General features: G+C 68.9%; 38 protein-coding genes (1 of these 38 cut by a window edge). 16 read left to right on the top strand and 22 right to left on the bottom strand.

Annotation, left to right across the window (positions count from 1 at the left end; translation table 11 throughout):
- Window positions 1-305 precede the first annotated feature (305 nt).
- The gene (locus AB4Y68_RS09355; protein WP_441455288.1) at window positions 306-1,250 is read right to left on the bottom strand and encodes a LysR substrate-binding domain-containing protein; all 945 of its coding nucleotides are present in this window, start codon (window positions 1,248-1,250) and stop codon (window positions 306-308) included.
- An 89-nt stretch (window positions 1,251-1,339) separates the two neighbouring features.
- Here AB4Y68_RS09355 and AB4Y68_RS09350 point away from each other — a divergent pair, with 89 nt between their 5' ends.
- The gene (locus tag AB4Y68_RS09350; protein WP_441455287.1) at window positions 1,340-1,498 is read left to right on the top strand and encodes a hypothetical protein; all 159 of its coding nucleotides are present in this window, start codon (window positions 1,340-1,342) and stop codon (window positions 1,496-1,498) included.
- A gap of 13 nt (window positions 1,499-1,511) precedes the next feature.
- On the opposite strand, the gene greA is transcribed toward AB4Y68_RS09350, so the two are convergent.
- The gene (gene greA, locus AB4Y68_RS09345) at window positions 1,512-1,988 is read right to left on the bottom strand and encodes a transcription elongation factor GreA (RefSeq protein ID WP_441455286.1); all 477 of its coding nucleotides are present in this window, start codon (window positions 1,986-1,988) and stop codon (window positions 1,512-1,514) included.
- A gap of 48 nt (window positions 1,989-2,036) precedes the next feature.
- Between greA and AB4Y68_RS09340 the strand changes: the two genes are divergently transcribed.
- The 3 genes from AB4Y68_RS09340 to AB4Y68_RS09330 all read left to right on the top strand — a co-directional run bounded on the left by AB4Y68_RS09340 (window position 2,037) and on the right by AB4Y68_RS09330 (window position 6,368).
- On the top strand, window positions 2,037-3,272 hold the full coding sequence (locus AB4Y68_RS09340) for a TIGR03862 family flavoprotein (RefSeq protein WP_441455284.1): 1,236 nt from the start codon (window positions 2,037-2,039) through the stop codon (window positions 3,270-3,272).
- 84 nt (window positions 3,273-3,356) lie between these two features.
- On the top strand, window positions 3,357-5,003 hold the full coding sequence (locus tag AB4Y68_RS09335) for a M28 family peptidase (protein WP_441455283.1): 1,647 nt from the start codon (window positions 3,357-3,359) through the stop codon (window positions 5,001-5,003).
- Between the two features lie 219 nt (window positions 5,004-5,222).
- Window positions 5,223-6,368 (top strand): serine hydrolase domain-containing protein, encoded by a 1,146-nt coding sequence (locus tag AB4Y68_RS09330; protein WP_441455282.1) that lies wholly within the window; start codon window positions 5,223-5,225, stop codon window positions 6,366-6,368.
- 472 nt (window positions 6,369-6,840) lie between these two features.
- Here the strand turns inward: AB4Y68_RS09330 and AB4Y68_RS09325 are convergent, their stop codons facing one another.
- From AB4Y68_RS09325 to AB4Y68_RS09315, 3 genes are all read right to left on the bottom strand, one after another.
- The gene (locus AB4Y68_RS09325; RefSeq protein WP_441455281.1) at window positions 6,841-7,392 is read right to left on the bottom strand and encodes a YybH family protein; all 552 of its coding nucleotides are present in this window, start codon (window positions 7,390-7,392) and stop codon (window positions 6,841-6,843) included.
- Window positions 7,393-7,435: 43 nt separating this feature from the next.
- A complete protein-coding gene (gene rarD, locus AB4Y68_RS09320) occupies window positions 7,436-8,440 on the bottom strand; it encodes an EamA family transporter RarD (protein WP_441455279.1) in 1,005 nt (334 codons plus the stop codon).
- 111 nt (window positions 8,441-8,551) lie between these two features.
- Entirely contained in the window at window positions 8,552-9,598 is a 1,047-nt protein-coding gene (locus AB4Y68_RS09315; protein ID WP_441455278.1) for an aspartate-semialdehyde dehydrogenase, read from the bottom strand.
- A gap of 159 nt (window positions 9,599-9,757) precedes the next feature.
- On the opposite strand from AB4Y68_RS09315, the gene zapE reads away from it, so the two are divergent.
- Entirely contained in the window at window positions 9,758-10,894 is a 1,137-nt protein-coding gene (gene zapE / locus AB4Y68_RS09310) for a cell division protein ZapE (RefSeq protein ID WP_441455276.1), read from the top strand.
- Between the two features lie 32 nt (window positions 10,895-10,926).
- Window positions 10,927-11,472 carry a YbjN domain-containing protein gene (locus tag AB4Y68_RS09305; protein WP_441455275.1) on the top strand — a complete coding sequence of 182 codons (546 nt, stop codon included), beginning with the start codon at window positions 10,927-10,929 and terminating at the stop codon, window positions 11,470-11,472.
- A 143-nt stretch (window positions 11,473-11,615) separates the two neighbouring features.
- On the opposite strand, the gene mdh is transcribed toward AB4Y68_RS09305, so the two are convergent.
- Window positions 11,616-12,578, bottom strand: a complete 963-nt coding sequence (mdh, locus tag AB4Y68_RS09300; RefSeq protein WP_441455274.1) for a malate dehydrogenase — start codon at window positions 12,576-12,578, stop codon at window positions 11,616-11,618.
- 156 nt (window positions 12,579-12,734) lie between these two features.
- Here mdh and AB4Y68_RS09295 point away from each other — a divergent pair, with 156 nt between their 5' ends.
- From AB4Y68_RS09295 to AB4Y68_RS09265, 7 genes are all read left to right on the top strand, one after another.
- Window positions 12,735-13,151: an HIT domain-containing protein gene (locus AB4Y68_RS09295; protein WP_441455273.1), complete on the top strand. Its 417-nt coding sequence runs from the start codon at window positions 12,735-12,737 to the stop codon at window positions 13,149-13,151.
- 123 nt (window positions 13,152-13,274) lie between these two features.
- A complete protein-coding gene (gene sdhC, locus AB4Y68_RS09290; RefSeq protein ID WP_441455272.1) occupies window positions 13,275-13,739 on the top strand; it encodes a succinate dehydrogenase, cytochrome b556 subunit in 465 nt (154 codons plus the stop codon).
- Window positions 13,736-14,131 carry a succinate dehydrogenase, hydrophobic membrane anchor protein gene (locus AB4Y68_RS09285; RefSeq protein WP_441455271.1) on the top strand — a complete coding sequence of 132 codons (396 nt, stop codon included), beginning with the start codon at window positions 13,736-13,738 and terminating at the stop codon, window positions 14,129-14,131. The genes sdhC and AB4Y68_RS09285 overlap by 4 nt, the downstream gene beginning before the upstream one ends.
- Before the next feature lie 7 nt (window positions 14,132-14,138).
- Complete coding sequence (gene sdhA / locus AB4Y68_RS09280) at window positions 14,139-15,923, top strand: succinate dehydrogenase flavoprotein subunit (RefSeq protein WP_441455270.1); 1,785 nt, start codon at window positions 14,139-14,141, stop codon at window positions 15,921-15,923.
- 12 nt (window positions 15,924-15,935) lie between these two features.
- The gene (locus AB4Y68_RS09275; protein ID WP_441455269.1) at window positions 15,936-16,733 is read left to right on the top strand and encodes a succinate dehydrogenase iron-sulfur subunit; all 798 of its coding nucleotides are present in this window, start codon (window positions 15,936-15,938) and stop codon (window positions 16,731-16,733) included.
- A gap of 113 nt (window positions 16,734-16,846) precedes the next feature.
- Window positions 16,847-17,167, top strand: a complete 321-nt coding sequence (locus tag AB4Y68_RS09270; RefSeq protein ID WP_441455268.1) for a 2Fe-2S iron-sulfur cluster-binding protein — start codon at window positions 16,847-16,849, stop codon at window positions 17,165-17,167.
- A 1-nt stretch (window position 17,168) separates the two neighbouring features.
- Window positions 17,169-18,014 carry a kinase gene (locus tag AB4Y68_RS09265; RefSeq protein WP_441455267.1) on the top strand — a complete coding sequence of 282 codons (846 nt, stop codon included), beginning with the start codon at window positions 17,169-17,171 and terminating at the stop codon, window positions 18,012-18,014.
- Between the two features lie 90 nt (window positions 18,015-18,104).
- Here AB4Y68_RS09265 and AB4Y68_RS09260 read toward each other — a convergent pair whose 3' ends face one another.
- Window positions 18,105-18,959, bottom strand: a complete 855-nt coding sequence (locus AB4Y68_RS09260) for an HAD family hydrolase (protein ID WP_441455265.1) — start codon at window positions 18,957-18,959, stop codon at window positions 18,105-18,107.
- A 52-nt stretch (window positions 18,960-19,011) separates the two neighbouring features.
- Window positions 19,012-21,321: an ATP-binding protein gene (locus AB4Y68_RS09255; protein WP_441455263.1), complete on the bottom strand. Its 2,310-nt coding sequence runs from the start codon at window positions 21,319-21,321 to the stop codon at window positions 19,012-19,014.
- A 145-nt stretch (window positions 21,322-21,466) separates the two neighbouring features.
- Here AB4Y68_RS09255 and AB4Y68_RS09250 point away from each other — a divergent pair, with 145 nt between their 5' ends.
- On the top strand, window positions 21,467-21,877 hold the full coding sequence (locus AB4Y68_RS09250; protein ID WP_441455262.1) for a metallopeptidase family protein: 411 nt from the start codon (window positions 21,467-21,469) through the stop codon (window positions 21,875-21,877).
- A gap of 68 nt (window positions 21,878-21,945) precedes the next feature.
- On the opposite strand, the gene AB4Y68_RS09245 is transcribed toward AB4Y68_RS09250, so the two are convergent.
- From AB4Y68_RS09245 to AB4Y68_RS09220, 6 genes are all read right to left on the bottom strand, one after another.
- On the bottom strand, window positions 21,946-23,289 hold the full coding sequence (locus AB4Y68_RS09245) for an RsmB/NOP family class I SAM-dependent RNA methyltransferase (protein ID WP_441455260.1): 1,344 nt from the start codon (window positions 23,287-23,289) through the stop codon (window positions 21,946-21,948).
- 47 nt (window positions 23,290-23,336) lie between these two features.
- Window positions 23,337-25,292 (bottom strand): potassium transporter Kup, encoded by a 1,956-nt coding sequence (locus tag AB4Y68_RS09240; protein WP_441455259.1) that lies wholly within the window; start codon window positions 25,290-25,292, stop codon window positions 23,337-23,339.
- Between the two features lie 73 nt (window positions 25,293-25,365).
- On the bottom strand, window positions 25,366-26,121 hold the full coding sequence (locus AB4Y68_RS09235) for a DUF1223 domain-containing protein (RefSeq protein WP_441455258.1): 756 nt from the start codon (window positions 26,119-26,121) through the stop codon (window positions 25,366-25,368).
- A gap of 136 nt (window positions 26,122-26,257) precedes the next feature.
- Window positions 26,258-28,456: a prolyl oligopeptidase family serine peptidase gene (locus tag AB4Y68_RS09230; protein WP_441455256.1), complete on the bottom strand. Its 2,199-nt coding sequence runs from the start codon at window positions 28,454-28,456 to the stop codon at window positions 26,258-26,260.
- Window positions 28,457-28,626: 170 nt separating this feature from the next.
- The gene (locus AB4Y68_RS09225; protein ID WP_441455255.1) at window positions 28,627-30,804 is read right to left on the bottom strand and encodes a prolyl oligopeptidase family serine peptidase; all 2,178 of its coding nucleotides are present in this window, start codon (window positions 30,802-30,804) and stop codon (window positions 28,627-28,629) included.
- Window positions 30,805-30,918: 114 nt separating this feature from the next.
- Entirely contained in the window at window positions 30,919-31,722 is an 804-nt protein-coding gene (locus AB4Y68_RS09220; RefSeq protein WP_441455254.1) for a potassium channel family protein, read from the bottom strand.
- Between the two features lie 49 nt (window positions 31,723-31,771).
- Here AB4Y68_RS09220 and dapF point away from each other — a divergent pair, with 49 nt between their 5' ends.
- Entirely contained in the window at window positions 31,772-32,614 is an 843-nt protein-coding gene (dapF, locus tag AB4Y68_RS09215; protein ID WP_441455253.1) for a diaminopimelate epimerase, read from the top strand.
- A 99-nt stretch (window positions 32,615-32,713) separates the two neighbouring features.
- Window positions 32,714-34,993, top strand: coding sequence for an NADP-dependent malic enzyme (locus AB4Y68_RS09210; protein ID WP_441455252.1), 2,280 nt, complete (start codon window positions 32,714-32,716; stop codon window positions 34,991-34,993).
- Window positions 34,994-35,015: 22 nt separating this feature from the next.
- On the opposite strand, the gene AB4Y68_RS09205 is transcribed toward AB4Y68_RS09210, so the two are convergent.
- From AB4Y68_RS09205 to hemW, 8 genes are all read right to left on the bottom strand, one after another.
- Complete coding sequence (locus AB4Y68_RS09205) at window positions 35,016-36,761, bottom strand: AmpG family muropeptide MFS transporter (protein ID WP_441455251.1); 1,746 nt, start codon at window positions 36,759-36,761, stop codon at window positions 35,016-35,018.
- A gap of 41 nt (window positions 36,762-36,802) precedes the next feature.
- On the bottom strand, window positions 36,803-38,329 hold the full coding sequence (locus AB4Y68_RS09200; protein WP_441455250.1) for a response regulator: 1,527 nt from the start codon (window positions 38,327-38,329) through the stop codon (window positions 36,803-36,805).
- Window positions 38,330-38,383: 54 nt separating this feature from the next.
- Complete coding sequence (locus AB4Y68_RS09195) at window positions 38,384-39,970, bottom strand: YifB family Mg chelatase-like AAA ATPase (protein WP_441455249.1); 1,587 nt, start codon at window positions 39,968-39,970, stop codon at window positions 38,384-38,386.
- Between the two features lie 82 nt (window positions 39,971-40,052).
- Window positions 40,053-41,003: a glutathione synthase gene (gshB, locus tag AB4Y68_RS09190; RefSeq protein ID WP_441455248.1), complete on the bottom strand. Its 951-nt coding sequence runs from the start codon at window positions 41,001-41,003 to the stop codon at window positions 40,053-40,055.
- 100 nt (window positions 41,004-41,103) lie between these two features.
- Window positions 41,104-41,916, bottom strand: a complete 813-nt coding sequence (locus AB4Y68_RS09185; RefSeq protein WP_441455247.1) for a SirB1 family protein — start codon at window positions 41,914-41,916, stop codon at window positions 41,104-41,106.
- A complete protein-coding gene (locus AB4Y68_RS09180) occupies window positions 41,913-42,341 on the bottom strand; it encodes a YraN family protein (protein ID WP_441455246.1) in 429 nt (142 codons plus the stop codon). Before AB4Y68_RS09180 ends, AB4Y68_RS09185 begins: the two co-directional genes overlap by 4 nt.
- Window positions 42,338-43,213, bottom strand: coding sequence for a 16S rRNA (cytidine(1402)-2'-O)-methyltransferase (gene rsmI / locus AB4Y68_RS09175; RefSeq protein WP_441455245.1), 876 nt, complete (start codon window positions 43,211-43,213; stop codon window positions 42,338-42,340). Before rsmI ends, AB4Y68_RS09180 begins: the two co-directional genes overlap by 4 nt.
- A gap of 46 nt (window positions 43,214-43,259) precedes the next feature.
- On the bottom strand, window positions 43,260-43,763 hold the 3' end of the coding sequence (gene hemW, locus AB4Y68_RS09170; RefSeq protein WP_441455298.1) for a radical SAM family heme chaperone HemW. 681 nt of this gene lie beyond the right edge of the window; only the last 504 of its 1,185 coding nucleotides appear in the window; its start codon lies off the right edge, out of view — the gene reads right to left on this strand; its stop codon occupies window positions 43,260-43,262.

The following is a 43,763-nucleotide window of genomic DNA, read 5'->3' as shown; positions in this document are numbered from 1 at the left end:
GCCGTAAACAACGGCGCCTGCCCCGAGCTCATGTCCAACTCTTCGCGCGGGGCATCGGTCTTCGTCGAAACGGTAAAACTCATCTGTCTCCGGGCGAAGGCCCGGCGCCCCGCCCAGCCCTCCACCGCCCGTGCCAGCACGAGGCGGGCGTCTGTGTTCCTTCTCCCCTTGCGGGAGAAGGTGGCCCGTCAGGGCCGGATGAGGGGTCTCGCGACATTGGAAGAAAGGAAGCCCTGACCTTCTGTTGCGCAACCCCTCATCCGTCAGGCTTCGCCTGCCGCCTTCCCCCACAAAGGGAGAAGGAACTACTCACCCACCTCCCCCACCTCGCGCCCCGCCAGCCGGGCGCCTTCGACCACCGCCGGATCGGATCGCGCGGTGTCCAGAAGCCAGTCGCGGAAACGGGCGATCTTGGGGGTCAGGCGGCGGGCGGGCGGGTAGCAGATCCAGTAGCCCTGGGCCAAGGCGACGGTCTGATCGAAGGGGCGGACCAGCAGGCCGCGCTCCAGTTCGCGGGCGTAGAGGATGGGCGAGCCGAGGGCCACGCCCTGATCGCCCAGGGCGGCGGCCACCTCCATCGCCTGATTGTCGGCGGTCAGGCGCGGCGGCGGGGCCGTGTCGGCGGGCGCCACCTCGGCGGCGGCGAACCAGGCGGCCCATTCGCCGCGCTCGCCCACCAGAGGGGCGCGCTTCAGGTCGACGGGAGTCTGCAGGTCCAACCGGTCGCGCATGGCGGGGGTGCACAGGGGGGTGAAGACAGCGGGCATCAGAAAACGGCTCTCCAGCCCCGGCCACTGGCCCGAGCCGAAGCGCAGCGCCACATCCAGTCCGTCAGCGCCCAGCATGGACAGGGTCGGACTGGTGTCCACCCGCACCGCCAGATCGGGGTTGGCCAGCTGGAAGGCCCCCAGCCGCGTCGCCAGCCACTGGGTCGCCAGGGTCTGCAGCGTGGTGATGGCCAGCACCCCCTGGTCCGCCTCGACCACGTCGGCGACGGCGCGGCGCAACAGGGTCATGGCCTCGGTGGCCGCTGTGGCCAGCCGTTCGCCCTCCGGCGTCAGCGACACCTGTCGCGTCCCGCGCACGAACAGGGGCCGATCCAGCCTCTGCTCCAGATCGCGGATGCGCCAGCTGACCGCCGCCTGGCTCATGCTCAGGGCCTCGGCGGCCCGGGTGAAGCTGAGCAGGCGCGCGGCGGTTTCAAACACCCTCAGAGCGTCGACAGGAATGCGGGAAAGGACGTCAACCATAAGCAAGCCTTATGCATGAACCCTATCGTCTCGTTTGTTCACGCCCCGCGTCAACCGCATATTCGAGCCTCACGAAAGGAGGACGACCGATGGAAGACATTCACCGCACTCATAAGGAACCCGCGTGGGGTTGGATCGGCGCGCTGCTGGAGGTCCGCAAGACGGCCGCGCCCGTCAGCGCCAAAACGGCCCGCCCGGCGCGCACCGCAACGCCCGCCGCTGTTCCGGCCCGCCGCGCCGCCTGCTGACGCCTTCGACGACCTAATCGACGGCGACGATCTCGACCGACTGGCCCGCCACGGTCGCCTCGTCGCCCTCGCGCCTGCCCATCAGGGCGCGGGCCAGGGGCGAGACGTGGCTGACGCTGCCCTTGGCCGGATCGGCCTCGTCCTCGCCGACGATGCGCCAGGTCTGGGTCCGCCCGTCCTCGCGTTCGATGGTCACCGAACCGCCGAAGCGCACCCGACCGTCCGCCGTCGTCTCCAGCAACTGCGCCGTGGCTCGCCGCGCCGACCAGTAGCGCAAGTCGCGCGTGGCCCGCGCCATGGCGGTGCGGTCGGCCTCGATCGACCCCTTGGCCTGAGCGCCCGTATAGGCCGCACGCGCCGCGGCCAGCTCGGCCTCGATCCGGGTCAGGCCTTCGGGCGTGACATGGTTGGGATGGGGCGAGATCGGACGATCCACCAGCTCGGCGGCCGTGGCTTCCAGATCTTCTTCTCGGGTGAAGGCGACGCTCATGGGGACAGAGCGTATGCCGTTCGCGGACGTTCCGGTCTAGAAGAGCCGATGACCGACGCAATTCCCTCCGCCCCTTCGACCGTAACCGTGATCGGCGCCGGCCCCGCCGGGCTGATGGCCGCCGAACGGCTGGCCTCCACCGGCCTGCGCGTCACGGTGCATGAGCGGATGCCGTCCGTCGGACGCAAGCTGCTGATGGCCGGTCGCGGCGGGCTGAACCTGACCCATTCGGAGCCGCTGGCGCCCTTCCTCGACCGTTACGGTCCGGCGCGCCCTCAGGCGGCGGCCTGGCTGGCGGCCTGGTCCCCGGCCGACCTGACCGCCTGGGCCGAGGGCCTGGGCCAGGAAACCTTCGTCGGATCGTCGGGCCGGGTCTTCCCCAAGACGATGAAGGCCTCGCCCCTGCTGCGGGCCTGGCTGGCGCGGCTGGAGAGCCTGGGCGTCGAGATCCGCGTCCGCTCGCGCTGGACCGGCTGGAAGGCCAATTCTGAGAATGGGGCGCTGACTTTCGACACGCCTGAGGGCGAGGCGCTGAAACGGCCCGACGCCGTGGTTCTGGCCCTGGGCGGCGCCAGCTGGGCCAAGCTGGGCTCCGATGCCGCCTGGGTTCCCTGGCTTGAAGAGGGGGGCGTCGCCGTCGCGCCCTTGCGTCCCTCCAACGTCGGCTTTGACGTCGCCTGGTCGCCCCTGCTGCGCGACCGCTTCGCCGGCCAGCCGCTGAAGGGCGTCGCCGTCACCCACGCCGGCCGAACCGTGCGGGGCGAGGCCATGATCGCCGCCTACGGAATCGAGGGCGGGGCCGTCTACGCCCTGTCGGCGGGCCTGCGCGACGCCATCGAACGCGACGGAACGGCCGAGCTGACGCTGGACCTGCGGCCCGACCTCAGCCGTCCTGCCCTGACCCAGAAACTGCTCAAGCCGCGCGGCAAGGACAGCCTGTCCAACTGGCTGCGCAAGGTCGTCCATCTGGACCCCGCCGCCATCGCCCTGCTGCGCGAAGGCGGCCCGCTGCCGACCGAGCCCGGCCCGCTGGCGGCGCGCATCAAGGGCGTGAGCCTGAGCCTGACCGGGGTTCAGGGTCTGGCCCGCGCCATCTCCTCGGCCGGGGGGGTGAAGCTGGACGCCGTGGACGAGCGGCTGATGCTCAAGGCCCGGCCCGGCGTCTTCGTCGCCGGCGAGATGCTGGACTGGGAGGCCCCCACCGGCGGCTATCTGCTGCAGGCCGCCTTCGCCTCCGGCGTTGTGGCGGCGGACGGCGTCCTCGACTGGCTTAAGACGCGCTGACCGACCAAGGCGGGGGTCGACAGGCGGGGCGCGAGGGGGCAGCGTGTCGCCTTCCCTTTCGCCGCTCGAGTAGGTTTCATGCCCATGCCCCGTTCCGCCGCCGCGCTGGGCCTGATCGCCGCGCTGATGACCTCGACCTCGGCCCTGGCCCAGACCGCGCCGACCGGCCGCGTCGATCCCGCCCGGCTGAACGAGGCGACGCGGGTTCTGGCCTCCGACGAGTTCGAAGGCCGCGCCCCCGTCACGCCGGGCGAGGACAAGACCGTCGAATGGCTGGCCCAGCAGTTCGCGGCGCGCGGGCTGGAGCCGGGCGGCGCCGACGGCCAGTGGGTCCAGATCGCCGAGGTCAGCCGCACCAAGCAGGACGGCCCGGCGACCATCAGCGTCGCCTCGCACGGCCGAACCACGGCCCTGCGACGCGGGCCTGACGTCGTGGTCTCCAGCGACCGGCCAGTCGGTCATATCACGCTGAAGGACGCGCCCCTGGTCTTCGTCGGCTATGGCGTCGATGCGCCGGAGCGCAGTTGGGACGACTACAAGGGCGTCGATCTGCGCGGCAAGATCATGCTGGTCCTGGTCAACGACCCCGACTTCAACGCGCCGGAAGGCCACCCGGTGGCGGGCAAGTTCGACGGCCAGGCCATGACCTTCGCCGGGCGCTGGACCTACAAGTTCCAGGAGGCGGCGGCGCAGGGCGCGGCGGGCGTCCTGGTCATCCACGACACGGCGGGGGCGGGCTATCCCTGGTCGACGCTGGAGAACTCCTCGGTCGCGCCCAAGTTCGACATCGTCCGGGCCGATCCCGACAAGGAGCGCGTCGCGGCCCAGGGCTGGATCCAGGGCGCCGTGGCCGAGAAGCTGTTCCAGGACGCCGGCCTCGATTTCGCGGCGCTGAAGGCCCAGGCGCGGACGCCCGAGTTCCAGCCGGTGACGCTGGACGGCGTGACCATGTCCATCGACTTCGGCCAGGTGGCCGACCGGGTGCAGACCCGCAACGTCATGGCCCGCCTGCCGGGCGCGACCCACCCGGACGAGACAGTCATGTTCGGCGCCCACTGGGACGCCTATGGCCGGGCCACGCCCAAGAACGGCGACGACATCTATAACGGCGCCGTGGACAATGCGACCGGCGTGGCGGCGGTGCTGGAGCTGGCCCGCCTGTTCGCCGAGGGGCCGCGCCCCGAACGATCGACCGTCTTCGTCAGCTGGGCGGCCGAGGAGACCGGCCTGCTGGGGGCCGAATACTACGCCGCCAATCCGGTCTGGCCGCTGGAGACCACGGTCGCCAACATCAACATGGACAGCCTGCTGCCGGGGACCGAGATCGACCCCAACATCGTCGTCATCGGCGCGGGCAAGAACGATCTGGACGACCGGCTGGCCGTGCTGGCGGGCCGCGAAGGCCGCCGCCTGATCCCCGATCCAGCGCCCCAGGCCGGGGCCTTCTATCGCTCGGACCACTTCCCGCTGGCGAGGAAGGGCGTGCCCGCCCTGTTCGCCGCCGCCGGCTTCACCGGCCACAACGCCGCCAGCCGCGACTATGTCGCCAACCGCTATCATCAGCCTACGGACGAATGGACCCCGGAGTGGAAGATGGACGCCGCCGCCGCCGATGTTCAGCTGCTGTATGAGGTCGGCTACGCTCTGGCCAACTCGCGCGACTGGCCGGCCTGGAAGCCGGGCGACGAGTTCGAAGCGGCGCGTCAGGCGTCGGCTGCCGCGCGCAAGTAGCCACGGCGCCCCGCCTCTTCCCTTCGTCATTCCCGGGCCTGTCCCGGGAATCCAGAGACGCCGTCGCTGGGCGCGCAGTCGCCGCCCCCGCGCAACAGGCATATCTCGATGTTTCTGGATCCCCGGCACAAGGCCGGGGATGACGCTATAAGGAAGGGACGCGTCCTGCGCCCGCCATGCGAGTGTAGGAGAACGCAGCCCCACTGCCCGATGGACCCCATGACCGACCGACCCGAAATCCACGGCCTCTGCCCGACCCGTTTCACCGCGGTGAAGGACGCCTTCGCCGCCAACTTCGTCGAAGCGCCCGAGGGGCTGAACGAGCTGGCCGCGCGCTTCTCTGTCGTCATCGAGGGCGAGGTCGCGCTGGACCTGTGGGCAGGGTCGGCCGATCTGGCGGGGACCAGGCCCTTCGCCGAGAACACGCTGGTTCCGGTCTTTTCCACCGGCAAGGCGGTCATGGCCCTGATGATCGCGCGCTGCGTGGACAAGGGCCTGCTGTCCTATGAGGACCGGGTCGCCGACCACTGGCCGGCCTTTGGCGCGGCGGGCAAGGACCAGCTGACCGTCGGCCAGTTGATGAGCCACCAGTCGGGCCTGCCGGGCTTTTCCGACGGGGTCGAGCCGGCCATCTGGTTCGACCGACAGGCCGTGCTGGACAAGCTGGCGGCCCAGGCGCCGCTGTGGGCGCCGGGCACGGCCTCGGGATACCACCCCATCACCATCGGCTATCTGGCCGGCGAGTTGTTCCGCATCGTCGATGGACGCAGCATGGGGACGGCGCTGCGCGAAGACTTCGCCGCACCCTTCGATCTGGACCTGTGGATCGGCCTGCCCGAAAGCGAGCATGGGCGGGTGGCGCAACTGCGCAAGCCGGCGGCGGCGCCGGATCTCGGCCCCATCGACCCGATCAAGAAGGCCGCCTTCCTCGACCGCGGCTCGGCGCCGGGCGGGCGCGGCTCGACCGAGTGGCGGATGGCCGAAATCCCCTCGGCCAACCTGCACGGCACAGCCAGGGATCTGGCGCGAATGATGTCCCTGGTGGCCATGGGCGGGGCGCTGGACGGCCGGACGATGCTGGCAGCCGAGACGCTGGAACAGGCGACGCGCGAACGCATCCGCGGCTTCGACAAGGTGGTGCCCTTCGACATGAGCTGGGCGGCCGGCTTCATGCGCAACGAGAGCCTGAAGGTCTTCGGCTCCAACCCCAGGACCGTCGGCCACACCGGCTGGGGCGGATCGATGGCCTTCGCCGATCCGGGCGCGCGCGTCTCGGCGGCCTATGTCATGACGCGCCAGTCGCCGCATCTGATCGGCGACCCGCGCGCCCTGCGGCTGGTCGAGGCGCTCTACACCGCGTTGTAGTGCGCGGGCGTTGCACCGTGCAGCGAAAAAAACAGTGCAATTGGTGCAATGGATCAGACCTTCCCCTCTCCCGATGGGAGAGGGCTTGAGCCTCCAAGAGCGAAGCGATGGGCAAGGCGAAAGGGTGAGGGTACCTCGCATCATTCGGCCTTAGCCTTAGCGCGGATGGTCCATATGAACGGACGCTGTTCTTGAAGAACCCGCGCATCTGGGGTGAGGCGGCGGCTTACGCCGACTGAAAGCTTGAACCCTCACCCTTTCGCCTGACGGATCGCCTTCGGCTCTCCGAGGCTCAAGCCCTCTCCCACAGGGAGAGGGTATTGCGGTGGGTTGAGCGGACGATGTGAAAGACCAGGCGTCAAATATGGCCCAGTCTTTGACCCAGGCTGGAATCCTCCAACGAGAAGCGTCCAATCTCAATGAAACATGGGGATCGGCGCGTCGCGTCATGCGCAAGGTCGGCGCGAGCGCCTCAGGCGTCGGCGCCCCAGGCCAACTGGTCGTGGACGATGCGCCAGCCGTCGGGCGTGCGGCGCAGCACGCGGGTGAACAGGCCGCGCGAGGTCTTGGCGTTGCGGCGCAGCACGACGCGGCCCGAGACCACCGTGGTGTTGACGTCGAACTGCAGGGTCTCGAACCACTCATAGGTCATGACGCCCAGCCCGCCCGGCTGGGCGGCGCGGGCCTGAAGCGCCGAGCGCACGGCGTCCGGCCCTTTGAGCGGCGTGTCGCCGAGGAAGACCAGCAGGGGCTCGTCGGCCACATAGGTCGCCATCACCGCATCGACGTCGCCGGACGACCAGGCCTCGGCGGCGGCGTCCAGAGTACTGCTGACGGCGTCGAAGGTCTCGGCCGTGGTGGGCAAGACGAGGGGCGGGGAGGAGGCGGCGGGAGCCTCGGTCCGGACGGTGCGGATGACGTCGTCGCCGCCCCCCTGCATGGCGACGCTCTGAGCGCAGGCGGCGGAACCGCCGGCGAGCGCGACGGATAGGGCGAGGGCGGCGAGGGAGCGGGCGCGGATCATCGTCCCTTCTAGGCTGGAACGCCCGCCGATCTCAACGCGAGCGTCAGCGCGGAGGTGATCGCTCGTCGTCCAGCGCCGCCATGCGGTCCTCGGCGGGGTCGTCCAGCAGGCCGGGTTCGGGCGCGACGATGGTCTCGGCCGTGCGGCTGGAGCGGCGCACCTTGAGCACGGCGCCGACGGCGAAGACGGCGGCCCCCAGCCAGATGAAGGCGAAGGAGGCGATGCGCAGCGCGCCCAGCGCCTCGCCCTGCATCGCGCCGATGAAGAAGACGATGGTCGGGGCCAGAAACTGCAGGAAGCCCATGCTGGACAGGGGCATGCGCCGCGCCGCCCAGGCGAACAGGGCCAGCGGAATGACCGTGGCCGGACCGGCGAACAGCAGCCAGAAGGTGGCGGCGGGCGAGGCGGTGAAATGCCCCTGTCCGGTCGTCTGGATATAGACGACCCAGGCCAGACCCGGCGCTGCCAGCAGCAGACATTCCATGAACAGGCCGGTCTGGGCGTCGACCGCGACGCGCTTGCGAATGATGCCGTAGGCCGCGAAGCTGAAGGCCAGCAGCAGCGACACCCAGGGCGCGTGGCCCAGCGCCAGGGTCTGAAGCACCACCCCGATCGCCGCCAGGCCGATGGCGGCCGCGCCGAAACGGTCGATCCGTTCACGGAACAACCAGGCCCCGGCGGCCATGTTGAGCAAGGGGTTGAGATAGTAGCCGAGCGAGGCGTCCAGCGTCCGTCCGTTGTTCACGGCGATGACATAGGTGGTCCAGTTGGCAGCGATCAGCACCGCCGACAGGGCCAGCCAGCCCAGCACCCTGGGCTGGCGGAAGACAGCCAGCACCTGGGTCCACTGACGCGCGATCAGCACCAGCAGCAGGGACCAGATCAGGCCCCAGACGGCGCGGTGGCCCATGATCTCCCAGGCGTCGGCGCCCTGATGCGCCATCTGCTGGAAGACCAGGGGGATGAATCCCCAGAGCAGATAGCAGCCCACGCCAGCCATCAGGGCGGCGCGGGCTTCGGACGAGTTCGGTGAGGGGGTCGCGGTCACAGGGCGGACCTTTCGGCCTCCGCCGCGCCAGAGGCGCGACAGAGGCTTGGAGAGGATGGACGAGGCCTCAAGCAGCCCCGCACCGCGTGCGGGGCGTTAGGCCCCCTTCACTTAGACAGTCAGCGTGCGATAGCCGCTGGACGGGGTGATGACGCCGGTTTCGTCCAGAAGCTGGGCGATCTGGACGGCGTTCAGCGCCGCGCCCTTGCGCAGGTTGTCGGACACGACCCAGAAGGACAGGCCGTTCTCGACGGTCGGGTCCTTGCGGATGCGGCTGACGAAGACGGCGTGGTCGCCGGCGGCGTCGACGGGGGTGATGTAGCCGTCGTGCTCCAGCTTATCGATGACCATGACGCCGGGGGCGTCGCGCAGGATTTCGCGGGCCTCGTCCGGCTCGATCGGGCGATCGAACTCGACCGTCACGGCTTCGGAGTGGCCGACGAAGACCGGCACGCGCACGCAGGTGACGGTCAGCTTGATCGAGGGATCGAGCATCTTGTGGGTCTCGTCCCACATCTTGGCTTCCTCGTCGGTGTAGCCGTCGTCGCGGAACGAGCCGATGTAGGGGATGACGTTGAAGGCGATCTGCTTGGGGAACTTCTTGGGGGTGGCGTCGCCCAGGCCGTAGATGGCCTTGGTCTGGTTCCACAGCTCGTCCATGCCCTCCTTGCCCGCACCCGAAACGGACTGGTAGGTCGAGACGACGACGCGCTTGATCCTGGCGGCGTCATGCAGCGGCTTCAGCGCCACGACCAGTTGCGCCGTCGAGCAGTTGGGGTTGGCGACGATGTTCTTCTTGCGCGCCAGCTTGATCGCGTCGGGGTTCACTTCCGGCACGATCAGCGGCACGTCGGGGTCCATGCGGAAGGCCGAGGAGTTGTCGATGACGATAGGACCGGCCTTGCCGATCTTCTCGGACCACTCCTTCGAGACCTTGCCGCCGGCGCTCATCAGAACGACGTCGACGGTGGAGAAGTCGAACTGCTCCAGGTCTTCGCACTTCAGCGTCTTGTCGCCGAAGGAGACCTCCACGCCTTTGGATTTTCGTGAGGCGATCGCGTGCATCTTGTCGACGGGGAAGTTCAGTTCCTCGATGATGTTCATCATTTCGCGACCGACATTGCCGGTGGCGCCAACGACGGCGACGCGATAGCCCATGACTAAATTATCCTTGATAGGCGGCGCTGGGGAGAAAAGCGGTTCTGCATTTGGGTCTTTCGCAAGCGCGAAGCAACCAGTTTTCACCAATTTTCCGCCCGCAACGCCACGGCAGCCCCCGCCTTTCCTGATCCGCTCCATAGGGCTATGCCGCTGGGCATGACCTCCCGTATCCGCAACGCCTACGACATCCGCGTCGAAGAGGGCGTCATCGCCCCCGATCCGATGCAGCAAGACCTGCTGGCCTCGCTCGAGCGGCTGGAGACGGATCTGGCCAGAAAGGGCCTGTTCGGCCGACCGCCCGAGGTCCCGGGCATCTACATCTGGGGCCCGCCGGGACGCGGCAAGTCCATGCTGATGGACCTCTTCTATTCGGCCACGCCCGAGCAGAAGAAGGTGCGCGCCCACTTCCACGCCTTCATGGCCCGCATCCACGACCTGGTGAAACAGTGGCGCGAGGGCGACGCCCGGACCCGCAAGGCGGTGTTCGGAACCAGCAAGGGCGACGATCCCATCCCCCCGATCGCCGCCCTGATCGCCTCGGAAGCCCGGCTGTTGTGCTTTGACGAACTTCAGGTCACCGACATCGCCGACGCCATGATCCTGGGCCGGCTGTTCGAGGCCCTGTTCGAAAAGCGGGTGGTGCTGGCCGTCACCTCCAACCGCGCGCCCGAGGACCTCTACAAAAACGGCATCAACCGCCAGCTCTTCCTGCCCTTCATCGACATCCTGCGCACGCGTTGCGACGTGGTGGAGACGGCGGGGGCGCGCGACTTCCGCCTGGACCGCATGGCCGGAGCCAAGGTCTGGTTCGCGCCGCTGGACGCGACGGCGCGGGACGGCTTCGAGGCCCTGTGGTCGGACCTCAAGGGCGGCGAGCCCGAAGAGCCCGCCGCCCTGCCCGTCCTGGGCCGTCAGGTGCGGGTCGAGCGGACCGTCGGCGGCATGGCGCGGGCCACCTTCGCCGAATTGTGCGGAACGCCGCTGGGACCGCAGGACTATCTGGCCATCGCCCGGCGCTTCCACACCCTGTTCCTGTCGGACGTGCCGACCCTCAGCCCGGCCAACCACCACGAGGCGCGGCGTCTGGTGACCCTGATCGACGCGCTTTATGAGGCCAAGACCCGTCTTGCGGTTCTGGCCGCGGCCGAGCCCGAGGCCCTCTACGCCGAAGGGGTCGGCGCCTTCGAGTTCGAGCGCACCGTGTCCCGCCTGAACGAGATGCGCAGCGCCTCCTGGCTGGAGCAGGCGGATCACGCGGTGGAAAAGGATGAACTGGCGTCCGCCCACGGCTGAGCTAGGGTGGGCGAAACCGAACGGAGACGCCCGTGACCGCCGCCTTCAGCGCCCTCGCCCTCGCCGTCGCCCTTGCGGCCAGCCCGACGCCCACATTGGCCCAGGCTTCCGTCGCCCAGCCCTCAGCAGCGCCGGCCCCGACGCCCGCCGGCCTGCCCGTCGCCGCCGTGGTCGACTGGCTGAAGACGCAGGGCTTGTCGGTCGGCCAGGTGCAGGGCGGAACCGAGCCCTATGTCCAGGTGCGCGAGAGCGGGGATTTGGCGTGGACGATCACGTTCAACAGTTGCGAAAATCTGGTCTGCGGCGACCTGCAGTTCAGCGCCGGGTTCAGCAATCCTCAGGTGACGCTGGACAAGGTCAACGGCTGGAACGCAGAGCGGCGCTTCGCCAAGGCCTTCTACGAGGCCCCCTCGGCCGGCCGCGCCGACGGCGCCGCCATCTTCCAGCAGGACGTCATGCTGCTGAACGGCATCGGCCCGTCGCAACTAACGGATTCCGTGGCCGTCTGGCGCAGCCTGCTGCCCGCCTTCGCCCTCCACGTCGGCTACTTCACGCCCGGCGCCGCCCCGGCCGACTGACACGAAAAAGGGCCGCGCCTTCCGGCACGGCCCCTTCTCATTTGTTCGGCCGCGGTCAGAAGGCTCCGCCTTCTCGACCCGACGCGGCCGGAGCGCCGATCGCGCTCAGGCAGCGAGCCGCCGCGCGGCTCGCGATAGCGCCCTTAAGCGAGCGAAGGCTCGATGTCCTTGCAGGCCTGGATCAGGCCGTTCACCGATTCCACCGACTTGGCGAACATCGCCTTTTCTTCGTCGTTGGTGGTGAACTCGACGATCTTCTCGACGCCGCCGGCGCCGATCATCGCCGGCACGCCGACGTAGAGGTCCGACAGGCCGTATTCGCCCGACAGCCAGACGGCGCAGGGCAGGACGCGCTTCTGATCCAGCAGGTAGGACTTGGCCATGGCGATGGCCGATTCAGCCGGAGCGTAGAAGGCCGAGCCGGTCTTCAGCAGAGCCACGATCTCGCCGCCGCCCTTGCGGGTGCGCTCGACGATGGCGTCCAGGTCGGCCTGGCTCAGGAAGCCGGCGGCGACGGCGTCCGGCAGCGGCAGACCGCCGACCGTCGAGTGGCGCACCATCGGCACCATGTCGTCGCCGTGACCGCCCAGGGTCCAGGCGTGGATGTCCTGCACCGAGACGCCGGTCTTTTCCGCCAGGAAGTAGGCGAAGCGCGCCGAGTCGAGCACGCCGGCCATGCCGACGACCTTGGCTTTCGGCAGGCCCGAGAACTTCTGCAGAGCCCAGACCATGGCGTCGAGCGGGTTGGTGATGCAGATGACGAAGGCGTTGGGGGCGTGCTGCTTGATGCCCTCGCCGACGGCCTTCATGACCTTGAGGTTGATGCCGATCAGGTCGTCGCGGCTCATGCCCGGCTTGCGCGGCACGCCGGCGGTGACGATGCAGATGTCGGCGCCGGCGATGCCGGCGTAGTCGTTGACGCCCTTCAGGGCCACGTCCTGGCCGAAGACGGCCGAGGCCTCGGCGATGTCGAGGGCTTTGCCTTGCGGCGTGCCTTCGGCGATGTCGAACAGGATGACGTCGCCCAGCGCCTCGCGCGCGGCCACGTGGGCCAGGGTTCCGCCGATCATTCCGGCGCCGATAAGGGCGATCTTCGCGCGAGCCATAGAGGTCTCTCCAGTCGATGTTGCGTGTGCGAAACGGTACTCGATGGCGGGCGGTCTAGACCCGCAGCGGAGCGGGAGCAAGCATCCGGCGTTGCGCCCTTGGTCGGCCCCTGCGACGCTGGACGGGCCGTCCCGACCCCCGCAGGAAACGCCGCCATGTCCTCGTTCGCTCCCGATCCCGCCTTCGAGGCCGGGTCCGTCTTCGCCGCCGACTGGCCCCTGTGCCAGGTGCGGCTGCAGGACGACGCCCGCTTTCCCTGGCTGATCCTGCTGCCGCGCGTGGACGGGGCGGTCGAACTGGACGATCTGACGCCGCAGCAGCGCGCGATCCTGACCGAGGAGATCGTTCGGGCCGGCGACGTGGTGCGCGCCCTGGGTCAGGCGGCGGGCCGCCCCATCGACAAGCTGAACACGGCGGCGCTGGGCAATGTCACCCGCCAGCTTCACGTCCATGTCGTCGGTCGTCGCCGCGACGACGGCCTGTGGCCGGATCCGATCTGGGGGCGGCGCGGGGCGACGCCCCTGGCCGCGGCGGATCGTATGGCGGCCTTGCGCCTTATATCGAGAGAGTGATCAGGAAATCGCGATCCGCGGCGCTTATCCGCCCCGGTTCGTTGACACCCGGCCTTTGCGGTCACTAAAGCCTATCGCACTGCAACCGGCTCTTTTTCAACGGGTCTTTTGAGAATCATTCGCATGTCGAACCTCCCCAAGGATGCGGGCGACGCCAGCAGCGACCCGACCGGCCGCTACGTCCGCCATCCCAACGGCCACGTCGCGCCGATGTCGCCCTTCACCGACGTCTGGCGGTGGCACATCACCATGACGGCCTCGATCCTGTTCCGCGTCACCATCGGCGCGGCCACCGTCGGCGCCGTCCTGCTGCTGGGCTGGATCGCCGCCCTGGCCTCGGGACCCGACGCCTATGCCAAGGTCCTGGCCTGCTCGGCCTCGCCGTTCGGCCTGTTCATCTGGTTCGGCCTGACGCTGGTGCTGTTCTCCTTCCTGCTGAACGGCGCGCGCCACCTGATCAACGACACGGGCGCGGGCCTTGATCTGAAGACCGCCAATCTGATGGCTCATGTCGCCGTCTGGGGCCCCGTGGTCCTGACCGTGCTGTTCTGGGTCGTTCTGTTCGCCGCCGGAAAGGTTTCGCTGTGAGCGCCGCCCCCAAGTTCAAGAACAATGTGAAAATCTCCGAGCGTCACGGCGCCGGCGAATGGAAGGTCGAGAAGCTCGCGTTGGCGGCTCTGATGCCGCTGGGCCTGTGGGTCCTGTCGACCGGCTTCACCCTGGCGGGCACCGGTTACGACGCCGTCGTTGCCTGGTTCGGCAGCGCGCTGAACGCCGGCCTGCTGGCCGTGACGGCGCTGGTCTTCTTCCTGTTCGCCAGCCTGGCCTGGAAGGTCATCATCGAGGACTACGTCCCCGCCTCGTCCCGGTCGGCCCTGATCCGGGTCTCGAACCTCGTCTTCCTCGTGCTGGCCGCCGCCAGCATCTTCTTCATCGTGCGTGTGGCGATGGGCTCCGCCCCGCTGCCCGCCGGAGTCTGATCCCGTCATGGCTGCTTACGAGCTTATCGATCACGAATACGACGTCGTCGTCGTCGGCGCGGGCGGCTCCGGCCTGCGCGCCGCGCTCGGCGCCGCCCAGCAGGGCCTGAAGGTCGCCTGCGTCACCAAGGTCTTCCCCACGCGCTCGCACACCGTGGCCGCCCAGGGCGGCATCTCGGCTTCGCTGGGCAACATGGGCGAGGACAGCTGGCAATGGCACATGTACGACACCGTCAAGGGGTCGGACTGGCTGGGCGATCAGGACGCCATCGAATACCTGGTCCGTAACGCGCCCAAGGCCGTTTACGAGCTGGAACACTGGGGCGTGCCCTTCAGCCGCACCGAAGAAGGCAAGATCTACCAGCGCGCCTTCGGCGGCATGACCCGCAACTTCGGCGAAGGCCCGGTGCAGCGCACCTGCGCCGCCGCCGACCGCACCGGCCACGCCATCCTGCACACCCTGTACGGCCAGTCGGTCCGTCGCGAGGTGAAGTTCTTCGTCGAATACTTCGCCCTCGACCTGATCATGCAGGACGGCGCCTGCACCGGCGTCACCGCCCTGCAGCTCGACACCGGCCAGATGCACCAGTTCCGCGCCAAGATGGTGGTGCTGGCGACCGGCGGTTATGGCCGCGCCTATTTCTCGGCCACCTCGGCCCACACCTGCACCGGCGACGGCAACGCCATGGTGCTGCGCGCCGGCCTGCCGCTGCAGGACATGGAGTTCGTGCAGTTCCACCCGACCGGCATCTACGGCGCCGGCTGCCTGATCACCGAGGGCGCACGCGGTGAAGGCGGCTACCTGACCAACTCGGAAGGCGAGCGCTTCATGGAGCGCTATGCGCCGACCGTGAAGGACCTGGCCCCGCGCGACATGGTCAGCCGCTCCATGACCATCGAAATCCGCGAAGGTCGCGGCGTGGGTCCGAACAAGGACCACATCTATCTGCACCTGGACCACCTGGATCCCAAGATCCTGCACGCGCGCCTGCCGGGCATTTCGGAATCGGCCAAGATCTTCGCCGGCGTCGATGTGACCAAGGAGCCGATCCCAGTCCTGCCCACCGTCCACTACAACATGGGCGGCATCCCGACGAACTATCACGGCGAAGTCCTGACGCTGCGCGACGGCAACCCCGACAGCGTGGTTCCGGGCCTGATGGCCGTGGGCGAGGCGGCTTGCGTCTCGGTGCATGGCGCCAACCGCCTGGGCTCCAACTCGCTGACCGACCTGGTCGTGTTCGGCCGCGCCGTCGGCCTGCGCTGCGGTGAAGTCGTCGACAAGGCATCGAGCGTGCCGTCGGCTTCCAAGGCCCAGACCGACGAACACCTGGCTCGCCTGGACCGCTTCCGCAACGCCTCGGGTTCGACCCCGACCGCGCACCTGCGCCTCGACATGCAGCGAGCCATGCAGTCGGACGCCGCCGTCTTCCGCACCGGCAAGACGCTGGAAGAAGGGGTCGCCAAGCTGCGCTCGATCGACGCCGCCGGCGCCGACATCAAGACCACCGATCGCGGCCTGATCTGGAACACGGACCTGATGGAGACGCTGGAGTACGACAACCTGATCGCTCAGGCCGTCGTCACCATCGAAGGCGCGCTGAACCGCACGGAATCGCGCGGCGCCCACGCCCGCGAGGACTTCCCGGACCGGGACGACGTCAACTGGATGAAGCACACCCTGGCGTGGAAGCGTCCCGGCGAAGGCGTCCAGATCGACTACCGTCCAGTCCACAAATACACGATGTCTAAGGACATCGAGTACATCGAGCCCAAGGCTCGGGTTTACTAAGGGCGCACGCAGATGGTTCAACTCACCCTCCCGCGCGGTTCCAAGCCCTCGAACGGCAAGGTCCACAAGGCCCCGGCTGGCGCCAAGAACGTCAAGACCTACAAGGTCTATCGCTACGATCCCGAGGTGGATTCCGATCCGCGCTGGGACAGCTTCGAGGTCTCGACCGACGATCACGGCCCCATGCTTCTGGACGCCCTGATCCACATCAAGAACGAGATCGACCCGACCCTGTCGTTCCGTCGCTCGTGCCGTGAAGGCATCTGCGGCTCGTGCTCGATGAACATCGACGGCCGCAACACCCTGGCCTGCACCAAGGGCTGGGACGAGTGCTCGTCGCACAACATCACCATCGCCCCCCTGCCCCACCAGCCGGTGGTCAAGGACCTGGTGACGGACCTGTCGCTGTTCTACGCTCAGTACGACTCGATCCAGCCCTACCTCCAGTCCGACACCCCGGACCCGGAGCAGGAGCGCCTGCAGTCGCCCGCCGACCGCGAGAAGCTGGACGGCCTGTACGAGTGCATCCTGTGCGCCTGCTGCTCGACCTCCTGCCCCAGCTACTGGTGGAACCAGGAAGAATACCTCGGCCCGGCGGCCCTGCTGCAGTCCTACCGCTGGATTTCGGACAGCCGCGACGACGCGACCCAGAAGCGCCTCGACGACCTCGAGGACCCGTTCAAGCTCTATCGCTGCCACACGATCATGAACTGCGCCCAGGTCTGCCCCAAGGGGCTGAACCCGGCCAAGGCGATCGCCGAGACCAAGAAGCTGATGGTCGCGCCGAGCCGCAAGAAGACGGCGGCCTGACGCTTAAGCCCCTCCGATCCGAACAGCCCCCGGCGCCGTCAGGCTCCGGGGGTTTTTCATGGCCGCCGCGCGCCGGGGCTTGCCTCCGGCGCGGCCTGGGCTAAGACGCCTGCATGGCCAAGATCACCTATATCGAGCACGACGGGACCGAGCACACGGTCGAGGTCAAGAACGGCCTTTCCGTCATGGAAGGCGCGATCCGCAACAACGTGCCCGGCATCGACGCCGACTGCGGCGGGGCCTGCGCCTGCGCCACCTGCCACGTCTATGTGGACGAGAACTTCGCCTCGGAAACGGGCCGCCCCTCGGCCATGGAGGAGTCGATGCTCGACTTCGCCGAGAACGTCGAAGCCAACAGCCGCCTGTCCTGCCAGATCCGCGTCAGCGACGACCTGGACGGCCTGATCGTGCGCCTGCCGCAAAGCCAGCATTGAGATGATCGACGCCCGGCTGCTGGACGCGGTCGGGTCTCTGGTCGCCGCCCATGCCGCGCCGGACCGTATTCCCCTGATCGGCATCGCCGGGGCGCAAGGCTCGGGCAAGACCACCCTGGCCCACGCCGCCGCCGAGCAGCTGGGCGCGGCGCATCTGTCGCTGGACGACGTCTATCTGACGAAGGCCGAGCGGGCGCGGAAGGGCAGGGCGATCCATCCCCTGTTTGCTGTGCGCGGCCCGCCGGGCACGCATGATCTGGCGCTGCTGGACCGAACCGTCGCCGCCCTGCGCGCCGCCGGACCCGACAGCCGCACGCCGCTGCCCGCCTTCGACAAGCTGGCCGACGACCGCCGCCCCGAGCCCGACTGGCCGGTGTTTGCGGGCCGCCCCTCGGCGGTGCTGGTCGACGGCTGGTGTCTGGGCGCGACGGCGCAGAGCGACGCCGATCTGGCCGCGCCGATCAACGCCCTGGAGCGCGAACAGGACGGGCAGGGGGTCTGGCGCCGCGCGGTCAATGCGGAACTGGCTGGCCCCTACGCTGAGGCCTTCGCCCGGTTCGACGCCATCCTGTTCCTCAAGGCGCCGTCGTTCGACGCCGTGCTGGACTGGCGCTGCCAACAGGAGGCGGAACTGATGGGCCTCGCCCCCGCCGACCTTCCGGCCGAGCGCCGCGCCGAACTGGCCGTCTTCATCCAGGCCTTCGAGCGCCTCACCCGCTCCATGCTGACGGGCGGGGTGCGGGCTGATGTGGCCTTCGAGCTAGATAGACATCGGCGTCCTGTCCCTTCTCCCCTTGCGGGAGAAGGTGGCCCGTCGGGGCCGGATGAGGGGTCTCTCGACGCCTGATGAAGGCGTGACGACTTCCAACGTCCCGCAACCCCTCATCCGACCTCGCTCCGCTCGCCCACCTTCTCCCGCAAGGGGAGAAGGATGAACTTAGTCCGCCGGCATGCGGCCGTAGTTGACGGCGATGCGGCCGATCAGGCCCTTGACGATCAGGTCGACCGGGGTGCCCTCGCGATAGTCGCCCTCGGCGACGAAGTTGACGCGGTCCTCCGAGATCAGGCGGTGGATCTTGTTGTGGTCGCGCGGGGTGTTGTCGGGGTCATAGACGGCGATGGAGAAGCCGCCCTTGGTGTGCATCATCTTCATGGTCGGCACGTCGGTGTCGCCGTCGCCGAGGAAGATCATCCGGTCGAAGGGGATGGGACGTTCCTCGTCGGGGATGAAGCGGTTGATGCGCTCGTCGTCCCAGTGGTTGTGGACGCCCTTGTTGATGCGGAACAGGTACTGGGTCTTGGTGGTGTAGTTGACGCCGACCGCCGGCCAGACAGCCACTTCATTGTCGTCATAGGCGTATTTCGAGGCAAAGACGTGGGTGAAGGCCTCGGCGATGGGGCAGCCCTGGATCATCTCCTCCAGCCCGGCCGAGATGATGTAGTGCTCGATCTCCAAACCATACTGGGCGCCGAATTCGTTCATGCGGTCGAACCAGGAGCGGTCGCGCAGGCCCTCGAACAGGGCCACGTCGCGGCCGTGGTCCTGCAGCGTCTGGCGCGTCACCGGCGCGCCCTGTTCGCGGGCCGTCTGCAGCATCATCTGCATGTACATCAAGATGCCGTCGCCGTCGGAGGCGATGGTCCGTGGGCGGACGGTCTCGTTCCAGAACTGGGCCGGCGTCATCCCGATCGAGGGAATGAAGCTGACCTCCTGCATATTGCCCCGCGCCAGGGTGCCGTCGAAATCATAGATGATGGCGGTCTTGAGCAGGGGGCGGGTGGTGTCGGCCATGAGAGCGTCCTGAGGGCTAGGACACGCCCTCTAGCACGAGATCAGACGAACATCAGCCCAGCAGCAGCTCCGGGGCCGCTGTCGGGGCCGTGGCCTCGACCGGCAGGTGCAGGATGAAGGCCGCACCCTTGCCCGGCTCGGACTGGACCTCGGCCCAGCCCCCGTGCAACTCGACCAGGGCCTTGACCAGGGCCAGGGCCACGCCCGGTCCGCCGCGTTCGCGCCGCACGAAGCGGTCGAAGACGTGGGCCTGCAGGTGGTAGGGAATGCCCCGGCCGGTGTCCTCGACCCGGATGCGCACCTCGCCCGAGCCGACCTCGGCGGTCAGGGTCACGGCCCCGCCCTCGGACACGGCGCGACAGGCGTTCTCCAGCAGGTGGTCGACGGCCTGGGCGATGCGGCGGGCGTCGGCGCGGATCGGCTTCAGCCGGGGAGGGCAGGCGACGGTCAGGACGGCGCCGCGCCCCTCGACCTTGGCCCGCACCTTGTCGGCGGCTTCCTCCAGCAGGTCTCGGACCCGCATGTCGCCCAGCGCCAGCTCCATCTCCCCGGCGTCGATCTGGGCCATGTCCAGCACGTCGTCGATGGAACGGGCCAGGTGGCTGGCGGCGACGCGAATGGCCCCGGCGTGCTGGCGGCTGCGCTCGGGCAGGTCGCCCATGGCCTCCAGCAGTTCGGAATAGCCGACGATGGTGGTCAGGGGGGTGCGCAACTCATAGGAGACGCTGCCGACGAACTCGCGCTTCAGCGCCTGGCTTTCGGCCAGCGCCGCTTCCTTGGCCGCCAACGCCTGTTCCAGTTCGCGGTGGGCGGTGACGTCGGAGAAGGCGACCAGGGTGGCGCCGTCGGGCAGGGGGCGGGTCTGCCAAGCGGCCAGACGCCCGTCCTCGGTGCGGCCCTCGCCGGACACGGCGACGCGGCTCTCGGGATCGGGATCGGCCACCCGCGCCTTCAGCCCCAGCCACAGGGCGGCGTCGGGCAGGACCGGGCGGCACAGGGCGGCCACGGCGTCGAAGTCGCCCGCCTCGGCCAGCCGTTCGGCCGAGACGTTCCAGAAGGCCTCGAAGGCGTCGTTGTGCAGCCGCAGCCGGCCGTCCGAGCCGAACACGGCGACCGCGTCGTTCAGCTTGTCCAGCGTCGCCGTCTGGACCTGGATCTGGGCGTTGTAGCGGCTGCGCAGTTGCAGCTCGTCGGTGATGTCAGAGAAGATCAGCAGGATGCCGCCCAGCGGGTGCGGCTGGCGCACCACGCGCAGCGTCCGCCCGTCGGGCAGGGACCAGCTGTCGTCCGGCGAAGCCTCTGCGGCGCCGTAGAACTCCAGCTCGCGCCCCTTCCAGCCGGCGTAGTCGACGACCTCGGGCAGCTGGCGTTTCTGGCGCAGCCGGTCCAGCAGTTCGGCGTGGGTCGGACGCTCGTCCAGCCAGGCCGGGTCGATGTTGAACAGCTGCTGGAAGGCGGTGTTGTGGAAGGCCAGCCGCTTGGACGGGCCGAAGATGGCCACGGCGTCGGCCAGATGGTTCAGGGTCTCGTCATGGGCCTCGACGTGACGGCGCAGGGTGTCGCGCGTCTCCTCGGCCTCGGTCATGTCGATGGCGAAGGCGATGACGGCGCCGCGGCCGCCGGCCAGCGGCTCGGCCAGAATGCGCCAGGCCCGGCGGCGGCCGTCCGAGGAGACCCAGCGGAAGCCTTCCTGTCGGGCGTTCAGGCGCGAGGCCTCGGCCACCACGGCGTCGGCGCCGCGATCGAAGCTGAGGCCCGCCTCGCGCGCCTCGGCCAGGGTCTCGGCGCGGGTCTCGGTCAGCCAGGCCTTATTGGCCCAGATCAGTTGCCCTGCGCCATCGACCACCCAGGTCGGGGCGGGCGAGGCCTCGGCCAGGGCGCCCAGACCGGCGTCGGCGGTGGTCTCGGCCCCGCCCAGTTTCGACAGGCGCAGCCAGGCCGACCCGCCCAGGGCGCGACCCTCGACCGCCCAGGCGCCGTCGGCGGATTCCAGCAGGGTCTCGAACGGCTCGCCCCGCCGGACTAACCCCTCCATCCGCGCCGTATGGGTCTCGTTCAGGGCCGCGACGATGGTGTCGGCGGCCTCGCCTTCGCGGCCAGGGGCCAGGGCGGCCAGGGTCTCCGGCGCGCCGAAGACGATCTGGGCCGCGCCCTCGGAGGTCAGGGCCAGACGCACGTCGTCGAATACGTTCAGGGCGCCCTCGCAGGCGGCTGCCTGACGCCGGGCGTCGGCCAGCCAGGTCTCGATCTCACCCTCGCGGGCGTTCAGCCGAGCGCGCAGCCGCCAGGCCCAGGCGCTGATCGCCAGCGCCAAACCCGCTGCACCCGCAGTGGCCACATAGGCGATGTCGGCCTCGGCCATCCTGTCCCCAGAAAATTCGTCGGTTGAACCAGCGGACCCGCACGCGGCGCCGGCCGATTCGCGTTTACCATACCCTGATTGCGGCAATTGCGATGCGGCGAGACGGCCGATTGCGGCGCGCCGCCGCGCGGGCGATATCCAGACCATGACCCAGACGTGGAACGACCAGTCCGCCCCCTCCCTCGACGACTTCGCCCGACTGGCCGAAGCCGCCTTCGCCGCCCTGCCCGACCCGTTCCGGCAGGCCGCAGGCGATGTGGTCATCCGCGTCGACGAATTCGCCGACGAGGAGACCCTCGCCGAGTTGGAGATCGAGGACCCGTTCGAACTGTCCGGCCTCTATCACGGGGTCGACATCGGTCATCGCGACGGGCTGGGGCCCGCGCCCGAGCCGTCGCGCATCTTCCTCTACCGCCGCCCCATCCTCGACGAATGGTGCGAGCGCGGCGACCTCGGTCTGGCCGAGATCATCGCCCACGTCCTGATCCACGAGATCGGCCACCACCTCGGCCTCGACGACGACCAGATCCACGCCATCGAGGATGCCGACGACTGAAGGCGACCGGGCCGATCGCGGCCAAGGCTGAGCGCCGGGACGCGTCACCGATCGGTCAAGGCGCGGCCCTACTCGGCAATCCGCTCCAGCTTGGCGGCGAAGAAGCCGTCCAGGCTCCCCCGTTCGGCCCATTGGGCGGGCAGGATGCGCAGCCAGCCCTCGGGGGTCAGGGCCTCAATCGGGGCGCCGATCTCGGTCGGGACGGCGGCGACGGTGCGGAAGGCCGGGTTGCGGCGCAGGAAGGCGATCACCTGAGTTTCGCCCTCCTCGCGTTCCAGCGAGCAGACGCAATAGACCAGACGGCCGCCCGGCTTGACCTTGTCCGCCGCCACGTCGAGCAGACGGTGCTGCACGTCGGCCAGCTTGGCGACCTCGGCGGGGCGGGTGGCGCGCAGGACTTCGGGGTTGCGACGATAGGTGCCGGTGGCGGTGCAGGGGGCGTCCAGCAGGACGGCGTCGAAGGTGCGCGTATCCTCCCAGTCCTCGGCGGGCACGGCGACGACCTCGACCGGCAGGCCGGTGCGGTCGAAATTCTGACGCAGGCGCTTCAGGCGCGCGGCCGAACGGTCCAGGGCCACGACGTCGGCGCCGGCGGCGGCCAGTTGCAGCGTCTTGCCGCCGGGGGCGGCGCACATGTCCAGAACGGTCTCCCCGGGCTTGGCGGCCAGCAGGCGGGCGGGGACGGCGGCGGCGGCGTCCTGGACCCACCAGTCGCCGGCCTCGAAGCCGGGCCAGCTGGCCACGTCGCCGCGCTTGCCGGTGCGGACCGTGCCGCCGGGCAGGACCTCGCCCTCGACGTCCTGGGCCAGAACGGCCAGATCGACGCCGGGCTTGGCGCTGAGGTCGGTCGCCGGTTCGTCGCGGGTGGCCAGGGCCAGACCGATCAGATTGGTTTCGCCATAGGTCGCCTTCCAGCGGGCGGCCAGCCAGTCGGGCAGGTTGGATTCGGCCGTGGTCAGGCCGGGACCGTCGCGGTCCACGCCGCGCAGAACGGCGTTGACCAGGTTCTTGTAGGGCCGGGTCTTGGCGTCACGCTCGGCCAGTTTCACGGCCGTCGAGACGGCGGCGAAGGCGGGCGTCCCCAGCACCAGGGTCTGGGCCAGGGCGACGCGCAGGATGGTGCGCACCGGGGCCGGCGGTGCCTTTTGCAGACGACGGTCCAGAATCTGATCGATCTCGCCCAGACGACGCAGGGCGGCCATGGCCACGGCGCGGGCGAAGGCGCGATCGGGGCCGTCCAGATCCTTGGCCGGCGACTGGGCCAGCGCCTCATCCAGACCCGTGCGCTTCTCCAGCGCGGCGTTCAGCAGGAGGCCGGCGACCAGACGCGCCTCGACGCCGATGTCGGCATGAGGATCGTCGGTGACGATCTGGGGCTGGGCCTCACGACGCGGACGCGCCTTTTCAGCCATACGGCGACCGCGCGCGGCCGAGCTTTTGCCCTTGGGCGTTCCACCACTCATACGGAAACCTGCGTGCCCAGTTCGACCACGCGGCCGGGAGGGATATGGAAGAAGTCGGTCGGATTGGCGGCGTTACGCATCAGGAAGATGAACAGCTTGTCCTGCCACAGGGGCATGCCCTGCCGGGCCGAGGCGATCACGGAACGCCGTCCGAGGAAGAAGCTGGTCGACATGATGTCGAACTTCAGCCCCTGCTTGCGGCACAGGCCCAGGGCGCGCGGCACGTTCGGCGTCTCCATGAAGCCGTAGGTGATGGTAAGCCGTTTGAAGTCGTCGCTGATCGGCTCCATGCTCACGCGCTGATCGTCGGACACGCGCGGCCGGTCGGCGGTATGGACCGTCAGGATGATGTTCTTCTCGTGCAGCACCTTGTTGTGCTTGAGATTGTGCATCAGGGCGACCGGCGCGACCTCAGGGTCCGAGGTCAGGAAGATGGCCGTGCCCGGCGCCCGGTGCGGCGGACGGGCCTTCAGCATTTCGATCAGATCGCTGAGCGGCAGACTGTCCTTGCGGGTCTTCTCGGTCAGGATCTGCGTGCCGCGCACCCAGGTCCACATCACGACCACCAGGCCGCCGCCCAGAACCAGCGGCATCCAGGCGCCATCCGGTATCTTGAGCAGATTCGACGTGAGGAAAACGCCGTCGATGAAGCCGAACGGGACCAGGGTGCCCAGCGCCGCCCACAACGGCCACTTCCACTTCTTGGTCACCACCGACCAGGCCATCAGAGTATTGACCAACATGGTGCCGGTGACGGCCACGCCGTAGGCGGCCGTCAGATTGTGTGACGACTGGAAGGTCAGCAGCAGGAAGAGCACGCCGATCATCAGCAGGCTGTTGACCGCCGGAACATAGATCTGGCCGGCCAGGGTCTCGGAGGTGTTGCGGATGTCGATGCGCGGCAGGAGGCCAAGCTGGACGGCCTGTTGCGTCACCGAGAAGGCGCCGGTGATGACCGCCTGGCTGGCGATGACGGTGGCGGCCGTGGCCAGGATCAGCATCGGCCAATAGACCATCTGCGGCACCATGTTCCAGAACGGGTTGTCGGCCCCTGCGGGATTATCCAGCAGGAAGGCGCCCTGGCCCAGATAGTTCAGCGTCAGACAGGGCAGGACCACGAACAGCCAGCCCTGGCGGATGGGCGCCTTGCCGAAATGGCCCATGTCCGCATAGAGGGCCTCGGCCCCCGTGACAGCCAGGAAGACGCTGCCCAGAATGACGAAGCCGAGGAAACCGTCCTCGAGCAGCAGTTGGACGCCATAGACCGGCGACAGCGCCCGCAGGATCGAGAGATCGTCGAAGATGTGCGTCAGCCCCAGCGCGCCGATGCTGAGGAACCAGACGGCGGTGATCGGGCCGAAGAATTTGGCCAGGCCGGCGGTGCCGCGCGACTGGACCAAGAAGAGGGCGATCAGAATGCCCGCCGCCAGCGGCAGGATGAAGGGATCCAGCTCGCCGTTCAGGCCGGGCGCGTCCTTCAGACCCTCGATCGCGGACAGAACGGAGATGGCGGGGGTGATGACCCCGTCGCTGTAGAACAGCGCCGCGCCGCAGACACCGAGAATGAACAGCCAGGCGCTGCGTCGGCCGACCGCGTGCTGGGCCAGGGCCATCAGCGACAGGGTGCCGCCCTCGCCCTTGTTGTCGGCGCGCATCAGGAACATGACGTATTTGAACGTCACCACGATCATCAGGGCCCAGAAGGCCAGGGAGACCACGCCGATGACGGCCAGGTCGCCGCCGACGCCCTTCTGGGCGTGGCCGATGGCCTCGCGCAGGGCGTAGATCGGGCTGGTGCCGATGTCGCCGAAGACCACCCCGATGGCGCCGAGGATCAGGGCGCGATGGGTCGCCTTGCCGTGACCTTTCGGAGACGGACTCTGGGCGTGCGGTTTTTCGGAAGCGTTTGCGGCGGACGTCTCAGCGTCGCCGCGGGGCGTGTCCCCGGCCATTCTTATCCTCCGGGTCGCGCGGAAGGCGCGCCCATCAAGAGCGGCGGGCCTTTAGACCCTTTCCGTCAGCGGTTCAATCGGCCCTCGGTTCCGCCCGTCGGGCCGCGGAAAGAATGCGGCGGTCCGTCTTGGCCTGAACCAGGACTACGACATTGTCTTCAGAGGCGGAATCGGCGGGAAGGGCGAACAGCACGGGGCGTCCGGTCCAGTCGCCGAGACGGCGCACCTCGCGCACCACATTGACGTGGCGCACCACCTGACCGCGGTTGTCGCCCTGTCTGACCTCGACGGTCTGAAGACCGGGGCGATAGATCACCGCCGTCACCTCGGCGCCGCCGCGCGGCGGGCGGCCCGAGCCCACGCCGACCCGGTCGCCGGTCTCGCGGAACTCGATCTCGGGCGGCCACGGACGGGCGGCGGCCTCGGCGTCGATGGCGGCCTGAAGCTCGGGCGGGCGGGCGCCGGACAGTTGCCGACGGCCGTCCACCACCACCTGGGGGGTCGAGACGTTCCTCAGCTTCAGCGCCTGACGATAGACCTGCTGGCGGGCGGCGAACTCGGGCTTGGCGAAGGTGTCGGGCCAACCCAGATAGTCCCAGTAGTCGACCGCATAGGTCAGGGCGATGACCCCCGGCTCGTTGGCCACCGCCTCCAGGGTGCGGTTGGCGTCGGGACAGCCGGAACAGCCCTGGGCCGTGAACAGTTCGACCACCACCGGCTGGACGGAGGCGTCGCGGTCGCGCTGAGGCGGCGCGGCGGCGGTTGTCAGCAGGCCGACCCCCGCCAGCGCCGCCGCGATCATCCCAGTCCTGATGCCCCGTGCCGTCATCCAGCGATCCTAGCCCCTCGATCCGTCCGCGCCGCTCATAAAACCGTGAAGGGCATTATCCTTGGCCTATCGCGCTTCGCGCTACTTGAGGCCGCGCTCAAGCAGGCCGAAGGCCGTTAGCGCACCAGGAATGCCCTCAGTCCATCAACTGCTGGCTGAGATAGACATAGTGGCGGGCCCAGCGGCGGGCGTTGGCGACCGGGTCGGCGTCGTTGGAGTGACCGCCGGCCGTGTCCTCGTAATAGAGGTGGTCGTGGCCCTGATCGCCCAGGCGCGCCGCGAACTTGCGGGCGTGGCCGGGGTGGACCCGGTCGTCGCGCGTGTTCGTCGTGATATAGACGCGGGGGTATTTCACCTCGGGCCGCAGTTGCTGGTAGGCCGAGTAGCGGGCGATGAATTCGGCGTCGCCCGGAATGCGCGGGTCACCGTATTCGCCGATCCACGAGGCGCCGGCGGGCAGGTCCTGATAGCGCAGCATGTCGATCAGCGGGCTCTCGATCACCGCCGCGTTGAACAGTTCCGGGTGCTGGGTGATCGACACGCTCGTCAGGACCCCGCCGTTGGAGCGGCCATAGATGCCCAGGTGGCGCGGGCTGGTGATCTTGCGCTGCTCGAGATCGCGGGCCACGGCGGCGAAGTCTTCAAACGCCCGCTGGCGATTTTCGCGCAGGGCCGCCTGGTGCCAGGCCGGGCCGAACTCGCCGCCGCCGCGGATATTGGCCTGAACGAAGACGCCGCCGTTTTCGAGCCAGAGCTTGCCCATCTCGGGCTTGTAGGCCGGGGTCAGGCTGACCTGGAAACCGCCGTAGCCGAGCATGACGGTGGGGTTCGATCCGTCCAGCTTCATCTCGCGCGGGCGGGTGATGAAGTAGGGGATCTTGGTTCCGTCGGTCGAGGTCGCCTCAAACTGTTCGACCACATGGGTCGAGGCGTCGAACTTGGCGGGGGCCGACTTCAACTCGGTCAGGGCGGCGGTCGAAACGTCGGCCAGGCTGAGGGTCGGCGGCGTCAGGAAGCCCTGGGTCGAGACGAAGACCTGACCCTTGGCCTTGGAGCTGTCGCCGAGGCCCACGGCGCTGTTGGCGGGGACGGCGATATCGGTGGCGGTCCAACCGTTCGCCGTCGGGGTGAAGCGCTTCAGCCTGCCGACGACGTTGTCAGCGATCACCGCCACGATGCTGTCGGAGAAAACGGTCACGCTTTGCAGCGACTGACGCAGCGTCGGCGTGAAGATGGTCGCCGCTTCGCGCCCGATACGAACGTCCTGACGACCCTCGCCGAGCGCGCCGAGCGGCAGGGACAGCAGCGAACCGGCCGCATAGTCCTGACCGTCGAAGCGCCACGCCTGATCCGGCGAGAAGACCAGATTACCGCCCATGACGCCTTCGACGGCGACGCGTTCGGGCAGGTTCAGCTTTTGCGGCTTGCCGTCGGCGCCCAGCGCCCAGGTCTCCGAACGGAAGGTGTCCAGCGGGCGGCTGAACAGGACAGCCTGGACCGCGCCGGCCTTGTCGCGGAAGACCCTGGGCGAGACGCCGTAGCCGCCGTCGGACTGCTGGCCGCGATAGACCTCGGTCGCCTGGGCCAGCGACTGACCGCGCTTCAGGGATTTGACGATGAAGGGATAGCCCGACTCCGTCATCGTGCCGGGACCGAAGTCGGTGGCCACCAGAAGCGTGTCGCGGTCCAGCCAACTGATGCGGTGCTTGCCCTCGGGCAGGACGAAGCCGCCATCGACGAAGGTTTTCGTCGTCAGGTCGAACTCGCGCACGACCACGGCGTCCTTGCCGCCGTCCGACAGGTTGATCAGGCAGCGGGTCTCGTCGGGGGCCAGGCAGTTGGCGCCCTTGAACACCCAGTCGCGGCCCTCGGCCTTGGCCAGGGCGTCGATGTCGAGCAGCGTCTCCCACTGCGGCGCGCTGCTGCGATAGCTGTCCAGCGTCGTGCGGCGCCAGACGCCCTTGGGATTGGCCGCGTCCTGCCAGAAGTTGCCGAGGCCCTCGCCCAGGAAGCTGACGCCGGGGATGCGGTCGGTCGCCGTCAGGATGGCCTCGGCCTGCTGGCGGAAGGTCTCATAGCGGCGGTCGCCGGTCAGGGCGGCCAGCGACCTGGCGTTCTCGGCGGCGACGAAGGCCTTAGCCTCGGCCCCGTCCACCGCTTCCAGCGCCAGATGGTCGTCGGCGGCCTTGACCCCCTCGGGCGACAGGTCGCGCGGGAAGTGCGGCGGCGGAGCGGTCGCGACGACGGCGGCCGGATCGACCGGCGCCAGGGCCAGGGCCGGACCGGCGGCGAGGATCAGCACCGGCAGGGCGGCGGACAGGAACAGATGACGCATGAAGACAAACTCCGCTTTCGAAATCCTCCCCTGCGTCAGCGGGGGAGGGGGACCGCCGTCAGGCGGTGGAGGGGGCGGAACCAGCTTCGGCGTGCGGGGTCGCCCCCTCCACCACTTCGTGGTCCCCCTCCCCCGTTCGCCAAGGCTCACAGGGGAGGATCAGATACCGCTTACTGCTTCGCCGGCTGGTCCATCAGGCGACGGGTCAGATAGGTGTATTCCAGCGCGAGGCGGCGGCCCGTTTCGCGCAGGTTGGCGCCGGCCGCGTGGCCGCCGTCGGTGTTCTCATAGAAGAGGACCGGATAGCCCAGCTCCTCCAGACGCGCCGCGGCCTTGCGGGCGTGGCCGGGGTGGACGCGGTCGTCCTTGGTCGAGGTGTGGATGAAGACCTCGGGGTAGGGCTGGCCCGCCGCCAGGCGCTGATAGGGGGAATATTGTTCGATCCAGGCGCGCTGTTCCGGGATGTCCGGATTGCCGTACTCGGCGATCCACGAGGCGCCGGCCAGCAGCTTGTGGAAGCGCAGCATGTCGAACAGGGGCACCTGGATGACCGCGGCGTTGATCAGGTCCGGGCGCTGGGTCAGCATGGCCCCCATGAACAGGCCGCCCTGCGAGCCGCCCATGACGCCGAGGCGTGGCTGAGAGGTGATGTTGCGCGCGATCAGGTCCAGGGCCACCGCCTGGAAATCCTCGTGAGCGCGCTGGCGATTTTCCTGCAGGGCCGCGTCGTGCCAGTTGGGGCCGAACTCGCCGCCGCCGCGCGTATTGGCCACGACATAGACGCCGCCGCGCTCCAGCCACAGCTTGCCGACCGTCGGCGAATAGCCGGGCAGCAGCGAGTTCTGGAAGCCGCCATAGCCATAGAGCAGGGTCGGGTTGGAGCCGTCCGTCGCCATCGCGTCCTTATGCACGACGAAATAGGGGATCATCGTCCCGTCGGCCGAGCGGGCCTGGAACTGATCCACCGTCATGCCCGTGGCGTCGAACTTGGCCGGTAGCGACTTGACCACCGCCGCATCGCCCGTCGCCGCATCGGCCAGATAGAGGCTGGAGGGATTCAAATAGCCTGCGACAGTGACGAAGACCTTGTCGTCGCGGTCGCTGGTCGAGCCGACGCCGACGCTGACGTTCTGGGGCAGGTCCAGACGGGTGCGGGCCCATTCTCCCGAAGCGTTCGGTTCATAGACATAGACGGCGCCGCGCACGTTTTCGAACAGGGCCACGACCAGCTTGTTGCGGGTCGCCGAAATGGCCTCGACCGCCTCTCGCGCGCCGGGACGGATGACCAGTTGGGCAGGAGCCTTGGGATCGGCCAGCCAGGCCTGAAGGTTCCAGGCGATGACGTCGCCGGTCTTGAACTCCTGGCCCGACGGCGCGGTCCAGTTCTGTTTGACGGTCACGACCAGTTGGCCCTTGACCAGGGCGTCGATGTCCGACTTGGCCGGCAGCTCCAGCCTGGTGGTCGTGCCGTCGGCGTTCAGACGCCAGGTCTCGCCCTCGTAGAAATTGATGCCGCGGTGCAGCAGCACGGCCTGGGCGGCGCCGTCCGCGTCGCGCAGCACCGAACCGGTGACCGAGACGTCGGTCTTCTGGCCGGCGAAGACTTCGCGAGCCTGATCCAGGGTCTGGCCGCGCTTCATCAGCCGCACGGTGCGCGCATAGCCCGAATCCGTCAGCGATCCGGCGCCGAAGTCGCGGAAGACCAGCAGGGTGTCCTTGTCGATCCAGCTGGCCCCGCCCTTGGATTCGGGCAGGCTGACGCCGCCCTCGACGAAGGACCTGGTCACGCTGTCGAACTCGCGGATCGTCACCGCGTCCTTGCCGCCGTCCGACAGGGAGATCAGGCAGAGACGCTCGTCCGGGGCCAGGCAGGTCGCGCCCTTGTAGACCCAGTTCTTGCCCTCGGCCGCCGACAGGGCGTCGATGTCGAGGATGGTCTCCCACTGCGGCGCGTTGCTGCGATAGCTGTCCAGCGTGGTGCGGCGCCAGACGCCGCGCACATGGTCGGCGTCCTGCCAGAAGTTGTCGACATGGCCGTCACGGGTGAAGCCGGGCGAGGGGATGCGGTCGCGCGACTGGACGATGTCCAGCGCCTGCTGGTGCAGGGTCTCGTAGCGCGGGTCGCCTTGCAACACGCCCAGCGAGGTCTGGTTGTGGGCCTTGACCCAGTCCATGGCCCGCGCGCCGTCGACTTCTTCCAGCCACAGATAGGGGTCGGTCGCGTCGCTGGTCGCAAAGCCGGGCGCGGTCGAGGCGGCGGCGGGCGTGTCGGACGAATGGGCCATGGCGACGGGAGCGGCTCCGGCGGCGAGAAGAAGGGCGGCGGCGGACGCCAGCGAACGGATCATGATGCAGTCCCCAACATGAATTTGCCGGCACCTTGGCGAGAGGGAAGGGCGGCGACAAGCGTTTGTAATCTTACAAGCCTGTCATCTTTCGTCGCGGGCGGGGCCGCCGCACCCTCAATCGCCGTCGTCAGGGATACACAGGATCTGGCCGCAGGCCTTGCAGTGGACGGCGTCGGGGTCGTGTTTCTGCAGGCCGCATTCGTCGCAGGGAAATTTCACCTTGTGCGGTCGGATCAGGGTCTGGGCCAGGCGGATGAACAGGGTGATTCCCACCAGCATGACGACGATGGAGACGACCCGCCCCCAGTTGCCGGGCAGGGTGATGTCGCCGAACCCCGTGGTCGTCAGGGTGGCGACGGTGAAATACAGGGCGTCGAGATAGCCGTTGATATGTTCGGCCCGCCCCCGGAAGGCGGCATAGACGAAGCCCGTCACCACGAAGACGAAGGTGACCAGGGCGGCCAGGGCGCGAGTGATCTCCTCGACCCGCGTGTCGTCGTAGCGCCGCCCGACCGTGCGCCAGAAGAATTCCGAATTAAGCAGGGTCCACAACCGCAGCATCCGCAGGAAGCCGAGGTTGGCCAGCCAGGTCGGAAACAGCAGGGTCGCCAGCACGAACAGGTCGACCCAGACGATGGGCCGCTTCAGCCAGTCCTTGATGTCGGAATAGGCGTAGGCCCGCGCTGCCAGGTCCAGGCCCAGAACGGCGGCGATCAGATAGTCCAGAACATAGAAGGCCCAGCCCGCCTCCTTGAGGATCGGCGCAGCCAGGAAGAAGCCGATGATGGCCAGATCGACGACGATGACCGTCAGCCGGAACCTGACCGCCGCCGGCTGGGTGCCGTGATAGAGGTAACGCAGCCGCGCCTTCAGTCGCAGACCTTCATGATGGCCGGTGTCGCTGTGTTCAGACGTCATCGGGGCCAGCGATACATGAAAGCCGGAAAAATCCTATATGAAGGCGGTCATGACCCACGCCCGCCCCTACATCCGCATGAACGGCGCCGGAAACGCCTTCATCGTCGTCCAGGCCTTTGAGGAACCCTTTCATCCGACCGAGGCCGAGGTGCGCGCCTTGGCCGATCCTGCCTCGGGCGCAGGCGGCTTCGATCAGTTGATCGGGGTCGAGCCGTCCGAGACGGCGGACGCCTTCATGCGGGTGTGGAACGCCGACGGGTCGATGGTTCAGACCTGCGGCAACGCCCTGCGCTGCGTCGGCTGGCTGTTGCTGGAGGCGACCGACAAGGAGGAGGTGGTCATCGACACCCTGGCCGGGCCGACGACGGCGAGGCGGGCGGGCGATCATCAGGTCACCGTGGACATGGGCGCGCCGCGTCTGGACTGGGCCGAGGTGCCGCTGGCCGAAGACATGGACACGCGCGGTATCGAGCTTCAGGTCGGGCCGATCGACGCCCCCGTCCTGCACACGCCCGGCGCCGTCTCGATGGGCAATCCCCACGTCGTCTTCTTCACCGACCGACAGGACGACGCCTTCGTGCGCGGCTCGGGCTCGCTGGTCGAACACCACCCGCTGTTCCCAGAAGGGGTCAATGTCGGCTTCGCCAAGGTCATCGACCGCGAGCACATCCGGCTGCGCGTCTGGGAGCGCGGCGCCGGCCTGACCCTGGCCTGCGGCACCGGCGCCTGCGCGGCTCTGGTGGCCACCGCCCGGCGCGGCCTGACCGACCGCAAGGCGACCGTGGCCGTCGACGGCGGCGAACTGACCATCGACTGGGACCAGGCGACGGGCCATGTCTTCATGACCGGCCCGGTCGAAGTCGAGCGCACGGGGCTTTTGCCACAGGGTTGAGCAATCGGTCCTGATCGCCTCCTTGACGCGGCGTCAACGGTTGTCCCCGCCGGTCCCAGGATCTAGGAACAGAGCGCGCCTGCCCTTCCCGAGATCGAAATGCCCGAATTGACCGATAAACAGACCTTCTCCGACGACGACGCTCTGGAGTTCCACTCCGTACCGACGCCGGGCAAGATCTCCATGGCCCCGACCAAGCCGATGGCGACCCAGCGCGACCTGTCGCTGGCCTATTCGCCGGGCGTGGCCGTGCCGGTCCTGGCCATCGCCGCAGATCCGGACAAGGCCTACGACTATACCTCCAAGGGCAATCTGGTCGCCGTCATCTCCAACGGCACCGCCATCCTCGGCCTGGGCAACCTCGGTCACATGGCGTCCAAGCCGGTGATGGAAGGCAAGTCGGTCCTGTTCAAACGCTTCGCCGACGTCGACAGCTTCGACGTCGAGGTGAAGACCACCGACCCGGACGAGTTCGTCACCGTGGTCAAGAACATCGGCGACACCTGGGGCGGCATCAACCTGGAGGACATCAAGTCCCCGGAATGCTTCGAGATCGAAGCTCAGTTGCAGGACCTGCTGGACATCCCGGTCTTCCACGACGACCAGCACGGCACGGCCATCATCTCGACCGCCGCCCTGATCAACGCCTGCCACGTGGCCGGCAAGAAGCTGGAAGACGTGAAGCTCGTCCTGTCGGGCGCCGGCGCGGCGGGCCTGTCGTCCATCGCCCTGATGAAGGCCGCAGGCGTCAAGCCCGAGAACACCGTCATCTGCGACCGCGAGGGCGTGATCTATCACGGCCGCGCCAACGTCTCGCAATGGCAGGCCGCGCACGCCACCGACACGCCGCTGCGCACCCTGGCCGAGGCCATGGTCGGGGCCGACGTGGTGCTGGGCCTGTCCGCCAAGGGCGCGATTTCGAAGGAAATGGTCGCCTCTATGGCGCCCAATCCGATCATCTTCGCCATGGCCAACCCCGACCCGGAAATCACCCCGGAAGACGTCAAGTCGGTGCGTTCCGACGCCATCATCGCCACCGGCCGCTCGGACTATGTCAACCAGGTCAACAACGTGCTGGCCTTCCCCTACCTGTTCCGCGGCGCGCTCGACGTGCGCGCGCGCCGGATCAACCACGAGATGAAGATCGCCTGCGCCCACGCCCTGGCGGCGCTGGCGCGTGAAGACGTGCCGGACGAGGTCGCCGCCGCCTATCGCGGCCGTAAGCTGAAGTTCGGCCCCGAATACATCATCCCGACCCCGTTCGACCCGCGCCTGATCTGGTACATCCCGCCCTTCATCGCCCAGACGGCGATGGACACGGGCGTGGCGCGCAAGCCGATCGAGGACATGGAGGCCTATCGCATCTCGCTGAAGCAGCGGGTCGATCCGTCCGCCGCCCTGATGCAGAAGATCTCTTCGGCCGTGCGCTCGGGACCGCAGCAGCGCGTCGTCTTCGCCGAGGGCGAGGAACAGTCGGTCATCCGCGCCGCCTGGGCCTTCAAACAGGCCGAACTGGGCACGCCCATCCTGGTCGGCCGCGAGGACCTGATCCGTCAGAACGCCGCCGAAGCCGGCCTGAACTTCGACGACCTGGGCATCGAGATCGTCAACGCCCGCACCTCGGGCCGCAACGTCGAATACACCGACTGGCTGTACGAGCGCCTAAACCGCCGCGGCTATCTGCGTCGCGACGTGCAGCGTATGATCAATCAGGACCGCAACTATTTCGGCGCCACCATGATCGCGCGCGGTCAGGCCGACTGCATGGTCACCGGCGTGACCCGCAATTTCAACATGGCGCTGAAGGAGGTCCGCCGCGTCCTAGACGTCAAGGACCGGATGATCGGCCTGTCGATCCTGCTGGCCAAGGGCCGCACCCTGTTCGTAGCCGACACCTCGATCCACGAACTGCCCAACGCCGCCGAACTGGCCGAGATCGCCATCAAGGCCGCCGCCACGGTCAAGAAGCTGGGCCGCAAGCCCCGCGTCGCCTTCCTCTCCTACTCGACCTTCGGCGATCCCCCCGGTGATCGCGGCGAGAAGGTGCGAGAGGCCATCCGCATCCTGGACGGCATGGACGTGGACTTCGAGTACGAAGGCGAAATGCCGCCCGAACTGGCGCTGAATCCCGAGGCGCGGGCCAACTATCCCTTCATGCGCCTGACCGGCGACGCCAACGTTCTGGTCATGCCGGCCATCCATTCGGCCGCCATTTCGACCCGTCTGGTGCAGTCGCTGGGCGGCGCCACCGTGATCGGCCCGCTGCTGGTCGGCCTGGAGAAGTCGGTGCAGATCGTGCCGCTGGGCGCCTCGGTCAGCGAGATCATCACCGCCGCTACCTTCGCCGCCTATGGCGAGGGCGTGGCGGTCGAAGACTGACCGACGCGGTTTGAGCGCTGAACTATTCGGATGGGGCGGCTTCGGTCGCCCCATTTGCGTTTGCGTTTCGGGCCTGGAGCGCCGTCTGCTTGGCGGCGACGACGAAGGCCAGAATGATTGCAAAGGCGCCGATCGCTGTCGAATAGAGGAAGAAGACGACATAGCCGGCCCCCAGGGCCGCCGGCGTCACGCCGCTGGTCGCCGCCCCCTGGACCAGAGACCCGGCGGGCAGACGCGCAAACAGGGTCTTCAGCGGCGCGAAGAGGCCGCCCGCCTCCGCCGCCCTTGCCGAGGCTTCGACGATCCGCCCCGACTGCGAGGCGATCAGCTTGCCCGGCAGGGCGTACAGCGAACTGAACAGGGCGTACTGGGTCGCGGTGAAGCCGATGCTGGTCAGGCTGGACATATAGGCGATCAGGGCCGTGCCGGCGTAGCCGGTGGCCAGGTTGTCCACGCCGATGGCCACAAACAGGGCGCTGATATCCGGTCCCTGGGTCGCCAGCCAAGCGAAGACCAGGTTGGACACCGGGCTCATGAAGGCGCCGATGACCATGGTGCGGATCAGACCCAGACGCGCCACCGACCAGCCGCCGACAAAGACGCCCAGGGTCGTAGCGACGACGCCGAAGACCTTCCGTACCTCGGCCAGTTCGGTCTTGGTGAACCCCAGATCCAGATAGAAGGGGTTCATGATGTTGAGCACGAAATCGGCCAGCCGATAGACGCAGATCAGCGCGAGGATCAGCGTCGCCACCCCGGCGAAGCGTTTGTAGAAATCCTTCAGCGGCTCGCCGAACGACCCCGCCAGATAGGCTCCGGGCCGCGTCCGAACCCGGGGGATCGGCCAGCAGGCCAGTACCAGAAGGCCCAGGCCGCCGAACACCGACACCACCTGCAGATAGACGCCTTCGGGCTTGGCGGCCCAGGCCTCGCTGATCGCCGCCTGGCCCTCGGGCGACAGGCCGAACAGGCCGAGCAGGCCGTTCAGCGGCCCGGTCTGGCCGCTGAGGCCCGATCCCATGATCAAGGCTGCAATGGCGATGATCGCCAGTCGCGCGATCCATTCGACGATCTCAAGCCGGGGCCGCGACGGCACGTCGGCGACCGGGATCGGCCGGATCGCATGGGCCTTCTCGCGCGGCGCGAACAGAACCCCGATGACGCCGAACGCCATCAGTCCCGCCATGACGGCGTAGGACAGGTTCCAGTTATAGAGGTCAGCCAGGACCAGAGGCACCGCGCCAGCCACGATCTGGGCGACGCGGTAGCCCATCTGATAGGCGGCGGCCATGGCCCCGTGGCGGCTGTCGTCAGCCGCCTCGATCCGCCAGGCGTCGATGACGATATCCTGGGTCGCGCCGAAGAAGCCCACCAGGACCGCGAAGGCCGCGACCTGCATCAGCGACGTCGCCGGGTTCAGGCCCGAGATCGACCACAGGCCGAAGATCACCACCGCCTGGGTCACCAGCATCCAGGACCGGCGATGGCCCAGATACTTCGTCAGGATCGGAATTCTGGTCCGATCGATCAGCGGCGCCCAAACGAATTTCAGCGAATAGGAAATCGTGGCCAGGGCAAAGAAGCCGATCACCGACAAGGACAGGCCGCTCTCGCGCAGCCAGGCCGACAGGGTGTCAAAGATCAGCAGATTGGGCAGGCCCGCCGAAAAGCCGAGCAGCAGCATGACGAAGACGCGCCGTTCGCCATAGACGGCCAACCCGGCCAGCCCCTTGGCGGGCGCAGCGGCGGGCGTCTTGGGATCAAGCATGCGGTTCTCCGGCGGACGCCGCCGGAAACGGGCGGTCGTGGTTACTGAGCTCCGACCTTGGCGCGGTTGCCGACGTTCGTCCAGCGGGTCAGGGCGGCGCGCAGGCCGTCGACCTCCAGCGGCTTGGTCAGATGATCGTTCATCCCCGCTTCCAGACAGGCGATCCGGTCCTCGGCGAAGGCGTTGGCGGTCAGGGCGATGATCGGCGTCCGGTCGCCGCGCGCCCGCAGGGCCTGGGCCGCGCCCGGCCCGTCCAGCCGCGGCATCCGCATGTCCATGAAGATCAGGTCGAAACGGGCGTCCTTCAGGGTCTCCAAGGCTTCAACCCCGTCCGCCGCGGTCTGCACCACGCAGCCCTCGCGGCGCAGCAGGGTCCGGGCCAGAAGGGCGCCGACCGGATTGTCCTCGACCAGCAGCACCCGCACCCCTCTGAAGGCCACGGGCACGACGCGGTCATCGTCCTGCCCCCGGCCGACCGCGACGCTCAACCCCTTGCGGCGACCCGCCGCCGCCTGCACCCGCTCAGCCAGGGAGGCCCGGCGAAGCGGCTTGATCAGATAGCCGTGGAACCCCGCCGCCCGATAGCGGTCGATCAGTTCGCGTTCGCTGGGCTTGAGCAGGACGATGGCCTCGCCCTGCGCCGGCTTGACGGCCAGCACGCCGTCCTCGGCCGCGGCGTGGTCGATCAGCGTCACCCCCGCCTGGCGCGCGACGCGACCGCCGGAGGCCTCGATCTGGGCCGTGGCCGCCTGGCGCACGAAAGGATCGGGCGTGCGCACCGCCACGACCACGCCGTCCAGTGGACGGGCGCGCGGCGCGGTGTCGGCGATCGGAAAGGAGGCTTCAAAACGGAAACGGGCGCCGGGGCCGTCGGGCCGGTCTGACACCGTCACGGTCCCCCCCATGGCCTGGGCCAGACGCCGGACCACGGCCAGACCCAGACCGGCGCCGTCGAAACGCGCGGCGTCCGAAGCGTCGGCGTGGCCGAACTCGTCGAAGATGCGCCCGCGCGCCTCTTCCGGCACGCCGGGGCCGGTGTCGTCGACAACGAAGGCCAGGCGCGGTCGCGCGGCGGTTCCGCCCGCGCGTTCGACCGTCAGGCGGACCCCGCCCCGGTCGGTGAATTTCACGGCATTGCCCGCCAGATTGAACAGGACCTGACGCAGACGGCCTTCGTCGGCGATGATGTCGGGCGCGTCGGCGGCGACGGACCAGGCGATCTCCAGCCCCTTGTCGTGAGCCTTGGGGCTGAGCAGTTCGGCCACGCCGCGCGTCAGGCCTTCCAGATCGACGGGGGAGGCGTCGAACTCCAGCGCTCCGGCTTCCAGTCGGGCGAAGTCCAGCAGGTCGTTGACCAGGCCCAGCAGGTGTTCGGCCGACTTCTGCGCCGCCTCGGCGTAGGCGCGCTGGGCGCCGTCCAGCCTGGTGCGCGACAGCAGGCCCAGCATGCCGATCACCCCGTTGAGGGGGGTGCGCATCTCATGGCTCATCAGCCGCAGGAATTGCTGCTCCGGCGCGGCGGCGGGCGTGATTTCGGTCGGTGCGTGCGTTCTGCGTGCCTGTCCCATGGCGGCGATCCTAGCGCCCAAGGGTTAAGCGTGGCCGAATGAGGATTTCTGGCTTCAGAAGGCGGGCGTCTCGCTGCGGTGCGCGGTCTGACGATCGAAATCGCCCTGGGCGCCGACGGTCGTACGGCGATACATCAGAGCCTCGGCGACGTGGCGGCGCATCACCCCGGTGGAACCGTCCAGATCGGCGATGGTGCGCGCCAGCCGCAGGGTCCGGGTCCAGCCGCGCGCGGTCAGCCCGCCAGCCTCGCCCGCCCGCATCAGCAGGGCCCGCCCCGCATCGTCCGGCGTGGCGAACCGGTCCAGGGTCTCGCCCGAGGCGCGGGCGTTGATGCCCTGATCGCGCGCCTTGTCGGGATCAAAGCCGGCCGCGCGGACGCGCTCTTCCTGCTGGGCGCGGGCCGTCGCCACGCGGATCGCGGCCTCGGCCGTGCCTTCGGCGGGAGGCGGCAGGGCCATGTCGGCGGCGGTCACCGGCGGGGTCTCGACCGTCAGGTCGATGCGGTCGAACATCGGGCCGGAGATGCGGTTCTGATAGTCGCGCTGACACCGAGGCGCCTTGCCGCAGGCGCCGCGCCCCGATCCGCCGAGGCCGCAGCGGCAGGGGTTCATGGCCGCCACCAACTGGAACCGCGCCGGATAGCGGACATGAGCGTTGGCCCGCGCCACCACGATCTCGCCCGTCTCCAGCGGCTGACGCAGGCTGTCCAGCGCCTGGGCCGAATATTCCGGCAGTTCGTCGAGGAAGAGGACGCCGTTGTGCGCCAGCGAGGCCTCGCCCGGTTTGGCCCGCAAGCCCCCGCCGGTCAGCGCCGCCATCGACGCCGAATGGTGCGGCGAGCGGAAGGGCCGGTCGCGGGTCAGGGCGCCGCGCTGGATCAGGCCGGCCACCGACCAGACCATCGACGTCTCCAGCAGTTCCTGCGGCGTCAGCGGCGGCAGCAGGCCCGGCAGGCGTTGCGCCATCATCGACTTGCCCGAGCCGGGCGGGCCGATGAACAGCAGGTTGTGGCCGCCCGCCGCCGCGATCTCCAGCGCCCGCTTGGCGCTTTCCTGGCCCTTGACCTCGCGCAGGTCGGGCACGGCGCTGCCTGCCGTCACCGGGCCCGGTTCGGGCGCGCGCAAAACCTGTGTCCCCCGGAAATGGTTGATCAGGCCGATCAGGGAGCGGGGCGCCAGGATGGCGGTGTCGCCGGCCCAGGCGGCTTCGGGCCCATTGGCCTCGGGACAGATCAGGCCCAGCCCCATGGCCCCGGCCGCCATCGCGGCGGGCAGGGTTCCGCCCACCGCCGCGATCTGGCCGTCCAGCCCCAGTTCGCCGACCGCCGCCCAGCCGTCCAGGGCGTCGGGCGCGATCACCCCCATGGAGGCCAGCAAGGCCAGGGCGATAGGCAGATCGAAATGGCTGCCCTCCTTGGGCAGGTCGGCGGGCGCCAGATTGGCGATGACCTTCTTGGGCGGCAGGGCCAGGCCGATGCCGGCGAAGGCCCCGCGCACCCGCTCGCGGCTCTCGGCCACCGCCTTGTCCGGCAGGCCGACGATGGCGAAGGCCCCGGCGGGCGTCGCCACCTGCTGCACCTCGACGTCGACCCGTCGCGCCTCGACCCCGTCGAAGGCGACCGTCACCACCCGCGCGACCATGCGTTCTCTCCCGCTGCCCGAAGGAGAACAAATCACGAACCATCGTCCACTGCAAGAGCAGCGTTACGGCAGGCTTGAGCGCCTAGGCGGCCTCGCGCTTCTTGCGCTCGATCACGTCCCACATCAGGGCCGTCGCATCCACGCCCGAGAACTTCAGCAACTGCTGGGCGCCGGTGGGGGAGGTGACGTTGATCTCGGTCAGATAGTCGCCGATCACGTCGATGCCGACGAAGACCAGGCCGCGTTCCTTCAGATAGGGGCCGATGGCGGCACAGATCTCGAGGTCGCGGAGGGTCAGTTCAACCGGCGCCGCCGTGCCGCCGACGCGCAGGTTGGAGCGCACCTGATCCTTGGCCGGGATGCGGTTGATGGCGCCGACCGGCGCGCCGTCGATCAGGATGATGCGCTTGTCGCCCGCCGCGACGGCCGGGATGAATTTCTGGATCACCAGCGGATCGCGCGACCCGGCGGCGTGGATCTCGATCAGGGCTTCCAGGTTGGGATCGTCGGCCTTGAGCCGCACCACGCCCGAGCCGGCGGCGCCGTGCAGGGGCTTGAGCACCACGTCGCCGTGGCGGCGGTGGAAGTCGACCAGGGCCACCGGGTCCGACGACACCAGGGTCGGCGGCTGCAGGCCGGGGAAGAGGGTGGCGATCAACTTCTCGGGCGCCGAGCGCACCTCGGCCGGATTGTTGACCACCAGGGTCTTCGGATGCACCCGCTCCAGAAGATAGGTGGCGGTGACATAGGCCATGTCGAAGGGCGGGTCCTGACGCATCAGGATGACATCCACGTCCTCGGCCAGGTCGAGGACGACCTCGGGGCCGAAGTCGGCGTGCTCGCCCTGGACCGTGTTCACCGTCACCGGCCGGGCGCGGCAGAACAGGCGGCCGTCTTCCAGCGCCAGGGTGCGGAAGTCGTAGATCCACAGCTGGTGGCCGCGCGCCTGACCCGACAGGGCCATCAGGAAGGTGGTGTCGGACTCGACGTTCACCGCCTCGAGCGGATCCATCTGGATGGCGACCTTGAGCATGATGTCCTTTCGCGACGTCAGAGCGTTGCAGATGCGCGGCGACAGGCCCTGACGCAAGGGCGCGCCCGGTCTTTCCCGCCGACCTGCCTTCTCAGCCGTCTCAGTTCAACCGCAACCGCATCCGGTCCATGCCGGCGCGATGGGCGTCCGCCGGATCGCCCAGAAGGCGCGCCCGCGACAGGGCCTCCAGCGCGCCGGTCAGAGCGCCCTGCTTCTCGCGCGCGGCGGCGACGTCCAGCCAGGGCCGGTGATCCTCGGGGTCCAGCAGGGCGCGCCGCAACGCCGAACGTTCGGCCCCTTCGTAGTCCTCAATGCTCAGCGCTCGGACGAACAGGATGTTCTGCAACCGGATCAGGGCCTGACGGTCGCTGACCGGGGCCATCAGCAGGTCCAGTCGGTCGGCCACGTGCGGCGTCAGCCCCGCCAGCAACGCCCGTCGCGTCAACTCGCTAGGCAGGACCAGGCGTCCCTGGCTGAAGGGGTCCAGCGCCACCGGCCCCTCGGGCGTTTCGACCCGCAGCAGGACGTGGCCGGGGAAGTCCACCGCCGCCGCCTTCAGCCCCGCGCGCCGCGCGGCGTCGAGATAAAAGACCACCAGGGCCGCCGACAGGCCGCGCCGCCGCTCGGCCACGTCGATGACGTCGGTGTTGGCCGGATGCTCGTGGTTCAAGAGGTCGCCGTTCAGCCGCAGGTCCGACGCCATGGTCTCGGCCAGGGCGTCGTCCGGGCTTTCATTGGCCGCCCGCTCCCGGACCCTCTGAGCGGCCTGGTCGGCAAGCAGGCGGACGGGCTCGGGATCGCGGAACGGATAGTCGTGAATGGCGCAGGCGATAGCGCATTCGAGCAGCGGAAAGCTGTCGTCCTCGGCGGTTCCCGCCTGGGTCAGAATGATCTCCGCTTCCTCGCGGGTCACGTGATGTCCGTTCCTGTCGTCGTCACTGCGCGAAGATGACGCGGAAATCGTCCGGGAGCCAGCGCCACCATATCAATCCGCAGGATCAGCCCCCGCAGCGAGGGGCGGCTGCGGGCCAAGGCCAGCCCGGCGGCGACCAGGCGACCGTGCTGTTCCGGCCCGAGCGCCAGGATGGCCGCGTCGATCGTGCGGCGTCTTTTGACCTCGACCACCGCCAGGGTGCGGCCGCGTTTCGCCAGGATGTCGATCTCGCCGCCCCGGCCCTTCAGGCGAAAGGCCAGGATCTGATAGCCCTTGAGCATCAGCCACAAGGCGGCGGTCCATTCGGCGCCGTGGCCCTCGCGATGCGACCGCCCGCCCAGCGCCTGACGCCAGCCCGATTTGGGCCGAGGCGGCGACGGCGGGGGCCGCAGGCGGGGCTTCACCCCCGGCCCTGCATTTCCAGCGCCCGCTTGTAGAGGGGCTTTCTGGGCAGGTTGAGCGCCTTGGACACCTCGGCGGCGGCCTCGCCGGGCGGCAGGCGGGTCATGGCCTCGGTCAGGGCCGCGTCGGCGTCGGCGGCGCTGGCGACCTCGGCCTCGCCGGGGCCGATGACGATGACGATCTCGCCCTTGGGCGCGTCGCAGCGCGGGTCGGCGGCCAGTTCGGCCAGGGTGCCGCGCACGGCCTCCTCATAGAGCTTGGTCAGTTCGCGGGTGACGGCGGCGGGGCGGTCGCCCAACACCTCGGCCATGTCGGTCAGGCTGTCCTTCAAACGCGGACCGCTCTCGAAGAAGACCAGGGTCTGACGCCCGGTGCGCAGTTCCTCCAGCATGGTCTTTCGCGCCCCCGACTTGGGCGGCAGGAAGCCGGCGAACATCACTCGGTCGGCGGGCTGGCCCGCCAGGCACAGGGCGGCCAGCAGGCTGGAGGCGCCGGGGATGGGGTGGACCGGCAGGCCCTCGGCGATGACGGCGCGGGCCACGACATAGCCGGGGTCCGACACCAGGGGCGTGCCGGCGTCGGAGACCAGGGCCACCACCTCGCCGGCCTTCAGCCGCTCGATGGCGATCTCGGCGGCGCGCGCCGAGGCGTGGTCATCGCAGCGTTCCAGCTTGGCCTTCAAGCCATAGGCGGTCAGCAGCTTGGCCGTGACGCGGGTGTCCTCGGCCAGGACCAGGTCGGCGGCGGCCAGAACATCCAGAGCGCGCAGGGTCATGTCCCGCAGATTGCCGATGGGCGTCGCCACCAGATAGAGGCCGGGCGCGACGGAGCGCGCGGGCGGGGCGGTCGGCGGGAAGAGCGAGGCGTCTGACATCGGCGGGACCCTGCCAGCCTGCGCCTTCCGGGTCTAGGCCAGGCGTCTAGGTCAGCAGGGCGCGCAGCACAGCGTCCAGCACCGGACGGCCGGTCGCCGTGGCGGCGACGCGACCCCCGTCAAGCCGCAGGAAGCCGTCGGCGATCAGGTCAGCGAGCGCGCCAGCCTGATCCGACAGGCCGAGCGTCTTCAGGGTCGTCAGCGGCACGCCCTCGACGGTGCGCAGCCCCAGCAGGACAAGCTCCTCGGCGGCGCCCTGCGGATCCAGCGTCTCGCGCTCGGCCCAGGGCGTCCCGGCGGCGACGCCGGCGACATAGTCGGCGATGCGGCGATGGGCGACCGTGGCGGTGCGGCCCCCGGCCAGGGTCAGCCGCCCGTGGGCCCCGGGGCCCAGACCCAGATAGTCGCCGCCGCGCCAGACATGCAGGTTGTGACTTGAGCGGGCGGCGACGTCGCGCGCGTGGTTGGACACCTCATAGGCCTCGAACCCGGCGGACTCGAGCACAGTCTGGGTGGCTTCATAGAGGGCAGCGGCCAGATCCTCGTCGGG

Origin of the sequence: Brevundimonas sp. 2YAF1 (assembly GCF_052114745.1) — a bacterium.
In the GTDB taxonomy this organism is placed as follows: domain Bacteria; phylum Pseudomonadota; class Alphaproteobacteria; order Caulobacterales; family Caulobacteraceae; genus Brevundimonas.
This window is presented reverse-complemented; position numbering and strand designations above follow the sequence as displayed.

What these genes read in the sequence shown, in the direction of transcription:
- AB4Y68_RS09355 (WP_441455288.1), bottom strand. Translation starts at nt 1,250, where the DNA reads ATGGTTGACGTCCTTTCCCGCATTCCTGTCGACGCTCTGAGGGTGTTT.
- AB4Y68_RS09350 (WP_441455287.1), top strand. Translation starts at nt 1,340, where the DNA reads ATGGAAGACATTCACCGCACTCATAAGGAACCCGCGTGGGGTTGGATC.
- greA (WP_441455286.1), bottom strand. Translation starts at nt 1,988, where the DNA reads ATGAGCGTCGCCTTCACCCGAGAAGAAGATCTGGAAGCCACGGCCGCC.
- AB4Y68_RS09340 (WP_441455284.1), top strand. Translation starts at nt 2,037, where the DNA reads ATGACCGACGCAATTCCCTCCGCCCCTTCGACCGTAACCGTGATCGGC.
- AB4Y68_RS09335 (WP_441455283.1), top strand. Translation starts at nt 3,357, where the DNA reads ATGCCCCGTTCCGCCGCCGCGCTGGGCCTGATCGCCGCGCTGATGACC.
- AB4Y68_RS09330 (WP_441455282.1), top strand. Translation starts at nt 5,223, where the DNA reads ATGACCGACCGACCCGAAATCCACGGCCTCTGCCCGACCCGTTTCACC.
- AB4Y68_RS09325 (WP_441455281.1), bottom strand. Translation starts at nt 7,392, where the DNA reads ATGATCCGCGCCCGCTCCCTCGCCGCCCTCGCCCTATCCGTCGCGCTC.
- AB4Y68_RS09315 (WP_441455278.1), bottom strand. Translation starts at nt 9,598, where the DNA reads ATGGGCTATCGCGTCGCCGTCGTTGGCGCCACCGGCAATGTCGGTCGC.
- zapE (WP_441455276.1), top strand. Translation starts at nt 9,758, where the DNA reads ATGACCTCCCGTATCCGCAACGCCTACGACATCCGCGTCGAAGAGGGC.
- mdh (WP_441455274.1), bottom strand. Translation starts at nt 12,578, where the DNA reads ATGGCTCGCGCGAAGATCGCCCTTATCGGCGCCGGAATGATCGGCGGA.
- AB4Y68_RS09295 (WP_441455273.1), top strand. Translation starts at nt 12,735, where the DNA reads ATGTCCTCGTTCGCTCCCGATCCCGCCTTCGAGGCCGGGTCCGTCTTC.
- sdhC (WP_441455272.1), top strand. Translation starts at nt 13,275, where the DNA reads ATGTCGAACCTCCCCAAGGATGCGGGCGACGCCAGCAGCGACCCGACC.
- sdhA (WP_441455270.1), top strand. Translation starts at nt 14,139, where the DNA reads ATGGCTGCTTACGAGCTTATCGATCACGAATACGACGTCGTCGTCGTC.
- AB4Y68_RS09275 (WP_441455269.1), top strand. Translation starts at nt 15,936, where the DNA reads ATGGTTCAACTCACCCTCCCGCGCGGTTCCAAGCCCTCGAACGGCAAG.
- AB4Y68_RS09270 (WP_441455268.1), top strand. Translation starts at nt 16,847, where the DNA reads ATGGCCAAGATCACCTATATCGAGCACGACGGGACCGAGCACACGGTC.
- AB4Y68_RS09265 (WP_441455267.1), top strand. Translation starts at nt 17,169, where the DNA reads ATGATCGACGCCCGGCTGCTGGACGCGGTCGGGTCTCTGGTCGCCGCC.
- AB4Y68_RS09260 (WP_441455265.1), bottom strand. Translation starts at nt 18,959, where the DNA reads ATGGCCGACACCACCCGCCCCCTGCTCAAGACCGCCATCATCTATGAT.
- AB4Y68_RS09255 (WP_441455263.1), bottom strand. Translation starts at nt 21,321, where the DNA reads ATGGCCGAGGCCGACATCGCCTATGTGGCCACTGCGGGTGCAGCGGGT.
- AB4Y68_RS09250 (WP_441455262.1), top strand. Translation starts at nt 21,467, where the DNA reads ATGACCCAGACGTGGAACGACCAGTCCGCCCCCTCCCTCGACGACTTC.
- AB4Y68_RS09245 (WP_441455260.1), bottom strand. Translation starts at nt 23,289, where the DNA reads ATGGCTGAAAAGGCGCGTCCGCGTCGTGAGGCCCAGCCCCAGATCGTC.
- AB4Y68_RS09240 (WP_441455259.1), bottom strand. Translation starts at nt 25,292, where the DNA reads ATGGCCGGGGACACGCCCCGCGGCGACGCTGAGACGTCCGCCGCAAAC.
- AB4Y68_RS09235 (WP_441455258.1), bottom strand. Translation starts at nt 26,121, where the DNA reads ATGACGGCACGGGGCATCAGGACTGGGATGATCGCGGCGGCGCTGGCG.
- AB4Y68_RS09230 (WP_441455256.1), bottom strand. Translation starts at nt 28,456, where the DNA reads ATGCGTCATCTGTTCCTGTCCGCCGCCCTGCCGGTGCTGATCCTCGCC.
- AB4Y68_RS09225 (WP_441455255.1), bottom strand. Translation starts at nt 30,804, where the DNA reads ATGATCCGTTCGCTGGCGTCCGCCGCCGCCCTTCTTCTCGCCGCCGGA.
- AB4Y68_RS09220 (WP_441455254.1), bottom strand. Translation starts at nt 31,722, where the DNA reads ATGACGTCTGAACACAGCGACACCGGCCATCATGAAGGTCTGCGACTG.
- dapF (WP_441455253.1), top strand. Translation starts at nt 31,772, where the DNA reads ATGACCCACGCCCGCCCCTACATCCGCATGAACGGCGCCGGAAACGCC.
- AB4Y68_RS09210 (WP_441455252.1), top strand. Translation starts at nt 32,714, where the DNA reads ATGCCCGAATTGACCGATAAACAGACCTTCTCCGACGACGACGCTCTG.
- AB4Y68_RS09205 (WP_441455251.1), bottom strand. Translation starts at nt 36,761, where the DNA reads ATGCTTGATCCCAAGACGCCCGCCGCTGCGCCCGCCAAGGGGCTGGCC.
- AB4Y68_RS09200 (WP_441455250.1), bottom strand. Translation starts at nt 38,329, where the DNA reads ATGGGACAGGCACGCAGAACGCACGCACCGACCGAAATCACGCCCGCC.
- AB4Y68_RS09195 (WP_441455249.1), bottom strand. Translation starts at nt 39,970, where the DNA reads ATGGTCGCGCGGGTGGTGACGGTCGCCTTCGACGGGGTCGAGGCGCGA.
- gshB (WP_441455248.1), bottom strand. Translation starts at nt 41,003, where the DNA reads ATGCTCAAGGTCGCCATCCAGATGGATCCGCTCGAGGCGGTGAACGTC.
- rsmI (WP_441455245.1), bottom strand. Translation starts at nt 43,213, where the DNA reads ATGTCAGACGCCTCGCTCTTCCCGCCGACCGCCCCGCCCGCGCGCTCC.